The sequence below is a fragment of the Rhodocyclaceae bacterium genome (assembly GCA_020248265.1).
In the GTDB taxonomy this organism is placed as follows: domain Bacteria; phylum Pseudomonadota; class Gammaproteobacteria; order Burkholderiales; family CAIKXV01; genus CAIKXV01.
The window spans coordinates 57,672-115,342 of the sequence record JADCHX010000019.1; the positions used below are offsets into that span (position 1 = coordinate 57,672).

51 protein-coding genes (1 of these 51 only partly in view) are annotated in these 57,671 nt (G+C 67.2%); 20 read left to right on the top strand and 31 right to left on the bottom strand.

Translation table 11 applies throughout. From position 1 onward, the window contains the following. Positions 1–7: 7 nt before the first annotated feature. Positions 8–1,720, top strand: a complete 1,713-nt coding sequence (locus ING98_16345) for a proline--tRNA ligase (GenBank protein MCA3103437.1) — start codon at positions 8–10, stop codon at positions 1,718–1,720. After that, positions 1,630–2,445 carry a lytic transglycosylase domain-containing protein gene (locus tag ING98_16350; protein ID MCA3103438.1) on the top strand — a complete coding sequence of 272 codons (816 nt, stop codon included), beginning with the start codon at positions 1,630–1,632 and terminating at the stop codon, positions 2,443–2,445. The genes ING98_16345 and ING98_16350 overlap by 91 nt, the downstream gene beginning before the upstream one ends. On the opposite strand, the gene ING98_16355 is transcribed toward ING98_16350, so the two are convergent. Further along, a complete protein-coding gene (locus ING98_16355) occupies positions 2,415–3,299 on the bottom strand; it encodes a YihY family inner membrane protein (GenBank protein MCA3103439.1) in 885 nt (294 codons plus the stop codon). The two genes, ING98_16350 and ING98_16355, sit on opposite strands and share 31 nt — an antisense overlap. Positions 3,300–3,508: 209 nt before the next feature. On the opposite strand from ING98_16355, the gene wrbA reads away from it, so the two are divergent. Together wrbA and ING98_16365 are read left to right on the top strand one after the other, a co-directional pair. Continuing rightward, positions 3,509–4,102, top strand: a complete 594-nt coding sequence (gene wrbA / locus ING98_16360; GenBank protein ID MCA3103440.1) for an NAD(P)H:quinone oxidoreductase — start codon at positions 3,509–3,511, stop codon at positions 4,100–4,102. Beyond that, a complete protein-coding gene (locus tag ING98_16365; protein MCA3103441.1) occupies positions 4,099–4,470 on the top strand; it encodes a DUF2069 domain-containing protein in 372 nt (123 codons plus the stop codon). Before wrbA ends, ING98_16365 begins: the two co-directional genes overlap by 4 nt. Positions 4,471–4,515: 45 nt before the next feature. Here the strand turns inward: ING98_16365 and ING98_16370 are convergent, their stop codons facing one another. The 6 genes from ING98_16370 to ING98_16395 form a co-directional block, all read right to left on the bottom strand. Next, a complete protein-coding gene (locus ING98_16370; protein ID MCA3103442.1) occupies positions 4,516–6,054 on the bottom strand; it encodes a 2-isopropylmalate synthase in 1,539 nt (512 codons plus the stop codon). Between the two features lie 254 nt (positions 6,055–6,308). Continuing rightward, positions 6,309–7,202, bottom strand: coding sequence for a phosphatidylcholine/phosphatidylserine synthase (locus tag ING98_16375; protein ID MCA3103443.1), 894 nt, complete (start codon positions 7,200–7,202; stop codon positions 6,309–6,311). Next, positions 7,199–7,879, bottom strand: coding sequence for a phosphatidylserine decarboxylase (locus tag ING98_16380; protein MCA3103444.1), 681 nt, complete (start codon positions 7,877–7,879; stop codon positions 7,199–7,201). The genes ING98_16375 and ING98_16380 overlap by 4 nt, the downstream gene beginning before the upstream one ends. Then, on the bottom strand, positions 7,879–8,895 hold the full coding sequence (ilvC, locus tag ING98_16385; protein MCA3103445.1) for a ketol-acid reductoisomerase: 1,017 nt from the start codon (positions 8,893–8,895) through the stop codon (positions 7,879–7,881). The genes ING98_16380 and ilvC overlap by 1 nt, the downstream gene beginning before the upstream one ends. A 104-nt stretch (positions 8,896–8,999) precedes the next feature. Then, positions 9,000–9,491, bottom strand: coding sequence for an acetolactate synthase small subunit (ilvN, locus tag ING98_16390; GenBank protein ID MCA3103446.1), 492 nt, complete (start codon positions 9,489–9,491; stop codon positions 9,000–9,002). A 141-nt stretch (positions 9,492–9,632) separates the two neighbouring features. Further along, a complete protein-coding gene (locus ING98_16395) occupies positions 9,633–11,330 on the bottom strand; it encodes an acetolactate synthase 3 catalytic subunit (GenBank protein MCA3103447.1) in 1,698 nt (565 codons plus the stop codon). 326 nt (positions 11,331–11,656) lie between these two features. On the opposite strand from ING98_16395, the gene ING98_16400 reads away from it, so the two are divergent. From ING98_16400 to ING98_16415, 4 genes are read left to right on the top strand one after another with little or no spacing between them, the layout of a single operon-like run. Further along, complete coding sequence (locus ING98_16400; protein ID MCA3103448.1) at positions 11,657–12,226, top strand: RNA polymerase sigma factor; 570 nt, start codon at positions 11,657–11,659, stop codon at positions 12,224–12,226. Beyond that, a complete protein-coding gene (locus ING98_16405) occupies positions 12,223–12,627 on the top strand; it encodes a DUF3619 family protein (protein ID MCA3103449.1) in 405 nt (134 codons plus the stop codon). Before ING98_16400 ends, ING98_16405 begins: the two co-directional genes overlap by 4 nt. Positions 12,628–12,662: 35 nt before the next feature. Further along, positions 12,663–13,157 carry a DUF3106 domain-containing protein gene (locus tag ING98_16410; GenBank protein MCA3103450.1) on the top strand — a complete coding sequence of 165 codons (495 nt, stop codon included), beginning with the start codon at positions 12,663–12,665 and terminating at the stop codon, positions 13,155–13,157. A gap of 9 nt (positions 13,158–13,166) precedes the next feature. Beyond that, complete coding sequence (locus ING98_16415) at positions 13,167–13,607, top strand: RDD family protein (GenBank protein ID MCA3103451.1); 441 nt, start codon at positions 13,167–13,169, stop codon at positions 13,605–13,607. A 25-nt stretch (positions 13,608–13,632) separates the two neighbouring features. On the opposite strand, the gene lptG is transcribed toward ING98_16415, so the two are convergent. Together lptG and lptF are read right to left on the bottom strand one after the other, a co-directional pair. Continuing rightward, entirely contained in the window at positions 13,633–14,703 is a 1,071-nt protein-coding gene (gene lptG, locus ING98_16420; GenBank protein MCA3103452.1) for an LPS export ABC transporter permease LptG, read from the bottom strand. Positions 14,704–14,714: 11 nt separating this feature from the next. Further along, positions 14,715–15,827, bottom strand: coding sequence for an LPS export ABC transporter permease LptF (lptF, locus tag ING98_16425; GenBank protein MCA3103453.1), 1,113 nt, complete (start codon positions 15,825–15,827; stop codon positions 14,715–14,717). Between the two features lie 182 nt (positions 15,828–16,009). On the opposite strand from lptF, the gene ING98_16430 reads away from it, so the two are divergent. The 4 genes from ING98_16430 to ING98_16445 all read left to right on the top strand — a co-directional run bounded on the left by ING98_16430 (position 16,010) and on the right by ING98_16445 (position 21,530). Then, on the top strand, positions 16,010–17,506 hold the full coding sequence (locus tag ING98_16430; protein MCA3103454.1) for a leucyl aminopeptidase: 1,497 nt from the start codon (positions 16,010–16,012) through the stop codon (positions 17,504–17,506). Between the two features lie 69 nt (positions 17,507–17,575). After that, entirely contained in the window at positions 17,576–18,037 is a 462-nt protein-coding gene (locus ING98_16435) for a DNA polymerase III subunit chi (GenBank protein MCA3103455.1), read from the top strand. A gap of 8 nt (positions 18,038–18,045) precedes the next feature. Further along, entirely contained in the window at positions 18,046–18,573 is a 528-nt protein-coding gene (locus ING98_16440; GenBank protein MCA3103456.1) for a hypothetical protein, read from the top strand. Positions 18,574–18,662: 89 nt separating this feature from the next. Continuing rightward, positions 18,663–21,530: a valine--tRNA ligase gene (locus ING98_16445; protein MCA3103457.1), complete on the top strand. Its 2,868-nt coding sequence runs from the start codon at positions 18,663–18,665 to the stop codon at positions 21,528–21,530. Positions 21,531–21,626: 96 nt separating this feature from the next. Here the strand turns inward: ING98_16445 and ING98_16450 are convergent, their stop codons facing one another. Next, positions 21,627–22,727 (bottom strand): hypothetical protein, encoded by a 1,101-nt coding sequence (locus ING98_16450; GenBank protein MCA3103458.1) that lies wholly within the window; start codon positions 22,725–22,727, stop codon positions 21,627–21,629. Positions 22,728–22,905: 178 nt separating this feature from the next. On the opposite strand from ING98_16450, the gene ING98_16455 reads away from it, so the two are divergent. Genes ING98_16455 through ING98_16465 form a run of 3 tightly spaced genes read left to right on the top strand, consistent with a single transcriptional unit; the run spans position 22,906 to position 25,534 of the window. After that, entirely contained in the window at positions 22,906–23,133 is a 228-nt protein-coding gene (locus tag ING98_16455; protein MCA3103459.1) for an oxidoreductase, read from the top strand. Continuing rightward, positions 23,130–23,873 (top strand): ATP-binding cassette domain-containing protein, encoded by a 744-nt coding sequence (locus tag ING98_16460; protein ID MCA3103460.1) that lies wholly within the window; start codon positions 23,130–23,132, stop codon positions 23,871–23,873. Before ING98_16455 ends, ING98_16460 begins: the two co-directional genes overlap by 4 nt. A 53-nt stretch (positions 23,874–23,926) precedes the next feature. Beyond that, positions 23,927–25,534 carry an ABC transporter permease subunit gene (locus ING98_16465; protein MCA3103461.1) on the top strand — a complete coding sequence of 536 codons (1,608 nt, stop codon included), beginning with the start codon at positions 23,927–23,929 and terminating at the stop codon, positions 25,532–25,534. 7 nt (positions 25,535–25,541) lie between these two features. Here ING98_16465 and ING98_16470 read toward each other — a convergent pair whose 3' ends face one another. Together ING98_16470 and ING98_16475 are read right to left on the bottom strand one after the other, a co-directional pair. Beyond that, positions 25,542–25,769, bottom strand: coding sequence for a sulfurtransferase TusA family protein (locus ING98_16470; protein MCA3103462.1), 228 nt, complete (start codon positions 25,767–25,769; stop codon positions 25,542–25,544). Positions 25,770–25,895: 126 nt separating this feature from the next. Beyond that, entirely contained in the window at positions 25,896–27,392 is a 1,497-nt protein-coding gene (locus ING98_16475) for a M48 family metallopeptidase (GenBank protein ID MCA3103463.1), read from the bottom strand. A gap of 100 nt (positions 27,393–27,492) precedes the next feature. On the opposite strand from ING98_16475, the gene moaC reads away from it, so the two are divergent. The 3 genes from moaC to soxZ are packed head-to-tail and all read left to right on the top strand — an operon-like array spanning position 27,493 to position 28,827. Further along, on the top strand, positions 27,493–28,020 hold the full coding sequence (moaC, locus tag ING98_16480) for a cyclic pyranopterin monophosphate synthase MoaC (GenBank protein MCA3103464.1): 528 nt from the start codon (positions 27,493–27,495) through the stop codon (positions 28,018–28,020). Beyond that, entirely contained in the window at positions 28,017–28,481 is a 465-nt protein-coding gene (locus ING98_16485) for a thiosulfate oxidation carrier protein SoxY (protein ID MCA3103465.1), read from the top strand. The genes moaC and ING98_16485 overlap by 4 nt, the downstream gene beginning before the upstream one ends. 28 nt (positions 28,482–28,509) lie before the next feature. Beyond that, entirely contained in the window at positions 28,510–28,827 is a 318-nt protein-coding gene (gene soxZ / locus ING98_16490; GenBank protein ID MCA3103466.1) for a thiosulfate oxidation carrier complex protein SoxZ, read from the top strand. Between the two features lie 6 nt (positions 28,828–28,833). Here the strand turns inward: soxZ and ING98_16495 are convergent, their stop codons facing one another. From ING98_16495 to oxc, 10 genes are all read right to left on the bottom strand, one after another. Beyond that, positions 28,834–30,345 carry an O-antigen ligase family protein gene (locus tag ING98_16495; GenBank protein ID MCA3103467.1) on the bottom strand — a complete coding sequence of 504 codons (1,512 nt, stop codon included), beginning with the start codon at positions 30,343–30,345 and terminating at the stop codon, positions 28,834–28,836. Between the two features lie 69 nt (positions 30,346–30,414). Beyond that, positions 30,415–30,903, bottom strand: a complete 489-nt coding sequence (locus ING98_16500) for a pilin (protein ID MCA3103468.1) — start codon at positions 30,901–30,903, stop codon at positions 30,415–30,417. A 245-nt stretch (positions 30,904–31,148) separates the two neighbouring features. Continuing rightward, positions 31,149–32,759, bottom strand: coding sequence for a GAF domain-containing protein (locus ING98_16505; GenBank protein MCA3103469.1), 1,611 nt, complete (start codon positions 32,757–32,759; stop codon positions 31,149–31,151). Between the two features lie 20 nt (positions 32,760–32,779). Then, positions 32,780–35,221 (bottom strand): Flp pilus assembly complex ATPase component TadA, encoded by a 2,442-nt coding sequence (tadA, locus tag ING98_16510; protein MCA3103470.1) that lies wholly within the window; start codon positions 35,219–35,221, stop codon positions 32,780–32,782. Positions 35,222–35,267: 46 nt separating this feature from the next. After that, on the bottom strand, positions 35,268–36,035 hold the full coding sequence (locus ING98_16515; GenBank protein ID MCA3103471.1) for a 3',5'-cyclic-nucleotide phosphodiesterase: 768 nt from the start codon (positions 36,033–36,035) through the stop codon (positions 35,268–35,270). A 194-nt stretch (positions 36,036–36,229) separates the two neighbouring features. Next, the gene (locus ING98_16520; protein MCA3103472.1) at positions 36,230–37,114 is read right to left on the bottom strand and encodes an FHA domain-containing protein; all 885 of its coding nucleotides are present in this window, start codon (positions 37,112–37,114) and stop codon (positions 36,230–36,232) included. A 17-nt stretch (positions 37,115–37,131) separates the two neighbouring features. Next, a complete protein-coding gene (locus ING98_16525; protein MCA3103473.1) occupies positions 37,132–37,929 on the bottom strand; it encodes a Stp1/IreP family PP2C-type Ser/Thr phosphatase in 798 nt (265 codons plus the stop codon). A 213-nt stretch (positions 37,930–38,142) separates the two neighbouring features. Continuing rightward, positions 38,143–39,075: a methionyl-tRNA formyltransferase gene (locus ING98_16530; GenBank protein ID MCA3103474.1), complete on the bottom strand. Its 933-nt coding sequence runs from the start codon at positions 39,073–39,075 to the stop codon at positions 38,143–38,145. 16 nt (positions 39,076–39,091) lie between these two features. Then, complete coding sequence (frc, locus tag ING98_16535; GenBank protein MCA3103475.1) at positions 39,092–40,363, bottom strand: formyl-CoA transferase; 1,272 nt, start codon at positions 40,361–40,363, stop codon at positions 39,092–39,094. 80 nt (positions 40,364–40,443) lie between these two features. Then, a complete protein-coding gene (oxc, locus tag ING98_16540; GenBank protein ID MCA3103476.1) occupies positions 40,444–42,198 on the bottom strand; it encodes an oxalyl-CoA decarboxylase in 1,755 nt (584 codons plus the stop codon). A 283-nt stretch (positions 42,199–42,481) separates the two neighbouring features. Between oxc and ING98_16545 the strand changes: the two genes are divergently transcribed. After that, entirely contained in the window at positions 42,482–43,096 is a 615-nt protein-coding gene (locus ING98_16545) for a Crp/Fnr family transcriptional regulator (GenBank protein MCA3103477.1), read from the top strand. 18 nt (positions 43,097–43,114) lie between these two features. Here ING98_16545 and ING98_16550 read toward each other — a convergent pair whose 3' ends face one another. The 9 genes from ING98_16550 to sucC all read right to left on the bottom strand — a co-directional run bounded on the left by ING98_16550 (position 43,115) and on the right by sucC (position 55,883). Then, on the bottom strand, positions 43,115–44,620 hold the full coding sequence (locus tag ING98_16550; protein MCA3103478.1) for a tripartite tricarboxylate transporter permease: 1,506 nt from the start codon (positions 44,618–44,620) through the stop codon (positions 43,115–43,117). Positions 44,621–44,650: 30 nt separating this feature from the next. Next, entirely contained in the window at positions 44,651–45,157 is a 507-nt protein-coding gene (locus tag ING98_16555) for a tripartite tricarboxylate transporter TctB family protein (GenBank protein MCA3103479.1), read from the bottom strand. 25 nt (positions 45,158–45,182) lie between these two features. After that, positions 45,183–46,223 (bottom strand): tripartite tricarboxylate transporter substrate binding protein, encoded by a 1,041-nt coding sequence (locus ING98_16560; protein MCA3103480.1) that lies wholly within the window; start codon positions 46,221–46,223, stop codon positions 45,183–45,185. 205 nt (positions 46,224–46,428) lie between these two features. After that, entirely contained in the window at positions 46,429–47,154 is a 726-nt protein-coding gene (locus tag ING98_16565; GenBank protein MCA3103481.1) for a TerC family protein, read from the bottom strand. Positions 47,155–47,334: 180 nt separating this feature from the next. Beyond that, on the bottom strand, positions 47,335–49,005 hold the full coding sequence (locus ING98_16570; protein ID MCA3103482.1) for a formate--tetrahydrofolate ligase: 1,671 nt from the start codon (positions 49,003–49,005) through the stop codon (positions 47,335–47,337). Between the two features lie 157 nt (positions 49,006–49,162). Further along, the gene (gene fdhF / locus ING98_16575) at positions 49,163–51,976 is read right to left on the bottom strand and encodes a formate dehydrogenase subunit alpha (GenBank protein ID MCA3103483.1); all 2,814 of its coding nucleotides are present in this window, start codon (positions 51,974–51,976) and stop codon (positions 49,163–49,165) included. After that, positions 51,973–53,772, bottom strand: coding sequence for an NAD(P)H-dependent oxidoreductase subunit E (locus tag ING98_16580; GenBank protein ID MCA3103484.1), 1,800 nt, complete (start codon positions 53,770–53,772; stop codon positions 51,973–51,975). Before ING98_16580 ends, fdhF begins: the two co-directional genes overlap by 4 nt. Positions 53,773–53,811: 39 nt before the next feature. Further along, positions 53,812–54,693, bottom strand: coding sequence for a succinate--CoA ligase subunit alpha (gene sucD, locus ING98_16585; protein MCA3103485.1), 882 nt, complete (start codon positions 54,691–54,693; stop codon positions 53,812–53,814). An 11-nt stretch (positions 54,694–54,704) separates the two neighbouring features. Continuing rightward, a complete protein-coding gene (gene sucC / locus ING98_16590; protein MCA3103486.1) occupies positions 54,705–55,883 on the bottom strand; it encodes an ADP-forming succinate--CoA ligase subunit beta in 1,179 nt (392 codons plus the stop codon). A 425-nt stretch (positions 55,884–56,308) separates the two neighbouring features. Between sucC and ING98_16595 the strand changes: the two genes are divergently transcribed. After that, on the top strand, positions 56,309–57,671 hold the 5' portion of the coding sequence (locus tag ING98_16595; protein MCA3103487.1) for an MdtA/MuxA family multidrug efflux RND transporter periplasmic adaptor subunit. It continues 59 nt past the right edge of the window; only the first 1,363 of its 1,422 coding nucleotides appear in the window; the start codon lies at positions 56,309–56,311; its stop codon lies off the right edge, out of view.

Sequence of the window (57,671 nt, forward strand, 5' to 3'; positions counted from 1 at the left end):
CCGACCCATGCGCACCTCAGGTTTCTATCTTGCCACGCTCAAGGAGGCCCCGAGCGAGGCCGAACTCGTCAGCCACAAGCTGATGCTGCGCGCAGGGCTGATCAAGTCGCTCGCACGCGGGCTGTACACGTGGATGCCGCTCGGCCTGCGGGTGCTGCGCAAGGTCGAGCGCATCGTGCGCGAGGAGATGGACGCAGCCGGCGCGGTCGAGCTGCTGATGCCTGCCGTGCAGCCGGCGGAACTCTGGCAGGAATCCGGACGCTGGCAGAAGTACGGTCCGGAACTGCTGCGCATCCGCGACCGGCACCAGCGCGACTACTGCTTCGGGCCCACGCACGAGGAAGTGATCTCCGACACGGTGCGCCGCGACATCAAGAGTTACCGGCAGCTGCCGGTCAACCTGTACCAGATACAGACCAAGTTCCGCGACGAGATCCGTCCGCGCTTCGGCGTGATGCGCGCGCGCGAGTTCCTGATGAAGGACGCGTACTCGTTCCACGCCGATGCGGCCTGCCTGCAGCGCACCTACGACGCGATGTACCAGGCCTACAGCCGGATCTTCGAACGCCTCGGCCTGAAGTTCCGTGCGGTGGCGGCCGACACCGGACAGATCGGCGGTACCGGGTCCCACGAATTCCACGTCCTGGCCGATTCCGGCGAGGACGGCATCGCGTACTGCCCGGCGTCGGCCTATGCGGCAAACGTCGAACTGGCCGAAGCGCTGGCACCGGCCACCACCCGCCCCGCTGCGGCCGCAGCGATGCAGAAAGTCGCCACGCCCGGCCTCAAGACCTGCGAAGCGGTGGCTGCAAGCCTGTCGCTGCCGATCCAACGGATGGTGAAGTCGATCGCGGTCGTCGCCGATGGCCGCTTCCAGTTGCTTCTGCTGCGCGGGGACCACAAGCTGAACGAAGTGAAGGCGGGCAAGCTGCCGGGCTTCGCCGACTTCCGCTTCGCCAGCGACGGCGAGATCGTCGCCGCCCTCGGCTGCGAACCCGGCTACATCGGCCCGGTCGGCATCGATGCCTCGATCCCGGTGCATGCCGACCGCAGCGTGGCGGTGCTGGCGGACTTTGCCTGCGGCGCGAACGAGGCAGGCTTCCACCTGACCGGCACCAACTTCGGCCGCGACCTGCCGGACACGGCTTCGGTGCACGACCTGCGCAACGTGGTCGAGGGCGATCCGAGCCCGGACGGTGCCGGCACGCTCGAGCTGTGCCGCGGCATCGAGGTCGGCCACATCTTCCAGCTGCGCACCCGCTACTCGCAGGCGATGAAGGTCGAGTTCATCGACGAGGCGGGCCAGCCGAAGCCGATGGAAATGGGCTGCTACGGTATCGGCGTGTCGCGCATCGTCGGTGCCGCCATCGAACAGGGCTTCGACGAGCGCGGCATCGTGTTCCCGGCGGCGATCGCACCGTTCCAGGTCGCCATCGCACCGATCGGACTGCACAAGAGCGAGGCGGTGCGCACGGCCGCCGAGTCGCTCTACGCGGCACTGCAGGCGGCTGGCATCGACGTGCTGCTCGATGACCGCGACGAGCGCCCCGGCGCGATGTTCGCCGACATGGAGCTGATCGGCGTGCCGCACCGGATCGTGATCGGCGAGCGCGGGCTGGCAAAGGGTGAATGCGAGTACAAGGGCCGCCGCGACAGTCAGCCCTCGATGATCCCGATCGAAGGTGCCGTCGCCCTGATCGCCGGAAAGCTCGGCCGGTGAACGCCGCGCGGCGTCGCCTGCTGCGTGCCCTGCCGGGCTTTTCCACCCGGGTGGCCGGGCTCGCCACGGCCTCTGCCGCAGCCGGACTGCTGCCGGCCGGCGGCGCTCTGGCCGGTGCGCAGCTCTACGAGCCGCTGCAGGCGACGGTTCGGGCTTCGCTGTCGCGCGCGATCAGCGACCAGGTCGTATCGTTCCATGCGTTCGACACCGATGGCGAGGCGAAGCTGTGGCTGGCCGACATGGGACGCCGGCTGGAGCGCCGCATGCCCGATGTGCAGCTTCGCAACGAGTTCCTGATGACGCTGCACTACGAGGCCACGCGCGCCGGGCTGGATGCGCAGCTGGTGCTGGGCCTGATCCAGGTCGAGAGTGCGTTCCGGAAGTACGCGGTGTCGAGCGCGGGCGCACGCGGTTTCATGCAGGTGATGCCCTTCTGGGTCGATACGATCGGCCAGAAAGACCACAACCTGTTCCACCTGCGCACCAACCTGCGCTACGGATGCGTGATCCTCCGGCACTATGTCGACATCGAACAGGGCAACCTGTTCCGCGCGCTCGGCCGCTACAACGGCAGCCTCGGCAAGCCCGATTATCCGAACCTGGTGGTAAGGGCTTGGATCAACCACTGGAAGTTCGATGCCCGCGCGGCGACCCGGCTGGCCGCCGGCTCGCCGGAGTTGCAGGCGCGCGCCGATCAGCCCCCGCCGCCGCCGCGCCCGCGCTGATCGGCCAGGTTCGCGCGCATCGCCGGCATCACCGCGACCAGGACCGCGCCCATCAGCACCACCAGCCAGGACAGATAGACCCACATCAGGAAGATCGGTACCGTGGCGAACGCCCCGTAGATCGCGTGGTATCCACCGATGTGCGTGACGTAGAATCCGAACGCGCGCTTGGTCAGTTCGAACAGCACACCCGCGACCAGTCCACCGATGGCGGCATCGCCGAAGCGCACCGGCTGGTTGGGCAGCGCGCGGTAGAGCAGCCCGAAAGCGACGATGGTGAGCGCGAACGGCACCAGGCCCAGCGCGATCAGGACGAGTTCGTCGAGGTAACTGAACCAGCCCATCGACCACGACACGAGCAGCGAGGTGAGCCAGAGCCCGGCGCCGATCAGCATCGGTCCGACCGTCACCAGCATGCCGTACACCGCCAGCCGCGGCGCCCGGCGTCCGACGTTGCCGGTGCGCCAGATGTCATGGAAGGCGCTCTCGATCGTCAGCACCAGCACCATCGCCGTCACGACCAGCACGATCAGGCCGATCGCCGACACCCGTGCCGCGTTCGCGGCGAACTCGCTGATGTAGACGCTGACCACCCGGTCTGCCGCCTCGGGCAGCAACGTGCCGGTGGCGAACGCTCGCAACTGCTCGGTGAATTCGCCGAACACCGGGAACACGCTGACGATCGCGAAGCCGATGGCCAGCAGCGGCACGATCGCGATCAGGGTCGTGAACGCCAGGTTGGATGCCGCGTCGACGCAGCGCGCCTCGCGGAACCGCGCCATCGCGAGCAGGACGACCTGCCAGCAGTCGGCGAGCGGGCGGCCGAGGGAATCCGGTAATCGATTGGCGGACAAGGCGGCAGCAGGTCGGCGCTCGGGCGCCGATCGTCGAGGGGATGGGAACGGGATGAGGACGGGAATGGAGATGGGGCCCGGGATCACGGTCGGACAGGCGGCAGCGCCCGGGACCATCGACATCAGAGCCTATTGTCGCCGTTCCCGCGCATGCCGGGCGCGCGTTCCTATAATCGGGTCTTTCCGGATGTACTGAAAGATCCGTGTCGATGACCGAAATCCTAGTCCTGTACTACAGCCGCACGGGTGCCGTGCGCGAGATGGCGCAACTGGTCGCGCGCGGCATCGGCCAGGTGCCGGGCGCGGTCGCCCGCCTGCGTACCGTCCCGCCGGTGGCGACCATCACGGAAACCGCCGCGCCACCGGTACCGGACTCTGGCGCGCCCTACGTCGAACTGGCCGACCTCGACCAGTGCGCGGGCCTCGCGCTGGGCTCGCCCACGCGTTTCGGGAACATGGCGGCGCCGATGAAGCATTTCCTCGACGGCACCGGCGGGCTCTGGGCACGCGGCGCCCTCGCCGGCAAGCCGGCAGCCGTGTTCACGTCGACCAGCAGCCAGCACGGTGGCCAGGAATCGACGCTGCTGACGATGATGCTGCCACTGCTCCACCACGGGATGCTGCTGGTCGGCATCCCCTACAGCGAACCTGAGCTGTCTTCGACCCGCACCGGCGGCACGCCCTATGGCGCGAGCCATCTCGCCGGCGCGCAGTCAGACCTGCCGGTCAGCAGCGACGAGAAGGCGCTGTGCATCGCGCTCGGCCGACGGCTGGCCGAAGTCTCGCTGCGGCTTGCGCGATGACCCCGGTCGCGCCGGTGGGCGCCGGCAGGGTGCTGCTGCTGCACTGGACGTCGATCGGCAGCCTGCTGGCGCTGATCGCGCTGGCGCTCTCATGGGAGCTTTTCATCGCACCCGGACCCGGCGGACCAGGGCTGCTCGCCTACAAGGCACTGCCGCTGCTGCTGCCGCTGTTCGGCATCCTGCGCGGCAGGCGCTATACCTACCAGTGGGCCCCGATGCTGGTCCTGGTGTACTTCGTCGAGGGCGTGATGCGCGGCTACGCCGACGGCGGCGCGAGCGCCGTGGCCGGCTGGAGCCAGGCCGCGCTCGCCATCGTCTTCATCGTCGCTGCAGCCTACTACGCGCGCGACGCACACCGCCGGGGCTGACCCCGGCGGTCCCCGCCCTGGCCAGCGCGCCGGCGGAATCCGGCATCAGCCCTGCGGACGGGTCCGCGCGATGTTGGCTTGCAGCCGGTTGAGCGCGTTCAGGTAGGCCTTCACCGAGGCCACGACGATGTCGGTATCGGCACCGACGCCGTTGACGATGCGTCCCGCCTGGTGCAGCCGGACGGTGACCTCGCCCTGCGACTCGGTACCCTGGGTGATGCTGTTCACCGAGTACAGCTGCAGATCGGCACCGCTGTGCACGAGCGCCTCGACCGCCTTGAAGGCGGCATCGACAGGGCCGCTGCCGGTGGTGTCGGCGCTCTTCTCGCTGCCGCCGATCGAGAGCGTGACCCGCGCGCGCGGCGGCTCGCCGGTCTCGGAATGCGCGCTCATCGACGCCAGCTTGTAGTGCTCGTCCTGGGGCGTCACCGTCTGGTCGGACATCAGCGCCTGCAGGTCTTCGTCGAAGATCTCGTGCTTGCGATCGGCAAGCTCCTTGAAGCGGGCGAAGGCGGCATTGAGCATTTCCTCGGACTCGACCACCACGCCGAGTTCCTGCAGCCGGGTACGGAACGCGTTGCGCCCCGACAGCTTGCCGAGCACGATACGGTTCGCGTTCCAGCCGACATCCTGTGCGCGCATGATCTCGTAGGTCTCGCGGTTCTTCAGAACGCCGTCCTGGTGGATGCCCGACTCGTGCGCAAACGCATTGGCGCCGACCACGGCCTTGTTCGGCTGCACCGCGAAGCCGGTGATGCCCGAGACGAGCCGGCTGGCCGGGACGATCTGGGTCGTATCGATGTTGGTGTCGCAGCTGAAGAAATCCTGGCGGGTACGCACCGCCATCACGATCTCCTCGAGTGCGGCATTGCCGGCGCGCTCGCCCAGCCCGTTGATCGTGCACTCGACCTGGCGCGCGCCGTTCATCACGCCGGCGAGCGAATTGGCCGCCGCCAGCCCGAGGTCGTTGTGGCAGTGGGTCGACCAGATCACCTTGTCTGCCCCCGGCACCCGCTCGCGCAGCGTGCGGATCAGCGCACCGTACTGCTCAGGCATCGTGTAGCCGACGGTATCGGGAATGTTGAGCGTGGTCGCCCCGGCCTTGATCACCGCCTCGAGCACGCGGCAGAGGAAATCGATGTCGGACCGGCCGGCATCCTCGGGCGAGAACTCGACGTCATCGGTGAACCCGCGCGCGAACTTCACCGCGTTGACGGCCGTCTCGAGCACCTGCGACGGTTCCATGCGGAGTTTCTTCTCCATGTGGATGCGCGAGGTGGCGAGGAAGGTATGGATGCGCTTGCGCGGCGCCGGTGCGATCGCCTCGGCGCAGCGGCGGATGTCGGCCTCATTCGCCCGCGACAGGCCACAGACCGTGGAATCGCGGATGATGGACGCGACCGAATGCACCGCCTCGAAGTCGCCATTGCTGGCAGCCGGAAACCCCGCTTCCATCACGTCGACCCGCATCCGCTCCAGCTGACGAGCGATGCGCAGCTTCTCTTCCCGGGTCATGGTTGCGCCGGGGCTCTGCTCGCCATCGCGCATGGTCGTGTCGAAAATGATGAGGCGGTCGCTGCTCATGATGTCTCCTTGCCGCAGGATATGCGGTTCGTGGCTTCGATCGCCGGCTTCAGGTCATGAGCCGGCGCGGGGTAACGCAACAGGGGTCGTGGAAGGCTAGCGCGCGGGGCGCAGCAGCCAGCTGGCGAGTAGGGTGCTGGTCAGCAGGGCAAAGATCACGACGCGTTGGGTTACCGAGGACATGGCCGAAGTCTAGGACCTGGCGCGCCCGAGCGCAAGCACTGCCCGCCCGACGGGGACGGCCCATGCGCCGGTCAGCGCCTGGACTCGTCGGATGGGTCCGCCGCCGCGACCGGATCGGAAGCGGCCGGCTCGCCTGCACCCCCACCGATCACTGGTGCCGCCGCGCGGGCGGGGGGTCTGCGCAAACGGTCGGCCAACGCCATCGCGTACCCGGACAGCGCGTAGAGCACCGACACCGCGAGCAGGAGTTCGGCCAGGGTATCGGCGACGAAGCTCAGCAACCCGACGCCGATCGCCGTGCCCACGATCACCCGGAACGACACCACCTTACGCAGGTTGATGTCCTTCCCACTGTAGAAGCGGAAGTTGCTGACCATCGAGAAGCCGGCGAACACCGTGACGATCCAGGCCAGCCACATCACGTCGCCGCCCTGTACCTGGTAGAGGCTGAAAGCCCAGACCAGGCTCGCAACGAGGCTGGCAGCAGCCGGACTGGGCAGGCCGGTGAAGTAGCGCTTGTCGGCGATGTCCAGTTGCGTGTTGAACCGGGCCAGCCGCAGCGCGGCGCATGCGCAGTAGATGAACGCGGCGACCCAGCCCAGCCGGCTCACCATCCACTGCGACTTGCTGCCGACCTCGCCGAGCTGGGAGAAGTCCTTCAGCGCCCAGACGTAGACCACCAGCGCCGGGGCGACACCGAACGACACCATGTCGGACAGGGAATCGTACTCGGCCCCGAATGCGCTCTGCGTGCGCGTCCAGCGCGCGACCCGACCATCCAGCCCATCGAGGATGCCGGCGATGAAGATCGCCGCCGCAGCCACCTCGAACCGGCCGTTCATCGCCTGCACGATCGCGAAGAATCCCGCGAACAGCGCAGCGGTGGTAAATGCGTTGGGCAGCCAGTAGATGCCGCGCCGGCGGCCCTCGATCTTCGCCACCCTGTGCGGATCGTGGCGGATCACCGGGACTGCCCCTGCGCGGCGGCGGCCGCCGATGGACTGAGTTCGGCCAGCACGGTGTGCCCGGCATGCACCACGTCGCCCAGCGACGCACGCGGGATGGCATCGAGCGGCAGGTAGAGATCGACGCGCGAACCGAAACGGATGAAGCCGAAGCGCTGCCCGCGCTCGACCCGGTCACCCGGCCGGGCATAGCAGAGGATGCGCCGGGCGACCAGCCCGGCGATCTGCACGCAGGTGATCGGCGTGCCGTCGGCCATGACGATCACCATCGCATTGCGCTCGTTCTCGATCGAAGCCTTGTCGATCGCCGCATTGAAGAACCGGCCCGGAAAGTAGCGCACCTCGCGCACCTCGCCATCGACCGGCACCCGGTTGGAATGGACGTTGAACACGTTCATGAATACCGACACCTTGAGCGCGTCGCGCTCGAGGTAGGGATCGCGGGCCTTCTCGACCACGACGATCCGCCCGTCGGCCGGGGAAATCACCGCATTGCCCGCAGCCTCGAAGCCGCGCGCCGGATCGCGGAAGAACTGCACCACGAAAACCGCGACGAGCCACAGCGGAAGCGACCACCAGGGCCCCGCGAACACGGCGGCCACGAGGGCCGCACCCACCGCCAGCGCGATGAAGGGCCAGCCCTCGCGCGCCAGGATGGGATGCGGGTACGGGGTCATCAGTTGCGCGACCGGTCGACCAGCTGGTTGGCCTTGATCCAGGGCATCATGCCGCGCAGCTTGGCACCGACAGTCTCGATCGAGTGTGCCTGGCCGATGCGGCGCATCGCCTTCAGCGTCGGAGCATCGGCGCGGTTCTCGAGGATGAATTCCTTGGCGAACTGACCGGTCTGGATCTCGTTCAGGATCTTCTTCATCTCGACCTTGGTCTGCTCGGTGATGATGCGCGGACCACGCGTGAAGTCGCCGTACTCGGCGGTGTTCGAGATCGAGTAGCGCATGTTCGCGATACCGCCCTCGTACATCAGGTCGACGATCAGCTTCAGTTCGTGCAGGCATTCGAAGTACGCCATCTCGGGCGCATAGCCGGCCTCGACCAGCGTCTCGTAGCCCGCCTGCACCAGCGCGGTCGCGCCGCCGCACAGCACGGCCTGCTCGCCGAACAGGTCGGTCTCGGTCTCTTCCTTGAACGTCGTCTCGATCACGCCGGCACGGGCGGCGCCGATCGCGGCGGCATAGGACAGCGCAACATCGCGTGCCTTGCCGCTGGCGTCCTGGGCGATCGCGATCAGCGCGGGCACGCCACCGCCCTGGGTGTAGGTCGAACGCACGAGGTGGCCCGGACCCTTCGGCGCGATCATGATCACGTCGATTTCCGGCTTGGGAAGGATCTGCTGGAAGTGCACGTTGAAGCCGTGCGCGAAGGCCAGCGTCGCGCCCTTCTTGATGTTCGGCTCGACCGAGTCCCTGTAGACCTGCGCCTGGTGCTCGTCCGGCAGCAGCATCATCACGAGGTCGGCACCCTTGACCGCGTCGTCCACTTCCTTGACGGTGATGCCGGCGGCCTTCGCCTTTTCCCAGGACGAGCCGCCCTTGCGCAGGCCGACGGTGACCTTCACGCCGGAATCCTTCAGGTTGTTCGCATGGGCATGGCCCTGCGAGCCGTAGCCGAGGATGGTGACGTTGCGTCCCTTGATCAGGGAAAGGTCGGCGTCCTTGTCGTAAAAGATGTTCATGCCCAGTCTCCGCGATGCGTTGTGTTGTGAATAGTGCAAGTGCACCGGGCGCGGCGCGCCCGGCAGTGGAACCGGTGTATCCCGGGCACCGGCCGGCCCGGCGGTCAGACCTTGAGCACCCGCTCCCCGCGGCCGATGCCGGAGGCACCGGTGCGGACGGTCTCGAGGATCAGCCCCGGTTCGACCGCCTGAAGGAAGGCATCGAGTTTCGATCCCTCGCCGGTCAGTTCGATCGTGTACGACTTGTCGGTGACATCGATGATGCGGCCGCGGAAGATGTCGGCCATGCGCTTCATTTCCTCGCGGTCCTTGCCGGCCGCGCGCACCTTCACGAGCATCAGTTCGCGCTCGATGTGCGCGCCGTCGGACAGGTCGACGACCTTCACCACCTCGATCAGCTTGTTCAGCTGCTTCGTGATCTGTTCGACGATCTCTTCAGAACCGTTGGTGACGATCGTCATCCGGGACAGCGTCGCATCTTCGGTCGGTGCGACGGTCAGCGACTCGATGTTGTAACCGCGGGCAGAGAACAGACCCGATACCCGCGACAGCGCGCCGGGTTCGTTCTCGAGCAGGATGGAGATGATGTGGCGCATCGGGTATCGATCAGTACGGTGTAGGTTCGGAAAGCGGGCACGGCATCGGCCGCGCCGGGGTGCCGGAGGGGTCCGGCGTGACGGCTGCAGCCGTTGCCGCCGGCAGGCGGGCGTGGGCCCGGGCGCCGTACGGGGACGGGATCAGACCAGGATCATCTCCGACAGGCCCTTGCCGCCGGGCACCATCGGAAACACGTTTTCGGTCTGGTCGGTGATGAAGTCCATGAACACCAGCCGGTTCTTCATGGCGAACGCCTCGCGCATCGCGCCTTCCACGTCTGCCGGCTTCTCGATGCGCATGCCCACGTGCCCGTACGATTCCGCGAGCTTCACGAAATCGGGCAGTGCGTCCATGTACGACTCGGCATGCCGGTTGCCATGGAAGAACTCCTGCCACTGCCGGACCATGCCCATGTAGCGATTGTTCAGCATCACCACCTTGATCGGCAGCCGGTACTGGGTACAGGTGGACAACTCCTGGATGCACATCTGGATGCTGGCCTCGCCGGTCACGCAGGCCACCTGCGCATCGCGGTGCGCCAGCTGCACGCCCATGGCTGAAGGCAGTCCGAAACCCATCGTGCCCAGGCCACCGGAATTGATCCAGCGCCGCGGCTGGTCGAACTTGTAGAACTGCGCGGCCCACATCTGGTGCTGGCCGACGTCGGAAGTGACGTACGCGTTGCCCTCGGTGACCTTGTAGAGCGTTTCGACCACGGACTGCGGCTTGATGATCGCGCTCGTGCGGTCGTACTTCAGGCAGTCGCGGCCGCGCCATTCGTCGATCTGCTTCCACCATGCCGCGAGCGCGGGCGCATCTGGGCGTTCCTGGGACGAGGCAACCTGCGCCAGCATGTCCGCCAGCACGTCCTTGACGTTGCCGACGATCGGGACGTCGACCTTGACCCGCTTCGAGATCGACGACGGATCGATATCGATGTGGATGATCTTCCGGTCTTCCTCGTGGAAGTGCTTCGGGTTGCCGATCACCCGGTCGTCGAAGCGCGCGCCCACCGCAAGCAGCACGTCGCAGTGCTGCATTGCCATGTTCGCTTCATAGGTTCCGTGCATGCCGAGCATGCCGACGAACTGCCGGTCGGTGGCGGGGAAGCCGCCCAGCCCCATCAGCGTATTGGTGCACGGGAAGCCGAGGGTGCGCACGAGCTTCGTGAGGTCGGCAGCCGCCTCGCCGAGCACGACGCCGCCGCCGCTGTAGATCATCGGGCGCTTGGCTTCCATCAGAAGCTGCATCGCCTTCTTGATCTGGCCGGAGTGCCCGCGCGTCACCGGGCTGTAGGAGCGCATCGGTACGTTCTGCGGGTAGCTGAACACCGCCTTTTCGACAGTGATGTCCTTCGGGATGTCGACCAGCACCGGGCCGGGCCGGCCGGTGGTCGCGATCTGGAAGGCCTTGCGGATCGTCGTCGCGATGTCGCGCACGTCTTTCACCAGGAAGTTGTGCTTCACGCAGGGCCGCGTGATGCCGACGGTATCGACTTCCTGGAACGCGTCCTGCCCGATCGCATGGGTCGGCACCTGGCCGCTGATGATCACCATCGGGATCGAATCCATGTACGCGGTCGCGATGCCGGTCACGGCGTTGGTCACGCCTGGCCCGGAGGTGACCAGCGCGACGCCGGGCCGGGTGGTCGAGCGTGCGTAGCCATCTGCGGCGTGCACGGCAGCCTGCTCGTGGCGCACGAGAATGTGCTTGACCTTGTCCTGCTTGCAGATCTCGTCGTAGATATACAGCACGGCCCCGCCCGGGTAGCCGAACACGAACTCGACCTGCTCTTCCTGCAGGCAGCGGATGACGATCTCCGCGCCGGAGAGTTCCATCACGTTCGCAGCGATCCTGTCCATTGCTTTACCTCTGGGTACCGTGGGTACTTCTTGCGGGGGCTGCCATCCGGGTGGCACCGGGGTGCCGCGCCCGCGTGGACACCCGGACCCCATCCTGACGATTCGAAACCGAACCAGAGAGGCTACCGGCAAGGGGTCATGGGGTCAAGCAACCCCCCTGCCGCGCGCACGGCAGGGGGGATGTGCAGCGCGGCGGGTGGACGCAGCGGAGGCTTTGGTACCATTGCGCGCCCCGGACAGTCGTACGCAAGCGCCGTACCGGGCGGACTCCCCGCTGCGCACCCCCGTGACCGAGAACGATCCTGGCTTCAGAAAGTGAACTGTCGAGTTTCCTGACCGACGTCGAGCGGCGCGCCTTCAAGCAGGCGACCTATGCGGTGCGCGATCCAGAGGCCGGGCTGGACATCGTCCAGGATTCGATGATGAAGCTTGCCGAGAAGTATGCTGACAGGCCGGTTGAAGAATTGCCCATGCTGTTCCAGCGGATCCTCCAGAACACGATCCGCGACTGGTATCGGCGTACCAAGGTACGCAACACATGGACTACGCTTTTCTCGTCGTTCTCGGTCAACAAGGACGACGATGATGTCGATCCGCTCGAAACATTGCAGGCGGCGGCCGATCCGAATGGCCAGGGAATCAATCCGTCCGACCGCCTGCAACGCATCCAAACCCTTGAAACGATTGAGGAAGCATTGTCGCGGTTACCCGCACGTCAACGCGAAGCGTTCCTGCTTCGTTATTGGGAAGAACTCGATGTCTCCGAAACCGCAGAAGCCATGGGTTGTTCGGAAGGCAGTGTGAAGACACATTGCTCGCGAGCCACCCACGCGCTCGCCGAGCTGTTGAAAGCCAAAGGAATTTCCCTGTGAACGACGCGCAATTCGGCAGTCAGGTCGCAGCGTTGCTCGACGAGGGGCTTTCTCGCGTCGAGCAGGACGTGCTCACCCGGCTGCAGGTGGCACGCAAGTCAGCGCTCGGCATCGCCGGCGCGCCGCGCCATGTGCGCGCGCTGGCGGTGGCCAGTGCCGGGTCGGCGACCGGTACCGGCGGCCTGCGGCACTGGTTCACCGGTCCGCGGCTGTGGCTCGCGCTCGGGATGCTCACGCTGGCGATCTCCGGGGCGACGCTGACCGAGTTCGGCTCGGATGCCGAAGCCGATGCCGCGGCAGACCTCGACCTCGCCATCCTCGCGGATGACCTGCCGGTGACGGCCTACATCGACAATGGGTTCGATACATGGCTGAAGCGCCCGGTCGAACCGCAGCAGTAGGGGGCGACGCGGCCCACCAGACTTCACGGAGCCTGGTGGGCCGGTCCGCCCGCCGTCCTCGCGCCGCGCTGGGCACGTCCGCGCTGGTCGCGGTGATGTTTTCCTTCGGGGCCTTGCCGCTCGGCGGCACGGCTTGGGCCGTCGGCGCGGCGCATGCCGCCAGTGCGACCTCGGCACGCGCACCTGCGTGGGCGCAACTGCCGCAGGCGCAGAAAGCATTTCTTGCACCGATCGAAGAGAGCTGGGATTCACTCAGCGTCCAGACACGCCGCAAGCTGATCGGCATTGCGCAGCGGCAGGCCACGATGACCTCGGAGCAGCGCGAGCGCGTGCAGTCCCGCCTGTCGCAGTGGGCACAGTTGTCGACCGAAGAACGTGACCTCGCGCGCAGGAACTACCAGCAATTGAACAGGCTCCCTCCCGACCAGCGGCAGGATCTCGCGCGTCGCTGGCAGGAAGCGAAGCAACCCGCGCCCGCAGGCACCGCAGAAGTCGGTGGCGAGGGAGCGACCCCGGCACCCCAGCAGTAGGCGGGCCCGATGGATTCCGCGCTCGCACCCACGGCGACGCTGCTGCGGCGCCTGGGCAGCCTGGTCTACGAATCACTGATCGTGGTCGCGCTGCTGCTGCTGTCCGGCCTGGCCTTCCTGCTGCCGCTGCACGCCCTCACTGGCCATGATGCGTCGGGCGGCTGGGCGCTGTGGCTGTTCCGCGCGTGGATCCTGGCCGTGCTCGGCACCTACTTCGTCTGGTTCTGGACCCGTGGCGGGCAGACGCTGCCGATGCGCACATGGCGTCTGCGGGTCGTCGATGCCCGGGGATCTCCGCTGCGCCTTCGGCGGGCCCTCTACCGCTACCTCCTCGCATGGCCGAGTGTCCTCGCGGCTGGTGCCGGACTCGCCTGGGCACTCGTCGATCGCGACCGCCAGTTCCTCCACGATCGGCTGGCCGGCACGCGGCTGGTGCGCATCGAGGCCTGACCGGCTGCCAAGGTCGAGACTGCGCTCAGCGCCTCTCGAAAAAGGCGATCAGGCCGACCGCGACCGACAGGAATGCCAGCGGCGCCAGCAGTGCGGTCAGCAACGGCGGCCAGTCGTACAGCCATCCGGCATGGGATGCCAGCGTGTTGAGGAAGAAGAAGGCCAGTCCCAGCATGATGGCGGCGAACACACGCGGTCCGGCGCTCGCCCGGCGCGCCTGCTGCGCGAACGGCAGCGCGAGTACCAGCATCACGACGATGCCGAGCGGATACGCCGCCTTGCGCCAGAGCGCGATCTCATAGCGGCTGGCTGCCTGCCGGTTGCCGCGCAGGTGCTGCACGTACTCCCAGAGGCTGGCTGCCGACATGGCATCGGGCTTGACCAGCAGCACGGTGAGCAATCCGGGCGTCAGCACGGATGTCCATTCGCGCGTGAGGGCGCGCTCCACGACCGTCCGATCTGCGTGGAAGCGCGTCTCGCTGACCGTCTCCATCTGCCAGCGGTTGTCGCCGACGTAGTTGCCCTGCGCGGCGACCCAGACGCGGCTAAGTCGCCATGCCGCATCGAACTCGTAGACGCGGACACCGAACAGCCGCAGCTCGGGCGTGACCTGCGCGACGTTGATGAAGCTGTTGCCGTCCTTCACCCACAGCCCCGACCGGAACTCCTGCGCAACGACCGCCGCCTTGGCCTGCAGGCGCAGCGCCTGGGCCGCGCGTTCCGCCGCCGGGGCGACCGCTTCGCCGACCAGCGCGCCGACCAGCGCGATGATCACGCCGGCACGCACCAGCACGAGCGCCATGCGCAACGCCGACACGCCGGAGGCCCGGATTACCGTGTACTCGGACTGCTGGGCCATCTGAGTCAGGGCGAAGGTGGTGCCGATCAAGGCTGCCACCGGCAGGATGCCGTACAAGTGGCCGGGCATGTTGAGCAGCACGAACAGGAACATCTCGCGCAGGCTGTACGAGCCTTTGCCCATGTCGTCGAGTTCGCCGATCAGGTCGAACAGCGCGAACAGGCCGAGCAGCCCGCCGGCCACCAGCGCGGTCGTGGTGTATATCTCGCGCCTCAGGTAGCGGCTGATGACCACCATCGTCGCTGGCCTCAGCTCGCCCGGCCGGTGGCCGGTGCGCGCCGCGGCCAGCGCAGCTGCGCCCATGACAGGACGACCGCACGGCGCGAGAACAGCAGCAGTGTCACCCCGAGCATCAGCGCATGCACGACCCAGAACCCGATCGCCGGTGCCACCCGCTCCTGCGCGATCCACGCCTGCACGATCGACAGCAGGTTGCTGTAGAGCATGTAGAGCAAGACAGCGAACACGTAGTTGAGCGACCGGCCCATCCGCGGATTGAAATGGGACAGCGGGATCGCCGCCAGCGCAAGGATCACGGCCATGATCGGCAGTCCGCAGCGCCATGTGAATTCCGCGATGTGCGCAGGCAGCGGGTTCGACAGCAGTTCGAGCGTGGACAGGCCCTTGATCGGACGATTGCCGGCGCGCGAATCGGCGGCCTCGATCCGGATCGCGTAGCGCTCGAACACGGTGGTGCGGAACGACGCCGACCCTGGCTCGCCCTCATAGCGGCGCCCCTGCTCGAGGACCAGGAAGCGGTCGCCGTTCTCGCGTGTCTCGAGGAACCCCCGGCGCGCGACCATGCTGCCGCCTTTCTGGTTCTGGACCGAGTGCACGAACACGTTGCCCACCGTGTTGTCCTCGCGCGAGACGGACTCGACGAAATACACGCGGTCGCCGCCGCGCGACTCACGGAAGACGCCGGCCGCCACGCTCGCCGACTCGTCGCGCGATTCGAGCTGGCGGCGGAACTCGTCGCTCTTCTGGTTCGCCCACGGCGACAGGCCAAGGCTCAGCGCGGCAATGATCGCCGACAGCGGCAGCGAGAATGCGAGCACCGGCCCGATCCATGCCAGCGGGGACACGCCGCTGGCCGACCACACAACCATCTCTGAATCGCGGTGCAGGCGGGTCAGGCAGCTGAGAACCGTGATGAACAGAGTAAGCGACAGGACGATCGGCAGATAGTTGAACGCCGTGAAGCCGAGGATCGCCACCACCCCGTCTGCGGCGAACCTGCCGCCCGCCGCCATCCCCAGCAACCGGATGAACTGCGTGGTGACCATGATCGCCAGCAGCACCGCGCACACAGCCGAGGCGGTGAGGAAGAACTCCTTGAGCTGCGCGCGGTAGAAGATCAACACGCGCGCGCCGCCGGTGGGCCCCAGGGACAAGGCGGCGACAGTGGCCGCAGCGAACGGCACCGTGCCGGCGGCACGACGCCGGCAGCCGCCCGATCGTTTTGACTTGGGAGAGAACCCACGCCGATAATCGGACGCAGCATGGCAGCGGCCAGAGCGGTTACCTGAGCGAGGGACATCAGATGGAATTTAGCATAAAGACCGGCAGCCCCGAGAAGCTGAAGAGCGCGTGCGCCGTGGTCGGCGTGTTCCAGACGCGCGAATTGTCGGCCTCTGCGCTGGCAGTCGACAAGGCGACCCGCGGCGCGCTGTCCGCCATCGTCAAGCAGGGCGATTTCGACGGCAAGGCGGGCACCACCCTGCTCGTGCCCCGGGTCGAGGGAAAGGTGTTCGAACGCATACTGCTGGTCGGGCTCGGTCCGGCCGGAGAATTCCGCGAGAAAGGCTACCGAGAGGCTGTGCGCGCGGCGGTATCGGCGCTGCGTCAGACCGGCGCCCGCGATGCACTGCTGTGCCTGACCGAGGTGCCGGTGGCCGGCCGCAGCCAGGCATGGGCGATCACGCAGGCCGTCGTCGTCGCGATGGAAACGCTCTACCGATTCGAGCAGATGAAGAGCCAGCCGGAGCGCAGCGCGCCCGCGCTCCGCTCGCTCTCGCTGAAGGTCAATGCGCGAAGCAACGTCGATGCCGAGGCTGCACTTGCCCAGGGCGTCGCCACCGCGCAGGGGATGAACCTCGCCAGAGACCTCGCGAACCTGCCGCCGAACATCTGCCATCCGACCTATCTGGCGGCACAGGCGGCGGCGCTGGCAAGGTCGCACCGCCTCAAGCTCGAGGTACTCGATCAGAAGGACATGGAGCGGCTCGGCATGGGCGCCCTGCTCGCCGTCGCGAGGGGCAGCCGGCAGCCCCCGAAGCTCATCTCGCTGGCATGGAACGGCGGCGATCGCAAGTCGGCACCGGTGGTGCTGATCGGCAAGGGAATCACCTTCGATACCGGCGGCATCTCGATGAAGTCGCCCGCTGAAATGGACGAGATGAAGTTCGACATGGCCGGTGGTGCCAGCGTCCTCGGCACCATGAAGGCAGTGGCGATGCTCAAGCTGCCGATCAACGTGATCGGCGTCGTGGCCGCGGCCGAGAACATGCCCGGCGGCAATGCCACCCGACCCGGCGACATCGTGACCACGATGTCCGGCCAGACGGTCGAGATCCTGAACACAGATGCCGAGGGGCGGCTGGTGCTGTGCGACGCGATGACCTGGTGCGAACGCCACCAGCCGGCGCTGGTGATCGACATCGCAACCCTGACCGGCGCCTGCGTGATCGCGCTCGGCCATGTCGCCTCGGGCCTGTACGCGAACAACGAGACGCTGGCGCGCGAGGTACAGCAGGCCGGCGATGCCGCCTGGGACCGCGTCTGGCAGATGCCGCTGTGGGACGACTACCAGGAGCAGTTGAAGAGCAACTTCGCCGACTTCGCGAACATTGGCGGCCGGCCGGCCGGCAGCGTGACCGCCGCCTGCTACCTCGCGCGTTTCGCGCGCAAGTTTCCCTGGGCACACCTGGACATCGCCGGTACCGCCTGGAAGTCCGGGCGCGACAAGGGGGCGACCGGGCGTCCGGTACCCCTGCTCACCGAGTTCCTGGTGGCGCGCGCCCGTGCGGCACGAGCATGACCGGTCATCGCCGTTGACGATGCCTGACCGTCCATCCATGCCAGACTCATCGACCACGGCCGGTGCGCGATGACCCGGATCGACTTCTACACCAATGTCGAGTCGCGCGAGCGCACCGCCTGCACCATCGCTGCCAAGGCACTGGAGCGGGGGATGCGCCTGCTGGTCCTCACCGCCGACGAAGCCCAGTCCGACCGGCTCGACCGGCTGCTGTGGACATTCGCACAGCTCAGCTTCCTGCCGCATGTACGGGCCAACCATCCGCTGGCTGCGCAGACGCCGGTGATCGTCGACCATGCCTTCGATCCGCTGCCGCACGACGAGGTGCTGCTCAACCTGACCGATGCGACGCCGCAGGTGTTCAGCCGCTTCCAGCGCCTGGTCGAGATCGTCTCGCTCGACCCCGATGACCGCCAGCGGGCACGGGGCCGATGGCGCTTCTACTCCGAGCGCGGGTATCCGCTCGCGTCGCACGACCTGGCGAAGCCCGCGCATAGCGGCGCTGCCGCCCCGCGCGGCGTGGCAGGCTGATCCAGGCGATGGCAGAGAAACCACTCGACCCTGCCCAGGCTGGCGGTGACTCGGACGAGGTGCTCGAAAAGCTCGAAGCACTGCTCGGACGATCGCGCGGGCCGGATTCGCGCGGCGAAGATCCGCCGGCCAGGGCACAGATCCCGACGCTCGACGAACCGGTCCACTGGCCCGCGCCGGCTGCAGGCCTGCATGCCATCCCTGTCGGCGGACACATCCCGACGCTGACCGAACCGGTCGCACTGCCGGGCAAGAGCCTGCGGCAGCCGGCGCCAGACCCGATGAGCCGCCAGGCACTGCGCCAGCGCGTCGAATCCCTCCTCGATCCCGACCTCGAGCAGCGGCTGTACCGGCGTGCGCTGGCCGACCTCGAGCGCACCCTGATCGATGTCGAGCGCGGCTTTCGCGACGAACTCGCTGCCTGGCGCGAAGAACACATGGCGCAGATGCGCGACCAGGTCCGGGGCGAGATCGAGCGCGCGGTCGACGAAGCGGTGGCCGAGCTGGCGCGCCGGCGGGGGCCCGGCTCGCGCTGAACGGGCTGGCCGGCAGGCCTGCCGGGGGGCGGCGCTGCCTGCCCCTATAATCGTCGGCCAACCACACTCGCCAGCACGCGCCACGATCCATGGAACTTCCGAAGAGCTTCGACCCGGGTAGCATCGAATCGTTCTGGGGCCCGGAATGGGAGCGCCGCGGCTACTTCGCCGCCGGAACCGAAGCAGGCCGTCCGGCGTTCGCGATCCAGCTGCCACCGCCGAACGTGACCGGCATCCTGCACATGGGCCATGCGTTCAACCAGACGATCATGGACGCGCTGACCCGCTACCACCGGATGCGCGGCTTCAACACGCTCTGGCTGCCGGGCACCGACCATGCCGGCATCGCCACCCAGATCGTGGTCGAGCGGCAGCTGGAGGCGAAGGGACAGTCGCGCCATGCCCTGGGCCGCGAGGCTTTCATCGAGCAGGTCTGGGACTGGAAGCGCTACTCCGGCGACACCATCATCAACCAGATGAAGCGCCTCGGCGCCTCGGCGGACTTCGAACGCGAGTACTTCACGATGGACGAGTCGCTGTCGACCGTGGTGGTCGACACGTTCGTTCGTCTGTACGAGCAGGGCCTGATCTACCGCGGCAAGCGGCTCGTCAACTGGGATCCGAAGCTCGGCACGGCGGTCTCCGACCTGGAGGTGGAGAGCGAGGAGGAAGACGGCCGCCTGTGGGAAATCCGCTACCCGATCGCCGGCAGCGCAGACGGTGGCCTGGTGGTTGCGACCACCCGCCCCGAGACGATGCTCGGCGATGTGGCCGTCGCCGTGCACCCGGACGACGAACGTTACCGCGCGCTGGTCGGGCGCAGCCTGATGCTGCCGCTCTGCGGGCGCGAGATCCCGGTGATCGCCGATGCCTATGTCGACCCGGCGTTCGGCACCGGCTGCGTGAAGATCACCCCGGCGCACGACTTCAACGACTTCCAGGTCGGCGAGCGCCACGGGCTGGCGCCGATCGGCATCCTGACCCTGGACGCGAAGTTGAACGACCATGCGCCGGAGAAGTACCGCGGCATGGATCGTTACGTCGCACGCAAGGCGGTGCTGGCCGATCTGCGCGAGGCCGGCCTGCTGGTGGGCGAGAAGCCGCACAAGATGATGGTGCCGCGCTGCGCGCGCACCGGCGAGGTGGTCGAGCCGATGCTCACCGACCAGTGGTTCGTCGCGATGGGCAAGCCAGCCCCGGAAGGCACACTGCATCCCGGACGGTCGATCAGCGCGGTCGCGCGCGATGCGGTGCGCGATGGCCAGGTACGCTTCTTCCCCGAGAACTGGACAAGCACCTACAACCAGTGGCTGGACAACATCCAGGACTGGTGCATCTCGCGCCAGCTCTGGTGGGGCCACCAGATCCCGGCCTGGTACGGTCCCGATGGCCATGTCTACGTCGCACGCAGCGAAGCCGATGCGCTGGCACAGGCACGCGCGCGCGGCAGCGCCGGCCCGCTCACGCGCGACCCCGACGTGCTCGACACCTGGTACTCCTCGGCGCTGGTCTGCTTCTCGACGCTCGGCTGGCCGGAGGCCGCAAAGCCCGACGCGGCGTCTGCGCAGAAGGGTGCCTACGACCTCTACCTGCCGTCTTCGGTGCTGGTGACCGGCTACGAGATCATCTTCTTCTGGGTGGCGCGCATGGTGATGATGACCCTGCACTTCACCGGCCGGATTCCGTTCCGCGACGTCTACATCCACGGCATCGTGCGCGATGCCGAGGGCAAGAAGATGTCGAAGTCCGAGGGCAACACGATCGACCCGGTCGATCTGATCGACGGCATCGCGATCGAGCCGCTGCTGGAGAAGCGCACGACCGGCTTGCGGCGTCCCGAGACCGCGCCGAAGGTCGCGGCGCGCACGAAGAAGGAGTTCCCTGCCGGCATCCCGCCCTACGGCGCCGATGCCCTGCGCTTCACGATGGCCGCCTACGCGACGCTCGGGCGCAACGTGAACTTCGACTTCAAGCGCTGCGAGGGCTACCGCAACTTCTGCAACAAGCTCTGGAATGCCACGCGCTTCGTGCTGATGAACACCGATGGCCACGACTGCGGGCTGGACGAACAGGCGGCCGTGGTGCTGTCCGATGCCGACCGCTGGATCATCGGCGAACTGCAGCGGGTGGAAGCCGAGGTGGCGCGCGGCTTCGCCGACTACCGGCTCGACAACGTCGCGCAGGCGATCTACCGCTTCGCCTGGGACGAGTACTGCGACTGGTACGTCGAACTGGCGAAGGTGCAGTTGCAGGACGAAGACCCGGCCGCGCAGCGCGGTACCCGGCGCACGCTGCTGCGCGTGCTCGAGGCCACGCTGCGCCTGGCGCATCCGGTGATTCCATTCATCACCGAAGCGCTCTGGCAGACGGTGTCGGTGGCCGCCGGCAGGCGCCGCTCGGACGAGACCTCCAGCATCATGGTGCAGCCGTATCCGCAGCCGCAGCCGGAGCGGGTCGATCCGGCCAGCGACGCCGCGATCGAGCGCCTGAAGGCGCTGGTCAATGCCTGCCGCCAGTTGCGCGGGGAGCTGAACCTCTCGCCAGCGCAGAAGGTACCGCTGGTGGCCTTCGGCGACGACGGCACGGTCGCCCGGTTCGGGCACTACCTGGTACCGCTTGCCCGGCTGTCGACGGTCACCGTCGCCGATGACGCGCCAGCGGGCTCGGGCACGGGTACCGCAGCGGCGGACGACGGCGCCGCGGACGCACCGGTCGCCGTGGTGGGGACCACGCGCCTGGTTCTGAAGGTCGAGGTGGACATCGTTGCCGAGCGCGAACGCCTCGGCAAGGAGGCCGCCCGGCTCGAGAACGAGATCGCGAAAGCGCACGGCAAGCTCGCCAACGAGAACTTCGTGGCGCGCGCGCCGGCCCAGGTTCTCGAACAGGAGAAGGCGCGGCTGGCCGGATTCACCGCGACGCTGGAAAAGGTCAGCGCCCAGTTGGCGCGGTTGAAGTGAAGGCGCGCCGCGCCCGATCTCCCAGCGGCTGCGCCTGGCGCGCAGCCGCTGACTGTCGGTGAATGCCCGCGCGGGGTTCCCGGTCCCCGGAACGGCTCAGCGTGCGTAACCCCACAGCCGCTCCAGGTCGAAGCGGTGGAGCGCCGGATCGAACGACACGAAGCTGCGGATGGACGTGGCGATCTTCGATGCCTGGCGCACGGTGGGCTGCGGCAGCGGCTCGTCCTTCGGGTTGAGCACGCTGACCAGCACCGGCTGGCCACCGGGGGCGTTGTGCGTGATCACGGCGACCTCGCGGTTGGCCAGGCGCGCCAGCGTGCCCGGAGGATGCACGCCCATGAACCGGAACAGGATGCCGGCGAGCATCGGATCGACGCCGCTGCGCCGTCCGCGCAGGATATCGTGCGCGGCCGCCGAGGGCAGCTTGGGCGGCCGGTAGAAGCGCTCCCCGGTCTTCGCGCAATAGATGTCCGCGAGCGCGATCAGCCGGGCAGGCAGGGCGATCATCGATCCGGTCAGCCCGCGCGGGTAGCCACGACCGTCGAGCAGCTCATGATGGTCGGCGACCGCGGCCAGCCAGACCTCATCGACCACTCCGCGTGCCTGCAGCCACGCATGGCTGCGTTCCGGGTGCGCGGCGATCTGCGCGCGCTCCTCCGGTTCGAGCTGGGCGCCGCGACTGTTCAGCCGGTCCTGCAGGGCGTGCATGCCGGCATTCATCGTCAGCGCGGCGCAGATCATTGATCGCTGCTCGGCCCCGGGCAGGCTCAGCTCGTTGGCGATCAGTTCGCAGATCAGGGCGACCGCGATGCTGTGACGCACGCAGTAGGAGGCGCTGCGGTCCAGCGCGATCCAGCCGAGGCACGCGTCCTGGTCGGTCGCGATCACGGCCCGCAGCGAGTCGGCCATGCGCAGCACCTGCGGCACGACGCCCTGCCCGACGCCGGCATCGAACACCGCGCGCAGCGACGCGGCCACCTCGCCGAGCGCCGTGAACGGCGACAGGATCTCCGACACGTCCAGGTCACCGAGGTCTTCGGCGCGCGCGAACAGCTTGCGGGCGTTCAGGCGGCCGATCTGCACCGCACCGTCGAGCACGGTCCCCCGCGCCAGCAACAGCACGCCATAGCGATCGTAGACATCCCACGGCAGGGTCTGGCCCAGCAGTTCGGGCGTGATTTCGATCGGGCGCAGCATCTGGATGCGTTCGGAAATGCCGGTCGGCAACGGGGCGGGAGGCGGGACCGGCAGGTCGGAACAATGGACGGCAGGACGTTGCAGGACGCCGGATACCCTGCCCCTCTAACGGCAGCCTGGACGAAAACTTCAGCGCGGCGGGTACACGGCCATGCACGGGCGTTTGGTACGATCGGGTATGAACCGCGTGCCAGCCCGCCCTGCCGCCGCCCGCGAAGCGTCCGATCCGCTGCCCCTGCCGCCGGTCGAGCCCGCGCTCGAGGACTGCTGCGGCAGTGGCTGCACGCCATGCATCTTCGACCTCTACCACGATGCGTACGACCGCTACCAGTCGGCGCTGGACGCCTGGCACGCCCGGCAGGCCGTGGCCGGCACCGGCAAGGCCGGATCCGACAGCCCCGCATGATCCATGTGCGCGGCCTGTGCCGGTCATTCGGCGAGCGCGTTGCACTCGCCCCGCTGACCGCGCATTTCGCGCGCGGCCGGGTGAGTGTGCTTCTCGGCCCGAGCGGCTGCGGCAAGTCGACGCTGCTGCGGCTGCTGATCGGTCTGATCGAACCTGACGCAGGCTCGGTCGAGATCGACGGCGTCGTGCTCGGCCCGGCGACCGTCGAGCCGCTGCGCCACCGTACCGGCTACGTGATCCAGGACGGCGGGCTGTTCCCGCACCTGACCGCCCGCGACAACATCACCCTGCTCGCCCGGCACCTGGGCTGGGACAGCGGGCGCATCGGCGAGCGCCTCGGCTCGGTGGTCGAACTCGCGCGCATCGATCCGCGCCTGCTCGACCAGTATCCCGGCACACTGTCCGGCGGCGAGCGCCAGCGCGTCGGCATCGCGCGCGCCCTGCTGCCCGATCCGCCGCTGCTGCTCTGCGATGAACCGTTGTCCGCGCTCGACCCGATCACCCGCGACGAACTGCAGCGGGAGTTGCGCGACCTGTTCGACGCACTCGGCAAGACGGTACTCTGGGTCACGCACGACCTGCATGAGGCTGCCGCGCTGGCGGACGACATCCTGCTGATGCGCGCCGGGCAGGTGGTGCAACGGGGGGCCCTGTCCGACCTGATGGAACATCCCGCCGACCCGTTCGTCACGCAGTTCATCCGCGCACAGCACGGCCCGCTGCCGGGTGGCGGACGATGACGGCGTCGGGCGCGGCGCCACACTGCCGGTTCGCCCGGACCCTCGCCATGGCGATGGTGGCGATGGTGCTGGCCTCGGCTGCGGCGCAGGCGGGGACGGCGCGCGCGCCAGGGAGCACGGGCGCCGGGCCGGACCGGCCGGCCGCCGGCACGCTGGTGGTCGGCAGCAAGCGGTTCACGGAGTCCTACATCCTGGGCGAAATCCTGCGCCGCACGGCCGAGTCCGCCGGCGAAGCACGGGTACGCCACGAGCAGGGCCTGGGCAACACCGGCATCGTCCAGTCCGCACTGGCATCGGGCGCGATCGACCTCTACGTCGAGTACACCGGTACGCTGGCACGCGAGATCCTGCGCCTGGACGATCCGGACGACGCGGCGGCGATGGCCGAAGCGCTGCGGCAGCGCGGGCTCGCGATGTCGCGGCCGCTGGGCTTCAACAATACCTATGCGCTGGCGATGCAGCGGGCGCAGGCAGCCCGACTGGGCATCGCCCGTATCTCCGACCTCGCGGCACACCCGGCGCTGCGCCTGGGCCTGACCCAGGAGTTCATCGGCCGCGCCGATGGCTGGCCCGGGCTGCGCAACCGCTACGCCCTGCCGTTCGGCACCCCCCGCGGCGTCGAGCACGGACTGAAGTTCGGCGCGCTCGCCGCCGGCCAGCTCGACGTGATCGACGTCTACTCGACCGACGCCGCGATCGAACGCCATGGCCTGCGGGTGCTGCAGGACGACCGCAGCTGGTTTCCGCGCTACGACGCGGTGCTGCTCTACCGTGCAGGGCTGGAGCACCGCCTGCCGCGCACCTACGCGGCGCTCATCGCCCTCGAGGGCCGCCTCGACGACGCGACGATGCGGGGCCTGAACGCCCGGGCGGAAGTCGGCGGTGAAACGTTCGCGGCGATCGCCGCCCGGTTCGTCGCCGGCCCGGCTCCTGGCGCCGACGGCACGCCACCGGCCATGGCTGGCGATGCGTCACCGCGTCGGGGGCCGCCCGGCAGCGCCGGGCGCACCCTGTACGACGCCGTGTTCGACCAGGACTTCATCCGCCTCACCGGTGAACACCTGGTACTGGTGTTCGCCTCGCTGCTGCTGTCGATGTTCGTCGGCGTCCCGCTCGGCATCTGGTGCGCCGGCAGCGCATCGGCACGGCGCTGGGTGCTGCCGGCCGTCGGCCTGGTACAGACCATCCCGTCGCTGGCCCTGCTGGCCTTCCTGATCACGCTGTATTCACGCATCGGCATGCTGCCGGCGCTGACGGCCCTGTTCCTGTACGGTCTGCTGCCGATCGTGCGCAGCACCTGCGCCGGCCTGGACGCCATCCCGCAACCGCTCCGCGACTCGGCGCGCGCACTCGGACTGCCACGCACCGCGCGCCTGATGCGCATCGAACTGCCGCTGGCGCTCGGGGCCATCCTCGCCGGCATACAGACCTCGGCGGTGATCAACGTCGGCACCGCCACCATCGCCGCCTTCATCGGTGCCGGTGGCTATGGCGAGCGCATCGCCACCGGCCTCGCCCTGAACGACGCCACGACGCTGCTTGCCGGCGCGCTGCCCGCGGCGGCGCTGGCGGTCCTGGTGCAGGTGCTGTTCTCGGCGCTGGAGCAACGGTTGCTGGCGCCACCGCTCAGGCAGGCTGCGCGCGATCGTCGCGGCGCCTGACGACCGCCTACTTCTTCTTCAGGTAGAAGACGAATTCGCCTGCGACCTCGGAGGCGCTCAACAGCGCGTTGCCGGTCTGGCGCGAAAACGCCTGGAAGTCTTTCGTGGCGCCAGGGTCGGTCGAGACGACCTTCAGGACCTGCCCAGTGATCAGCTCGTTCAACGCCTTCTTGGTGCGCAGAATCGGCAGCGGACAGTTCAGGCCGCGCGTGTCGAGCTCACGGTCGGATTCGATCGTGTCAGTCATTGTCGTTCTCCCCGCCCCGCCTGAAGATGACCGGATTCTAAACAACCTGCCGGCAGGCGCAAGCATGCATGCTGCAGTCGGCGCCCGGCGAACAGGACGCTCGGCCCTGGCCGCTCAGCTCCTGCCCTTGCGCGGTGGCTGCTGGGCGCGCAGTTCGCGCAGCCGCGACTCGGCCGAGGAGAGTTCGAAGAAGTCGCCGTCGCCGGCGCGCAGCGCATTCTGCAGCTGTTCGATCGCGAGCGCGCGATTGCCGAGCAGCACGTTCGCCTCGGCCTGCGCCCGGCCCTGCGAGAGCACCTGGCCGAGTTCGGCATGGGCCCTCGCCTGGATGAAGAACAGCCGGTGGTCCGACGGGTAGTACTGCTGGGCATCGGAGGCGATCCTGATCGCGTCGCGCGGCTGGCCGGTGCGGATCAGCACGTCGGCATAGTCGTAGACCAGCGCCCGGTAGCGCGGATGCTCGATCAGCGCCGCCTGGTAGAACGCGGCCGCGCCCTTCAGGTTGCCCGAGGCGACCAGCAGGTCGCCCTCGAGGGCATCGATCAGCGGCAGGCGCGGCGCGATCGGCCGCAGCGCGCGCAGCTCTTTCTGCGCACGCGCGTAGTCACGGTTGCGCATCAGCGCATGGACCAGCCCGAAGCGCTGCGCCGCCTCGTTGATATAGGCCCCCTGCCGCAGGCCGTTGTCGAAGGTCTGTACGGCCTCGCGCGGCGTGCCCTGCATCGCGAGCAGCCGGGTGCGGACGAACTGGAACTCCGGGTCGTCGCGAACCTGGCGGTAGGGCAGCGCATCGATCCGGTTCAGCGTATCGGCGATCCGCTCGGTGGTCATCGGGTGGGTACGCAGGTAGGCGGGCGCCGAGGTCTCGAAGCTGCGGGTCGCCCGCTGCAGCCGCTCGAAGAAGGACGACATTCCGCGCACGTCGAAGCCCGAGCGCTCGAGGATGGACAGTCCGACCCGGTCGGCATCGCGCTCCATGTCGCGCGTGAAGTTGAGCTGGCTCTGCACGACCGCCGCCTGCGCGCCGACGATCGCGCCCTGCGCGAGCTGCGGGTTCGACCGCGCAGCCAGCAGTGCCAGCGCCATCGCGACGATCGAACCCACCTGCGCCTGCTGCTGGTTGGCGACCAGCCGTGCGATATGGCCCTGGGTGACATGCGCGATCTCGTGCGCGATCACCGCTGCCAGCTCGGATTCGCTCTGCGCAGTGGCCATCAGGCCGGTGTGCACGCCGATGAATCCGCCGGGCAGCGCGAACGCATTGATCATGCGATCGTCCATCACGAAGAATTCGAACGGGATACGTGCATCGGGACTGTTGGCTGCGAGCCGGTAACCGAGGTTGGCCAGGTAGGCGTTGAGTTCGGCGTCATCCAGGAAGCTGCGGTCGTTGCGCACCTCGCGCATCACCTCGATGCCGATCTGCCGCTCCTGCACCACGGACAGCACGCCGCGCGATACATCGCCCAGGTCGGGCAGTTCACTGGCACCGGCCAGCGGCACCGAGATCGCTGCCGCCAGCGCGCAGGATCGCAGCACGCGCAGCGCGCGCGAACGGCGTGAGCCGGACGTGTGCGTCTGGGTCTGCGGGAGACGGGAGTGGAAACGCATGGTGTTATCATAAAGTCATTGTCCGTTCGGGGGTTATCCCTGCGTTATCGGCCGGCTTTATCCGTCGGTCCATCGCCGAGGTCCGTTGCCGCTCCTGCCCATGAACCCGACCGCATCCGCCCCGACCGCTGCCGATCTCACGCATTTCGATGCCGAAGGGCGTGCGGTCATGGTCGATGTCGGCGCCAAGGCCGAAACCGCCCGCCGCGCGCGCGCCACCGGCCGCATCCGCATGCAGCCCGCCACGCTCGAGCGCGTCCGCGCAGGGTCCATCGGCAAGGGCGACGTGATCGGCATCGCCCGGCTCGCCGCCATCATGGCGGCCAAGCGCACCGCCGACCTGGTGCCCCTGTGCCATCCGCTGCCGCTGACCCGGGTCGAAGCCGAGTTCGACCTCGACGACGCAGACTGCTCCATCGGCTGCACCGTGGTGGCGGAAACCGTCGGCCGTACCGGTGTCGAGATGGAGGCCCTGACCGCGGTCAGCGTCGGGCTGCTCACCATCTACGACATGTGCAAGGCGATCGACCGCGGCATGACGATGTCGGACATCGGCCTGCTGGAAAAGTCCGGTGGCCGCAGCGGCCACTGGGTTGCCCGGCCGGCGCGGCGCAAGGCATCGCGGTGAAGCGCCGCGCGCTGCTGCAGGGCAGCTCAGTCGCCTTCGTGCTGGCCGCGCCCGGCCTGGTCGGGCCCGTCTTCGCGCAGCCGGCCCTGTCGACGGCCGACTGGAACAGGGCCGGGTTCGAGGCGAAGACCGCAGCCGAGGCGATACGCCACCTGGGCAGCGGCTCGGTCGTGGCGAGCCGCGACATCCTGATCGAGATGCAGGACGTCATCGAGAACGGCGCGCGCACTCGCATCGAGGTCACCAGCCGCATCCCGAACACCCAGGCGCTGTCGATCGTCACCGACCGCAACCCTTACCCGCTCGCGGCCACCTTCCATTTCGCCAACGGCGCCGAACCCTATGTGTCGACGCTGATCAAGGTCGCCGAGTCGGGCACCATCCGGGTGATCGTCAGCGCCGACGGCAGGCTGCATGCCGCGACGCGCGACGTGAAGACCACCATCGGCGGCTGTGGCTGACCCCGCCCGGAACGCACAGAGACCTTCGATGGCTGAATCCACCACCCGGATCACCGCGCGCATGCGCCAGGATTTCGTCGACGTGCGCGCGCTCGTGATGCATCCGATGGAGACCGGCAACCGGCGCGATGCGAAGGGACAGCTCGTCCCGCTCCACTTCATCCAGCGCGTGCAGATCACGCACAACGGCCGCATCGTGCTCGACGCGCAGTGGAGCCAGGCCATCGCGCGCGATCCGTTCGTCGGCATCCGGGTGCGCGGCGCGAAGCCGGGCGACAAGGTCGCGCTGGCCTGGGTCGACAACCGCGGCGCCCGCGAGAGCGTAGAGACGGTGGTGACGACCTGACTGGCGCTAGCGCGGCACCTGTCTCAGGAATCGCACCCGCTCGATGTCCACCGCGTCGGTGAGCCAGCCTTGTATCCAGAAGCGGGTGAACGTTGGACGATCGTCAGCTGCGGCCTGCAGCCGGTCAAGCTGCAGGTAGAGCGACCGCGCCTCGGGCGCGGCGCCATGGAACAGGGCAATCATGGCTGCGCCGATGGCCACCGCCGTGCAGCGGCCCGGCCATCGCGCGCGCGCAGGCACCGCCGCCGCGGGCGGCAACAGGCAGGCAGCCGTCCATCCGGCGACGCCTGCCAGCATCAGCTGCGTGCACGGCATCACGATCACGCCATCCACCAGCGCGTTGATGGCGGCCCCGGTCAACGCAATGGCGAGCGCGACCCCGACCAACCGCTCCGCGCCACCATCCGCCGGGGTATCCGTAACCTGCCGGCGCAGCCCCATCGACAGGCCCGACGCGGCACCGAGTACCGCAATGGCCATCAGCAAGCTCGCGGGCAGGCCCCACTCGGCAGCGATCTGCAACGGTGCGTTGTGGGGATGCGCAGCCACCGGGTTGACGTCCAGCGCGAGGCCCATCGGGCCGATGCCGAGCATCGGAAACTGTCCGATCCATCCCAGGGCCCTCGACCACAGCACGTCGCGCATGCTGAGACCAAACTGGCCGAGGCGGCCGAACGAGGCCTCCATCACGTCGAACTGCCAGCCCTCGATCAGCAGCGGCGGCAGCACATAGAACATCGCGTAGAACACTGCCGCGCTGCAGCACAGCGCGGCGGCCAGGGCCGACAGCATCGCCCGGCAGGGCGGACGAAACACGACCAGCACCGCCAGCGTGGCCGCCAGCCAGGCGTACCAGGTGGCTCGGCTCGCGGTGAGCAGCGCCAGCGCCAGGCTCATCACGAGTACGGCGAATGCCATTGCACGCCAGCGCGCCGGGAACGCCGGATACACGCAGGCAGCCAGCAACAACGGCAGTGCCATCGTGTGGAACTGTCCGAGGAAGCGGGGGTTCGAGAACCCGCCACGATACAGGTTGTCGACGACCAAGCCTGCGCCGCCGAACAGCGCGGCCGCGTAGGCGCTCATGAACTGCACGACCAGCACGGTACCGGCCGCCACCACCATCGCCAGCGCGATGGCATCGAAGGCGCGCGGCGACCGCCGGGCCGCCATCACGCTCGTCACAAGCAGCGTCGACAGAGCGAACAGCGCCACTTCGAGCAGCCCGAACCGGGGGAAACCGCTCCAGATCGCCGAGACCACCCCCAGGCCCAGCGCCGCCATCCATGCGAGCGCGGTACGCCGCCCGAAGCGACCGGCCTGTACCAGCAGTCGGTCGCGCAGGCCGCTGTCGAACAGCCAGGTCGCACCGGCAGCCAGCAGCAGCAGACACTGCAGCATCCGCTGTGAATCGTGCCAGTCGCGCAGGTCGAACCAGCGCCATGCCATGGCAACAAGGAGACAGAGCGCGGTGCCGAAGGCAACCGCCTGTTCGGACGACAGGCGCGAGCGATTCAAGGGGGGATACGGGCAGGGCCAAAAAAAAGCCCCTGGCACAGGCCAGGGGCTCTTCGGGATTCTCCCGGATCAGCTGCGGACAAAGCCTGTGCGCGACCGAGCGCAAAGGTCTGGTCCGGACGAAGTATAGGACCAGACCACCGCAGTCGCAGTGACGGTGGCGACCGCGGTCACGATACAACCTGCAGTCAAGGCTGCGCCGTCGGCACCCGTTTGCGCGGTCAATGTCCAGGTCGAGGTGCCGCCCAAACCGTTGGTACCCGCAGTTGCACCAAGACTCAAAAGATCAACCCGCGCCGGAGGGTTGCCAAGGGTAGTCGGCAAGGCATTAAGACCCAACTCAATATTGGTTCTACAAATGGTGGGATCGCCAGCACTACGCTGGATACACTCCGACACGGAGGTACGGATCGACGAGAACTCGGACATCGTGTTCGCCCAACGCGTGCGGCTCACGTAGTCCTGATACTGCGGAATGGCAACGGCAGCGAGAATACCGATGATCGCAACCACGATCATCAGTTCGATCAGGGTGAAGCCTTTTTGAATCGTTTTCATATCATCTCCAGCAGCAAATGGAAGGTAAGCGGAAGCGTTCGGCATTCCACGGCCAAGGATACAGCAAAGTGCATGCCAGCAGCAGCTGCCCATTGTAAATCATTGACCCTGAAAGCGTTTTAGAAATTCGCGCAGGCGCTGTATGCAGTCTGCGACCGGCATCTGCCGTCCATGAGTGACGAAAACCGGCAGCTTGTGTGCAATTCCCGCCGCGACCGTGAATCATTCACGGTCGCGGCGACGCATCAGCCGCGGAAACCCGGGATCGCTGCCATATCGACGTCGTCGATCTGCTCGGGATCGAGGAACTGCTCGGCGTAGCGCAGGTAGACTTTCTCGCGCAGGAAGACATCGAACAGGTCGGGGTCGATGTGGCCGTTGATCCGCATCCTGCCGAGGATGGTCAATGCCTCCGTCAGGGTCTTTCCGGCCTTGTAGGGACGGTCTTTGGCGGTCAGCGCCTCGAACACGTCGGCGATCGCCATCATGCGCGCCTGCACCGACATCTGCTCGCCCGACAGCCCGCGCGGATAGCCCCTGCCATCCATCCGCTCGTGGTGCCCGCCAGCGAACTCGGGCACGTTCTGCAGGTGCTTGGGCCAGGGCAGCGCCTCGAGCATCTGGATCGTGACGTCGATGTGGTGGTTGATGACCCGGCGCTCTTCCTCGGTGAGCGTGCCGTGCGGGATGGTCAGGTTGGCGATCTCGTCGGCTGTCAGCAAAGGCGTTTCGAAACCCGCCTCGTCCATCCGCGGCCAGCGGGTGGCGATCTCGTGCACGCGCGCCCGGTCTTCGGCACTCATCGATTCGCTGCCGATGTTCGCCCCGCGCAGGAAGTCGCGGTCTTCGTTCACCGCCCGCACCCGCCGCTTCAGCTCGGCCTCCATGTCGACCAGGTTGGCCCGCTCGCCCGCCTGCATCGCGGCGATGCGTTCGCGCAGGAGTTCGACCTCGAGGTCGCGGCGCACGATCTCGAACCGGGTGTCGATCAGGTGGATCCGGTCGAAGATGGTCTCGAGCTTGGTGGCCTTGTCCACCACGTGAACAGGGGTCGTCACCTTGCCGCAGTCGTGCAGCAGCCCCGCGATCTTGAGTTCGTAGCGCTGCGCGTCGTCCATGCCGAAGTCGGCCAGCGGGCCGGTGGTGGTGGCGCACGCTGCATCGGCCAGCATCGTCGTCAGCACCGGCACCCGCGCGCAATGCCCCCCGGTATAGGGCGACTTGTCGTCGATGGCCGAGTTGATGAGGTTGATGAACGACTCGAACAGATTCTCGAGATGGGAGATCAGCAGCCGGTTGGTCAGCACCACCGCAGCCTGCGACGCCAGCGACTCTGCCAGGCGCTGATCGGTGCCGGAAAACGGGTGCACGGCACCCGAAGCATCCCGGGCGTTGATCAACTGCAGCACGCCGATGATCTCGTCCTCGTGGTTCTTCATGGGGACGGTCAGGAACGAGCGCGAGCGGTAGCCGGTCTGCCTGTCGAAACGCCGCGTCCCAGAGAAGTCGAAGCCCGCCTCGGCGTAGGCATCCTCGATATTGACGGTGCGATCCTGGTTCACCGCGCAGGCGGCGACGTTGTGCACGTTGGGCGCCCCGTCGTCCTCGAACAGCGGGATCGGCGCGAACGGCACCTTGAGCCCGGTGCTGCCGCCCATCGCGATGCCCAGCGAGTCGGTGCGGATGATCTCGAAGGCCAGCGACCGGCGGTCGTCGCCGACGCGATAAAGCGTCCCGCCATCGGCGCGGGCGATATGCTTCGCGGCCACCAGGATCGACTCCAGCAGGCGATCGATGTCCTTCTCGCGGGACAGGGCTGCGCCGACCTCGTTCAGGTACTCGAGGCGCGCCAGCATGTCGTCCACATCGCCCCCGGTTACTTGATGCAGACCGCGCGTACCTGCTGGATGTCGGTGATGCCGAGCAGCACCTTCTCGATGCCGTCCATCTTCAGTGTGCGCATGCCTTCTTCGAGCGCGATCGCCAGCAGATCTGCGACGCGGGCGTGTTCCTGGATTCCCTTCTTCAGGCGGTCGGTGCCGATCAGCAGTTCATGCAGGCCCGCCCTGCCCTTGTAGCCAGTGCCGTTGCAGGTGTCGCAGCCGACCTTGCTTTGGAGCACGATCTCGCCCTTCGGGTTGCCGAACTGGCGGACCCAGCGCTGGCGGACCTGCTCGCGTGCCGCCTCGGGGTCTTTCTTCCAGGTTTCGGTCTGCCGGAGTTCCTGCACGTATTCGTCGAGCAGCAGCGTGAGTTCGTCCTCGCCGGCGACCCGCGGCTTGCGGCACTTCGAGCACAGCCGTTTCGCCAGGCGCTGCGCGAGGATGCCGAGCAGCGCGTCGGAGAAGTTGAACGGGTCCATGCCCATGTCGAGCAGGCGGGTGATCGACTCCGGCGCGCTGTTGGTGTGCAGCGTGGCGAACACCAGGTGGCCGGTTAGGGACGCCTCGATGCCGATCGCAACGGTTTCCTTGTCGCGCATCTCGCCGACCATGATCACGTCGGGATCGGCCCGCAGGAAGGCCTTCATGGCGGTGGCGAAGGTCAGCCCGGCCTTCGGGTTCATCTGCACCTGGCGCAGCCCGCGCTGCGTGATCTCGACCGGGTCTTCCGCCGTCCAGATCTTGGTCTCGGGCGTGTTGATGTAGCCGAGCACCGAGTGCAGCGAAGTGGTCTTGCCGGAGCCCGTCGGGCCGCAGACGAAGAACAACCCGTACGGCTTGGTGATCGCGCCCTTGAGCAGGCCGAGGTTGTGGTCCGACACGCCCAGCTTGTCGAGCGGGATCGGCTCGCCTGCGGCCAGGATACGCATCACGATATCCTCGACGCCGCCCTGACTGGGGATGGTCGCGACCCGCAGTTCGATGTCGAGCGGGCCGAACTTGCGGAACTTGATCTTGCCGTCCTGCGGCCTGCGCTTCTCGGAGATGTCGAGGTCGCACATGATCTTCAACCGCGCGGCGATCGCCTGGCGGTAGCTGGCCGGCACCTCGATGTAGTTGTGCAGCGAGCCGTCCCTGCGGAAGCGGATCAGCGTCTTCTGCTTGCCGGGGCCGGGCTCCACATGGATATCCGACGCGCCCTGATGGTACGCATCGATGATGATCTTGTTCACCAGCCGGACCACTTCGTTCTCGGAGGCGGCCGAGAGTTCGGCAACCGCGGAGCCCTCGTCTTCGGCCTCTTCCGACAGTTCGGAGAGCAGGTCGCCGACCGAGCTGGTATCGACCGCGATTTCCGGGCCGCCGCCGCCGAACACCTGGTTCATCGTCGCGGCGAACTCGCGCTTCGTCGTGACCCGGTAATCGACCTTCGCCTTCGGGAACACGTTGGCGACCTGGCGCGAACCACGCACCTTCTCGGGGTCGGTGCAGAGCACGACCAGGCCGTCCTTGCCCTCTTCGAGCGGCAGCCAGCCGCTCTCGGCGGCGAATTCGCGCCGGATGTTCTTCAGCAGATCGAGCGGCTTGAGCCGGTCGGCACGGAACGGCTCGTAGGGGCACTGGAAGAACAGCGCCAGCGACTCGCCGAGCAGCGGGACCTTGACCTGGAATTCGTCGATCAGCACATCTTCGATATCGATGTTCTTGCGCCGCGACGAGCGCAGTGCGAGCTCCATCTCGTCTGCGGACAGCACGGCACCCGCGACAAGCTGGTCGTACTTGCCACGGATCTTGAACGCCGGCTGCTTCTGCCGCTGCAGCACCGCGATCGCCAGCGTCTCGGCCAGCTGGCGCGCACCGTCCTCGGCGGTCTTCGAGAATGCCTCGCCCGTGCGGGAGTTGATGAGCTGGATCACGCCGACGAGGGGCCCCTGGGCCGCGCTGCCGGCACCCGGCTGCGCCTGCCTGACCGACTCGCAGATGGGAACGACCAGCATGTGCCGGGTGCGGTAGCCGGTACGCTTGTCGACTTCCTTCAGGAAGTGCAGCTGCGGACTGTAGCGCTTCAGTTCGTCGTCGTTGTAGACGTCTGCGACGTTGACCACGCGCCGGGTGCTCGCCACGAACCCCGCGATGCTCTGCTCGTTGATCGGAAGCTTCAGGTCCTTGAACGAATTCAGACCGGTCTTGACCTTCGAGACGATCGAATTGCCGTCTTCCGTGCTGACGTAGATGGTCAGCCGGTCGGCTTCGAACAGCGCGCAGATGTCCTGCGACAGCTCGACCATGATCTCGTCGAGTTCGCTCAAGGAGTGGATGCGGTTCGTGACCGCCTGCAGGCCCTGCGAAAACCTGAGCCTGTCCGCCAGCACTTCCCCGCCAGCTGCGGACGCCCCACCCTGCGCCTGGGGCCGGGTTTCGAGAACGCTGCTCATGGTGGGTTGCCCCCGGGTCGGAATCGCATCATGTCGATCATGGCTGTCAGAACTCGAACTGCTGGAACGTCAGCAGCATCTGCGGGGCGAACCGGCCCGCGCACGACTGGATTTCCTCCATGATGGCCTCGTACTCGCCCGGCTTCAAGTGCGTGATGTAAATGTCGACCTGCCGCTGCAGCTTTTCGAGCTCGTCGGCCAGCATCATCGGACTCAGGTGTTTGGATGTACGCGCGAGGTCATGTTCCCGGTTGCGGAACGCGGTCTCGATGATCAGGTAGCGGAGGTTGTCGATGCGGTTGACCATCGGCCAGAGGGCCTCGTTGACCGTCGTGTCGCCGGTATACACCAGGCTTGCCCGACCACTGTCGAGGTGGTAGCCGACCGCAGGCACCACATGATTTGCCGGCAACGGCGTGATGCTGCGCCCTCGCCCCAGGTCGAGCCGCTCCCCGACAGCTACCGGCTGGTAGTGCATCCACGGATTCAGTGCATCGGGAATCTGCGCGAAATCCGGCCACAGCTTCCAGTTGAACAGATGCTGGCGCAGCACCTCGATGGTCTCGGGCAGCGCATGCACGGTGAGCGGACGGTCGCGCATCCAGCCGACCGTATCGACCAGGAATGGCAGCGACGTCACGTGGTCCAGGTGGGAGTGCGTCAGGAACACCCGATCGATACGCTGGAGCTCTTCGATGTTGAGGTCTCCGACGCCGGTTCCGGCATCGACCAGCACATCTTCGTCGAGCACGAACGACGTCGTGCGCAGACTGCCGCCGATACCGCCACTGCAACCGAGCACGCGCAACTTCATCCGGGACATCTGCCTTGTCTGTGATAACGTCCACCCGGGAAGATGTCGTCCCCGTGTCGTCCGTCACAGCACGAGCGAGACATACTACCGATCCCCGGCGCTCCGAAGCGCCTTCGGGACGTATCCTCACCAGGTTGATGCTTATCGGCAGCCAGCCGCCGGCCTTGAGCGGTGGCCGCAGCACAGCCATCGGATCAATCGGGCTTGTGGAAGAACTCCATCTTGACGCCCGCCAGATCGATGATGTCGTGATCGTGCAATTGCCGCGGTTGTCCGTCGAGCGCGTTTCCGTTGACGCTCGGATACTGCACCCCCTCGACATGCGTGAGGAAGAAGCCGTGCGGGCGCCGGGTGATGACTGCCACCTGCACACCCGGCTTGCCGAGCGTGGTGAGGTTCTTCACGAGGTCCAGTTCCTTGCCGGCGCTCGGACCCGTGAGGATCTGGATCGCTGCAGGTGGTGGCGATGCAGGGCGCGGCGCCGGTATCGATGCGCTCGCAGCCGACGCTGGCGCCATCGCCGGGGAGAGACCGGCCAGCGGCTGCGGGACGCCTTGCGCGACGGGCGGCGCAGACGCCGGGGACGAAGACTGCTGGCCCACCACGCTGGTCGACAGCGCGGGCATCGGACCCGGCACGGTCGCGGTCGGGTCGACGTAGCCACCCGGACGCGTGCTGGTCGGATCGCCGGCGCGCGGGCTGCCGGGCGCCGATGCCGGCTGGGCGGCTGCGACCTGGGCCGGGCGCAGCAGCATGGTCTTCTCGAAGTCGCCGGCCGAGGCCTGGGACGCCTTCTCGTTGATGTACTTGAGCTTGTACTTCCCGATCTCGACAACGTCGTTGTTCTGCAGGAAATGCTTCTTGATCGGGTGGCCGTTGACCGTCGTCCCGTTCGTGCTGCCGAGATCCTCGAGAAACGAATCGTTCAGGATCGTGACGATCGCCGCATGTTCGCCGCTGACGGCGAGATTCTCGATGCGCACGTCGTTGTGCGGCTTGCGACCGACGGTCGTGCGCTCCTTGACGAGGTCGACCTCGTCAAGCACCTGCCCGTCCACACTGATAATCAATTTTGCCATGGCGAGGTGGTTATACCTTATTTTAACCAGGACATAAATCTGGACATCCAGCCGGCTTCGGCCGAAAACGGTCCGTTCACCTGCACCAGCACGACCGACACGTTGTCCCGCCCGCCGTAGTCGTTGGCCGTCTGCACCAGTTGGTCGGCCGCCAGTTGCAGGTTCGCCTTCAGCGTGTCGAGCGTGCTGTGGATCTCGGCTTCCGGGATCATGTCGGACAACCCGTCCGAGCACAGCAGGTAGATGTCACCTGGCAGCGCTTCGTAGCTGTGGATCTCGGTCTCGACCTCCGGGTCGACCCCGAGCGCGCGCGTGACCAGATTCTTGTTCATGGAATGCCGCGCGTCTTCCTTGGAGATCATCCCGCTGTCGATCTGCTCCTGGAGCAGGGAGTGGTCGCGCGTGATCTGCTCGAAACTGTCACCGCGCAGACGGTACAGCCGGGAGTCGCCGATGTGGGCGACCGATACCTGGTTGTCGACGAACAGCACCGAAACCAGCGTGGTACCCATTCCAGCGTACTGCGGCTGGGTCTGCGACGAATGGAAGATCGACGCGTTCGCCAGGGTGGACTGTTCGCGCAATACGCGTTCCGCGCGCTGCACTGGCGAAGCCTCCGAGTTGGACGGATCCGTGTCAGCCAGCGCCTTGCGCACTTCCTCGCGGATGAGTGCCACGGCGATGCCACTTGCGACCTCGCCGGCGTTGTAGCCACCCATGCCGTCTGCCAGGATCGCGAGCCCGATATCGGGCTCGATGGCAAGGCTGTCTTCATTGTGGGAGCGAACCATGCCCGGATCGGTGCTGCTGGCCATGGTCAACGCAGTGGAAAGGTCGGTCATCGGGGAGGGTACCCGGCAGTGGTTCTACAGCAGATGTACGGAATCGTACACGGGATGATGCCAGCATCTCGAGGCATTCGCGCAGCGCAGCTGACCGCTCGTCGGCGCGACACCGAAGAATCCGACGGACGCCCCGCGCCGCATGCGCCGGGATCGCGTGCGGGCGCGCCCGTCCCGAGCCCTGGTTCAGGTGCCCAGGAAGCTGCCGGCAGCCACTGCCCCGCCGGCCGCATACTCGCCGGCACCCATCTTCTTGCCGTCCTCCGGCTTGACCCGGAGCACCTCGATCCGCCCGCCCTGGCAGCCGACGAAGAAGCCGTTCTCGGACACGTCAGTTACCTCGCCGACCTTCCCCTTCGTCGCGCCGAAGGTGCGGTAGGCATGCTTGCGCGCCTCGAAGATCTGCAGCTTCTTCCCGCCGAGGGTCGTCCAGGCACCGGGGGCCGGATTGCAGCCCCGGATCAGGTCGTAGGTGAAGTCGACGTGGCTCGCCCAGTTGATCCGCGCTTCGGCGTCACGGCACCAGCCTTCGTACGTGGCGAGCGTCTCGTCCTGCACCACTTCGCAGTGCTTGCCGGCGAACACCAGGTCGGCCGCCTCGAGCATCGCCGCGACGCCCATCGGGTACAGCTTGTTGAAGTAGACCTCGCCGATCGTCTCGTCGGGCCCGATGTCGCATTCCTTCTGCAGGATCACCGGGCCTTCGTCCAGCCCGTCGGTCGGCCGGAAGATGGTCAGGCCGGTCTTCTTCTCGCCGCGGATGATCGGCCAGTTGATGGACGACGGACCGCGGTACTTCGGCAGCAGCGACGGGTGATACTGGATCGTGCCCAGACGCGGAATACCGACGAAAGCCTGCGGTGCGAACTGCAGCACATAGGCCATCACACCGATGTCCGCGTTCAGGCTGCGCATCGCCGCTTCCGCCTCTGGCGTCTTCAGCGACGGGAACTGGTGCACGGTCAGGCCCTTCTCGACCGCAGCCACCTTCAGGGGGTCAGGCCTGCCACCCGCCTTTTCCGGGGCACAGAACACCGCAGCGACCTCGTCGCCTCGCTCCAGAAACTTCTCCAGCACGGACTTGCCGAAGTCCTGCTGGCCGATGATCACAACCTTCATGGGGGCAACCTCCGTCTTATTTCGGCTTCTTCGGCGGGGCAGTGAATGCACCGGCCGTCTTGAGCGCGTCGACCTTCTGCGCGTCGTATCCGAGCACCGCGGTCAGCACCTCGTCGGTGTGCTCGCCCAGCGTGGGCGAACGCTCGATCTTCGCGGGCGACGCGGACAGCTTGATCGGCATGCCCACGTTGTACCACTTGCCGCGCTGCGGATGGTCGAGCTCGACCATCATCTCGCGGCCCTTCACATGCTCGTCGGTGAACAGATCCTCGGTCGACATGATCGGGCCGCAGGGCACGTTCAACTCGTTCAGGATGCCCATCATCTCGCGCTTGGTGTGCTTGCGCGCGAACTCGCCGAGCATCTCCCAGATCGAGGCCTGGTTGCGGCGGCGCTCGTCGATCGTCGAGAAGCGCGGGTCGGTGTCGAGGCCGGGTTCGCCGAGGTCGGGGCCGATGCGTTTCGCGAGCGCGACCCAGACCGCCTCCTGGACCACGACGTAGATGAAGTCGTTCGGACCGCCGGGCGCGCAACGGATCGCGTTGCCGAGCTGGCCACCGCCGGAATCGTTGCCGGCACGCGGCGTCTCGCCCATTCCCTTGTGCGTACCGACCGAATACTCGGCCAGCGGACCATGCCACAGCCGCTGGTGGTCGCGCCACTTGACGCGGCAGAGGTTCATCACGCCGTCCATCATGGCGACTTCGACATACTGGCCGACGCCGTCACGGTCGCGCTGGTGGAGCGCCGCGAGCAGGCCGATCGCCAGGTGCAGGCCGGTGCCCGAGTCGCCGATCTGCGCGCCCGTGACGAACGGCGGCCCGTCGGGCACGCCGGTGGTGCTCATCGCCCCGCCCATCGCCTGCGCCACGTTCTCGTAGGCCTTGAAGTCGGCGTACGGACCGGAGGAACCGAATCCCTTGATCGACCCCATGACGATACGCGGGTTGATCTCGTGGACCTTTTCCCAGGTGAAGCCAAGGCGGTCGAGCACGCCCGGACCGAAGTTCTCCATCACGATGTCACAGGTCTTCAGCAGGTCGGTGAACACCTGCCGTCCCTCGGCGGTCTTCATGTTCACGGTGATCGAACGCTTGTTGCAGTTGAGCATCGTGAAATAGAGGCTGTCGGCACCGGGCACGTCACGCAGCTGACCGCGCGTCGCGTCACCCTGCGGCGGCTCGAACTTGATCACGTCGGCCCCCATCCAGGCGAGCAACTGCGAACAGGTGGGACCCGCCTGCACATGGGTCATGTCGAGAATTCGAACGTCCTTCAGGGCTTGCATGTCACCTCCTGTGCGGGGGTCAGGTCTTGAGTTTTGCATCTGTGATGCAAAACTCAAGACCTGACCCCATGTTCCACGATTTACTTCTTCTTCGCGGCTGACGGGTTGAGGCTGGTGATGCGTCCGCTTTCCGTTCCAGCGGTCTCGTCGATCACCGCATTGATCAGGGTCGGCCGCCGCGAACGGACGGCTTCTTCCATCGCAGCGCGCAGTTCGGCCGGCGTCGTCGCATGGACGCCGGTGCCGCCGAAAGCCTCCATCAGCCTGTCGTAGCGCGCGCCCTTCACGAACACGGTAGGCGCCACGTCGGCGCTGCCCGACGGATTGACGTCGGTGCCACGATAGACGCCGTTGTTGTTGAAGACGACGATGCACACCGGCAGGTTGTAGCGGCAGATCGTCTCGACTTCCATGCCGGAGAAGCCGAACGCGCTGTCACCCTCGATCGCGATGACCTGCTCGCCGCTGACCACGGCGGCCGCCACGGCGAAGCCCATGCCGATCCCCATCACGCCCCAGGTGCCGACGTCGAGCCGCTTGCGCGGCTTGTACATGTCGACGATGCTGCGCGTGAAGTCGAGTGCATTGGCGCCCTCGTTCACCATGATCGCGTCCGGGTTCGCCTTGAAGATGTCGCGTACCACGTTGAGCGCGCTGTGGAAGTTCATCGGCGAAGGATCCTTCGCCAGCGTCTCGGCCATCTTCGCGATGTTGCGGTTCTTCCGGTCGGCCACCGCCGACAGCCACTCCGCCGGCGGCTTCTGCCAGCCGCTGTCCATGCCCGCCAGCAACGCCGACACGCACGAGCCGATGTCCCCGACCAGCGGTGCGTCGATCGCGACGTTGCTGTCGGCCTCCTGCGGCGAGATGTCGATCTGGATGAACTTCTGCCCACCCGCGTCCTTGTGCGACTTGCCGCCCCAGGTCTTGCCCTTGCCGTGCGACAGCAGCCAGTTCAGGCGCGCGCCCACCAGCATCACCACGTCAGCCTCGGGCAGCACGAACGACCGCGCAGCTGCGGCCGACTGCTCGTGGGTATCCGGGAGCAGTCCCTTCGCCATCGACATGGGCAGGTAGGGAATGCCGGTCTTCTCGACCAGCGCACGGATATCGGCATCCGCCTGGGCATAGGCCGCACCCTTGCCGAGCAGGATCAGCGGCCGCTTCGCGCCCTTCAGCAGGTCGAGCGCACGCTGCACGGCATCGGGCGCCGGGATCTGGCGCGGCGCCGGATCGACCACCTTGATCAGCGAACGCCGCCCAGCCTGGGCATCCATGGTCTGCGCGAACAGCTTCGCCGGCAGGTCGAGGTAGACCCCGCCGGGACGGCCGGACACCGCCGCGCGGATCGCACGGGCCACGCCGACACCGATGTCCTCGGCATGCAGTACGCGGAACGCCGCCTTGCACAGCGGCCGGGCGATGGCCAGCTGGTCCATTTCCTCGTAGTCGCCCTGCTGCAGGTCGACGATCTCGCGCTCGCTCGAGCCGCTGACCAGGATCATCGGGAAACAGTTGGTGGTGGCGTTGGCGAGCGCCGTCAGGCCGTTCAGGAAGCCCGGCGCCGATACCGTCAGGCAGATGCCGGGCTTCTGGGTCATGAAGCCGGCGATCGCCGCAGCGTTGCCGGCATTCTGTTCATGCCGGAACGAGATCACGCGCACTCCCTCCGCCTGAAGCATCCGGGTGAGGTCGGTGATCGGGATACCCGGCAGGCCGAACACGGTATCGATGCCGTTCAGCTTCAACGCTTCGATGACCAGGTGGAAGCCGTCGATCTGTTCGGCTTGCGGTACGTCCGCCGGGGCGGAGACTTGCGGTTCAACGGTGCCCATGGAGGCGTCCTCCTCAGGAGAGGTTACGTGACTGGAATGAGGCGCTCATGGCCACGCCCGGTTTCCCTGCGGCGGCGACTGAACTCGCGGCCGCAAGGCACCCGCAGCCGTCGACGGTTGCGGGTCTGCACGGACCGGCGTCGAGTCCGCCGGGGATAGGCGCGGACTGTAGGTTCTGAAACGCCCGGAATACATTGACCACGGTCAAGAACCGTCGCCGCGCCGGTCTATACTCAGGCATTACCGAACGGAGTATTTTCGCTGCATTGCAGCGAACGACGCGATGACGACGGTAGCCAGGCACCCCCACGCGGCCGCGATCCGGCTCCAGTTGCGCCAGAATCTGCTCCTCGGCGCCCTGCCCCTCGAGGCCTGGGCCGAACTCGAGCCGCTGCTGTCGGTGATCGACTGCCGCAAAGGCGAACTGCTCGAGTGCCAGGGCGCGGTGAGCATGGAACAGTACTTCATCCTCGACGGCATCCTGAAGCGCGTGGTGTCCAATGCCGAGGGCAAGGAAATGATCCTGCGCTTCGCCAGCGAGCAGGAGTTCGACACCAGCTACGCCGCCTGGCGGCTGGGTACGCCGATGCCGTTCTCGATCCGGGCCGTGACCCCCGTACGCGCCGCGACACTCGGCATGGAGGAGTGGGTCGGCTTCATCGAGCGATTCCCTGCGCTGAAAGCACATTTCGAGTTCGAGGTGATGAGGCTGATGAGTGAGGTGATGGCCCATACCATCACGCTGCACCTGCTCGACGCTCCGGGCCGGGTGGCGCGCTTCATCCGAAAGCATGGGGAACTGGTCGAGCGACTGCCGAAAAAGGAACTCGCCGCCTATCTGAACCTGTCGCCCGAGACCCTGTCACGGCTGAAGCAGCGCGGGAAGATATCGGTCTGACCGCGGCCCGGGCTGCTGTCAGGCCGGCCCGGGCCTGGCCTTGAACCTCGCCCGCAGCGGGGCCAGGAACGGCCACAGCAGCAGCGCGATCGCCAGCGCGCTGATGCTGCCGACCAGCCAGTTCTGCCAGAGGATCGACAGGCTCCCCTGCGACATCAGCATCGCCTGCCGGAACGAGTCTTCCGCCCGGTCGCCGAGTACCAGTGCCAGGACCATCGGCGCCATCGGGTAGTCGAGCTTTTTGAATACGTAGCCGGCCACGCCGAAGAGCATCATCAGCCAGACATCGAGCATCGCGTTGTTCACGGTGTAGGCGCCGATCGCGCACACCACGATGATCACCGGCGCGATGATCGAGAACGGGATGCGCAGGATGGCCGCGAACAGCGGCACGGTGGTCAGCACCACGATCAGCCCGACGATGTTGCCCAGGTACATGCTCGCGATCAGCCCCCAGACGAAGTCTTTCTGTTCTACGAACAGCAGCGGACCCGGTTGCAGCCCCCAGATCAGCAGGCCGCCCAGCAGGACCGCCGCGGTCGGCGAGCCGGGAATGCCCAGGGCCAGCATCGGCAGCAGCGCCGAGGTGCCGGCCGCATGGGCGGCGACTTCCGGCGCCACCACCCCTTCCATCTCGCCCTTGCCGAAGTTGTGTCCGTTCTTCGATACCTGCCTGGCCACGCCATAACTCATGAACGAGGCCGGCGTCGCGCCGCCCGGGGTCACGCCCATCCAGCAGCCGATCAGCACCCCGCGGATCGAGGTCGCCCAGAAGCGGGGCAGCTGCTTCCAGGTCTCCCACACTACCCGCGCATTGATCTTCGCGCTGCGTCCCTTGAACTCGAGGCCTTCCTCCATGGTAAGCAGGATCTCGCCGATGCCGAACAGCCCGATCACCGCCACCAGGAAGTCGAAGCCGCGCATCAGCTCGGTGCTGCCGAAGGTCATGCGTAGCTGGCCGGTAACCGTATCCATGCCGACCGCGGCCAGCGCAAAGCCGAGCATCATCGCGGCTATGGTCTTCCAGGGCGACCCCTTGCCCATGCCGACGAAGCTGCAGAATGCGAGCAGGTAGACCGCGAAGTATTCCGGCGGCCCGAACCGCAGCGCGAACTGCGCAACCATCGGCGCGAGGAAGGTGATCATCACCACCGCGAAGAAGGCGCCGATGAAAGATCCGGTGAAGGCCGCGGTCAGCGCCTCGCCCGCCCTGCCCTGGCGCGCCATCGGATGGCCGTCGAACGTGGTGGCCACCGACCACGGTTCGCCCGGAATGTTGAACAGGATGGAGGTGATCGCGCCGCCGAACAACGCGCCCCAGTAGATGCACGAGAGCAGGATGATCGCCGAGGTCGGCGACATGGTGAAGGTCAGCGGCAGCAGGATCGCGATGCCGTTGGCACCGCCCAGCCCGGGCAGCACGCCGATCAGCACCCCGAGGACGATGCCGAGGAACATCAGCATCAGGTTCTGCCAGGTCAGCGCGATCGCGAAGCCATGCAGCAGCGACTGCAGTTCATCCATCGGATACCCCGGTAATCGCCATCGACCCGGCTAGAAGCCCAGCGCCCGCTCGACGAAGCCCTTGGGCAGCGGGATCTGGAACCAGCGCTCGAACAGCAGGAATGCGAACACACCGACCGATAGCCCGACTGCGCCGCTGCGCAACCAGGTGTAGTGGCCGAGGAACACCATGAACAGCGCGATGTAGACGGTGGAGGCGACGTAGATGCCGACCAGCTGGATGCCACCGACGTAGATCAGGGCCGGGAAGAACACCAGCGCCACCTGGCGCAGCGGCCCTGCCTCGACGAACGAAAGCGCGACGCGAGCCCGCTGGCGCAACCCCTGGACCAGCAGCACGAGTGCCGAGACGCAGATGATCAGGCCTGTGTAGAACGGGAAATAGCCCGATTCGGGGCCGTCGCTCGCCCAGGATGCGCCGAGCCGATAGCTGTCGAACATCACCAATGCACCGAATGCGAAGAACAGCGCCGCGACGATGATCTCCATCGTCGCCACGCCGACTGCGCCGGTGTCGTCGTCTTCCGGTCTGGTCATGGCTGCTCCAGCGCTGGCCGGCGGGTTACTTCGTGACCCAGCCGGCTTCCTTCATCAAGCCCCGGTGCTCTTCCTTTGCACGCGTGAGCCACTTGACGAACGCGTCTCCCTCGAGCGCGGTCGGGTTGAATGCGCCCTCGGCGATGAACCGCTTCCACTCGGGGGTTTCACGCACCCGGCGCATCAGGCCGGCGAAGTAGTCGCGCTGCGCCGGCGTCACGCCACCCGGCATGAAGATGCCGCGCAACATCACGTAGTCGGTAGGAACACCCGCTTCCCGGCAGGTCGGGATGTCGTTCCAGGACATCGTGTCGGTGACACGTGCCGTGTACGGCATCCGCTCGTCGTCGAACACGCACAGCGGGCGCAGTCCGCCCGCGCGCCATTGCGCCACCGCTTCGATCGGGTTGTTCACCGTGGAGTCCACATGGCCGCCGACCAGCTGGGTGGCCACCTCGCCGCCTCCCTTGAACGGGATGTAGGTGAACTTCACCTTGGCCGCGCGTTCGATGCTTACCGTGATGATCTGGTCTTCCTGGCGCGCCCCGGTGCCGCCCATGCGCATCTTGCCGCCCGCGGCGCGCACCTGCTCGATGAACTCGGTCGCCGACTTCGCAGGGCTCTTGGCGTTGACCCAGAGTACGAACTGGTCGAGTGCCATCATGGATACCGGCGTGAACTCGGTCCAGTCGAAGGTGCCCGTGGAAAGTCCGGTCGTGAACAGGTTGGACAACGTGATGACGATCTTGTGCGGATCGCCCTTCGCGTTCTTGACTTCGAGGAACCCTTCAGCCCCGGCACCGCCGCCCTTGTTGACGACGATGATCGACTGCTTCATCAGGTTGTTCTTCTGGATGATGCCCTGGATGAACCGGGCCATCTGGTCGGCCCCCCCGCCAGTGCCGGCCGGTACGATGAACTCGACGGTGCGGGTCGGTTCCCAGGCCTGGGCCAGCGCCGTGCCCGCCGTCGCGGCGAATGCCAGCGCAGAGGACAGCGCGGCGACCCAGCGGCGCAGGGACGGGCGAGCGTGAACGCTGCGGGCGCAGCGGATCGATTCTTCCATCGTACTCCTCCTCGTGGGCGTCCCCGCCGCCGGTCGCGATGCGCCAGCGATTCTGTCGGGACTGCAGGTCGATCAGCGACCCGCCGCTTTTATACCGCCATCCAGTGGCCGTTGTCACGTCCGGCCACGCAACTATTCCGATCCGGCAGACCGCGCCGGCAGACCTGTCATCCACCCGGCCGGCGTTCGCCGGCCGGGCATACCCTCAGTGGCCGGGTTTTTCCGGCGCCAGGTCGGATACGGCTCCCGCCTTCGAGGCTGCGGCACTGCGCGCGAGGTACCAGCCGATCGCCATCACGATGGTGGCCCCGATGGCCGGCAGAACGTACTCCGCCCAGGGCCAGTTGCTGGAGACCCAGTCACGCACCGCGACATCGTGGATCGCCATTCCGGCGGCGATCCAGCCCAGCAGTCCGCCACCCAGGATGATGATCCAGGGGAAGCGATCCATCAGCTTGAGGACCAGCGTGCTGCAGTAGACGATGATCGGGATGCTGACCAGCAGGCCGAAGACGATCAGTGCCCAGCTGTCCTTCGCCGCACCGGCGACAGCCAGCACGTTATCGAGGCTCATCACCAGGTCGGCGATGATGATGGTCTTGATGGCTCCCACCAGTGAATCGCTGGCATCGATGTCGTGCCCGCCGTCGCCCTCCTGGGGCAGCACCAGCTTGATCGCGATCCAGGCGAGCAGCACCGCGCCGACGATCTTCAGGTACGGGATCGACAGCAGCGTCACCGCGAAGATCGTGAGGATCACGCGCAGCGTGATCGCACCCGCCACCCCCCACATGATGCCCAGCTTGCGCTGCTTCTCGGGCAGGTTGCGGCAGGCCAGCGCGATCACGACCGCATTGTCGCCGCCCAGCAGGATGTCGATCGCGATGATCTGCAGCACCGCAACCCAGAACTCAGGACTTCCGAACTCCACCGAACACCTCCCTAAAGGCCCCGTTGTTGAATTCCACCGGCCAGGGCGCAAGCGCATCGCGCCGATGGCTGCGCAGGCCGGATGGAGCGGAGGCCGCTGACGCAGCCCCGTCTCTTCTTGTCAACCGGATGATACCTAACGCGCGCGCCCGCGACCACCCGCGCCGGTGCCCTGCGGGGGCTAGAACAGCCCGATCACCTTGCCATCTTCGGTGATGTCGATCTTTTCAGCGGACGGCACCTTGGGCAGACCCGGCATCGTCATGATGTCGCCGCAGACCATCACGATGAACTCGGCACCGGCCGCCAGGCGGACTTCGCGCACGTTGACGACGTGGCCGCTGGGGGCACCGCGCAGGCTGGCATCGGTCGAGAAAGAAGACTGGGTCTTGGCCACGCACACCGGGTAGTGGCCATAGCCGGCTTCCTGGAGCTCCTTGATTCGGTTGCGTACCTTGGTGTCGGCGGTGACGTCGGAGGCACCGTACACCTTCGTGGCGATTTTCTTGACCTTGTCCCACAGCGTGTCGGCGTCGTCGTAGACGAAGGTCGGCTTCGACGGCTGGTCGCACAGATCGACCACCATCTTCGCCAGTTCGGCCGCCCCCTTGCCGCCGTCGGCCCAGTGCGTCGCCACGACCACCCTGGCACCCAGCTTGCCGATGCGGTCGGACAGCAGTGCCATCTCGGCATCGGTATCTGCGGTGAAGCGGTTGATCGACACCACGCAGGGGATGCCGTAGACATCCTTCACGTTCTGCACATGCCGCTCGAGGTTGGCGAGGCCCTTCTCGAGCGCCGGCAGGTTTTCCTTGTTGAGGTCTTCCTTGCCGACGCCGCCGTGGTGCTTGAGCGCGCGCACCGTGGCGACGATCACGGCTGCGCTCGGCATGATGCCGGCCTTGCGGCACTTGATGTCGAGGAACTTCTCGGCGCCAAGATCGGCGCCGAAGCCGGCTTCGGTGACCACGTAGTCGACCAGCTTGAGCGCAGTCTTCGTCGCGATCACGGTATTGCAGCCGTGCGCGATGTTCGCGAACGGACCGCCGTGGATGAACGCCGGGTTGTTCTCGAGCGTCTGGACCAGGTTTGGCGCGAGCTGGTCCTTCAGCAGCACCGTCATCGCGCCGTGCGCCTTCAGGTCGCGTGCGCGCAGCGGCTTGCCGTCGCGGGTGTAGCCGAACACGATGTTGCCGAGGCGCTCCTTCAGTTCCTTCACCGAGCGCGACAGGCAGAAGATCGCCATCACTTCCGAGGCGACGACGATGTCGAAGCCGTCCTCGCGTGGATAGCCGTTCGCCGTGCCGCCCAGCGCGACGGTGATGTCGCGCAGCGCCCGGTCGTTCATGTCCATCACCCGCTTCCAGGTGATGCGGCGGATGTCGATGCCCAGTTCGTTGCCGTGCGAGATGTGGTTGTCGATCAGCGCGGACAGCAGGTTGTTGGCCAGAGCGATCGCATTGAAGTCGCCAGTGAAGTGCAGGTTGATGTCCTCCATCGGGACGACCTGCGCGTAGCCACCGCCTGCCGCGCCGCCCTTCACGCCGAACACCGGCCCGAGCGAGGGCTCACGCAGGCAGATCATCGCCTTCTTGCCGATGTGGTTGAGCGCGTCGCCGAGGCCGACCGTGGTGGTGGTCTTGCCTTCACCGGCCGGCGTCGGGCTCATCGCGGTGACCAGGATCAGCTTGCCGTCGGGCTTGTCCTGCAGGCTGTCGATGAACGCCATCGACAGCTTCGACTTGTAGTGCCCATAGGGCTCGAGGTGTTCCTCGGCGATGCCGAGTTTCGCAGCGACCTTCGTGATGCGCTGCATGGTCGCCTTCTGGGCGATTTCGATATCCGATGACATGCTGTCTCCCCTCGATACGGTTGAGCGCGGCCTGCCCGCGTCGCCGCCGGACTATAGGCCGGTGCCCGCGGGCGGAACCTTGACCATGGTCAATTCCCCGGCTGGCGCGGCCTCGCGGCCGCAGGTCACGCCCGGCCACCGCTCCTGCCGGGGTACCTCAGGCGGTTTCGGCCTGCCCTGCCATCACCTGCCCGGCGCCGAACGTCGATGCCGGCTTCAGCGTGCCTCCGGCGCTCACGCGCACCGCGCAGTACTTGAACTCCGGGATCTTGCCGAACGGATCGAGCGCGGCATTGGTCAGCAGGTTCGCCGCGGCCTCGTGGTAGCAGAACGGGATGAACACGGCGCCGCGCGGCGTGCCGTCATCGGCCCGGGCATACAGCGCGATCTTCCCGCGGCGCGACTCGACGGTGACCACGTCGCCGGGCTTCGCGCCGAAGGCGTCGATATCGAGCGGATGCATCAGGGCGACCGGATCCGGCTCGATCGCGTCGAGCACCGACGCACGCCGGGTCATCGCCCCAGTGTGCCAGTGCTCGAGCTGGCGACCGGTGATCAGCACCATCGGAAACTCGGCGTCCGGGCGTTCGTCGGCCGGTATCACGTCGGCCGGCACGAACTTCGCCTTGCCGGTCGCGGTCGGGAAGCGATCGATGAACACCGTCGGTTGCCCGGGGTCTCCCACCTCCATGCACGGATAGGTGACCGAACTCTCCCGCTCGAGGCGGTCCCAGGTGATGCCGGCGATGCTGGGCATCGCCTGGCGCATCTCGTTGAACACGTCCGATACATGTCCGTAGTTCCAGCCCAGCCCGAGGCGCTTCGCCAGCTGCTGGATGATCCACAGGTCTTCCTTCGCGTCGCCCGGCAGGTCGAGCGCCTTGCGGCCGAGCTGCACCATGCGGTCCGTGTTGATCACCGTGCCGTCCTTCTCCGGCCAGGCGGATGCCGGCAGCACGACGTCGGCGAGGTAGGCGGTCTCGGTGAGGAAGATCTCCTGCACCAGCAGGAAGTCGAGCCCGGCCAGGGCCTCGCGGGCATGGTTGAGGTCGGGATCGGACATCGCCGGGTTCTCGCCCATCACGTACATGCCGCGGATCTCCTTGCGCAACGCAGCGTTCATGATCTCGACCACGGTCAGCCCGCGTTTCGGATCGAGCGGTACGCCCCAGAGTTTCTCGAACTTGGCCTGCGCCTTCGGATCGTCGACGAACTGGTAGTCGGGGTACACCATCGGGATAAGCCCCGAATCGGACGCGCCCTGGACGTTGTTCTGTCCGCGCAGCGGATGCAACCCGCTGCCCGGCTTGCCGACCTGGCCAGTCATCAGGCACAGCGCGATCAGGCAGCGTGCGTTGTCGGTGCCATGCACGTGCTGCGAGATACCCATGCCCCACAGGATCATCGACCCTTTCGAGGTGGCGAAGGCGCGCGCCACCTCGCGGATGGTCTGCGCGTCGATGCCGCACACCGGTGCCATGGCCTCCGGGCTGTAGCCTTCGACGTTCTTCTTCAGCTCATCGTAGCCGAGCGTGCGCGAGGCGATGAAGCCCTCGTCGACCAGCCCCTCGTGCACGATCACGTGCATCATGGCGTTGAGCAGGGCGACGTCGGTGTCGGCCTTGAACTGCAGCGTCCAGGTCGCATGGCGCGCGAGTTCGCCGCGGCGCGGATCGGCGACGATCAGCCGGGTACCGTTCTTCACCGCGTTCTTGATCCAGGTCGCGGCCACCGGATGGTTCACCGTCGGGTTGGCGCCGATCACCAGAACCACGTCCGCATGGATCACGTCGTTGACCTGGTTCGACACGGCAGCCGAGCCCAGCCCTTCGAGCAGCGCGGCCACGGAAGACGCATGGCACAGGCGGGTGCAGTGGTCGACGTTGTTGCTGCCGAAGCCGGTGCGCACCAGCTTCTGGAACAGGTAGGCCTCCTCGTTCGTGCCCTTGGCCGACCCGAAGCCGGCCAGCGACTTGCGGCCGAACGTGTCGCGGATGGACTTCAGCTTCGATGCCGCGAGGTCGAGCGCCTCTTCCCAGGTAGCCTCGCGGAACACCGACAGCGGGTTGCCCGGGTCCATCGTGAAATCGGCATGCTTGCCGATGCCTTCGCGGCGGATCAGCGGCGTGGTCAGGCGCTGCTTGTGGTGGACGTAGTCGAAACCGTAGCGGCCCTTCACGCACAGCCGTTCATGGTTCGCCGGGCCGTCTCGACCGTCGACCGAGAGAATCCGGTTGTCCTTGACGTTGTAGGTGAGCTGGCAGCCGACGCCGCAGAACGGGCAGACCGAATGGACCTGCCTGTCAGGCACCTGCAGGCCGACTTCGCGCGCGGGCATCAGTGCGCCGGTCGGGCAGGCCTGCACGCATTCGCCGCAGGCAACGCAACTGCTGTTGCCCATCGGGTCGTCGAGGTCGAACGCGATCTTCGAATGGTCGCCGCGGAACGCATAGCCGATCACGTCGTTCACCTGCTCTTCCCGGCAGGCACGCACGCAGCGGGTGCACTGGATGCAGGCGTCGAGGTTGACCGCGATGCCCGGATGCGACAGGTCGGACGCAACCTTCGGCCGCGCCGCGAAGCGGGGCAGCCCCATGTCGAGCTTGCGCGCCCACTGGTCGAGTTCGGAATCGAGCGTATGGGCCTTCGCCGGCATGTCCGACAGCAGCAGTTCCAGAACCATCTTCTGCGACTGCAGCGCGCGCGGGCTGGCGGTCTCGACTTCCATGCCGGCCTTCGGCGACCGGCAGCACGACGGCGCCAGCACCCGCTCGCCCTTGATCTCGACCACGCAGGCCCGGCAGTTGCCGTCCGGACGCATGCCGGGCTTGTAGCACAGCCGCGGCACCTCGACACCCAGCCGGTCGGCGGCCTCGATCAGCGTCTCGTCGGCGAACGCGGTGACCGTGCGGCCGTTCAGCGTGAACTCGACCTCGTCGCGCGCGGCGACCGGCTCTGACATCATGTTCATCGAAGTTCTTCCGGGAAGTACTTGATCACGCAGCGGATCGGGTTGGGCGCAGCCTGGCCCAGGCCACAGATCGAGGCATCGGCCATCACCTGCGACAGTTCCTCGAGCAGCGGTGCATCCCATTTGGGCTGGCGCAGCAGGTCGAGCGCCTTGGCCGTGCCGACACGGCAGGGGGTGCACTGGCCGCAGGACTCTTCCTTGAAGAACGCCAGCAGGTTGCGTGCGGCGTCGGCTGCGCGATCCTTGTCGGACAGCACCACCACCGCAGCCGAGCCGATGAAGCAGCCGTAGGCGTTCAGGGTATCGAAATCGAGGGGGATATCGCCGAGCGAGGCGGGCAGGATGCCCCCGGATGCGCCCCCCGGCAGGTAGCCGTAGAACGCATGCCCCGGCAGCATGCCGCCACAGTACTCGTCGATCAGTTCGCGCACCGTGATGCCGGCCGGTGCCAGGTGCACGCCCGGCTTCTTCACCCGGCCCGACACCGAGAACGAGCGCAGCCCCTTGCGCTCGTGCCGGCCGTGCCCGGCAAACCAGCCGGCACCCTTCTCGACGATGTCGCGGACCCAGTACAGGGTCTCCATGTTGTGCTCGAGGGTCGGCCGGTCGAACAGACCGACCTGCGCGACATACGGTGGCCGCAGGCGCGGCATGCCGCGCTTGCCTTCGATCGACTCGATCATCGCCGATTCTTCACCGCAGATGTATGCGCCGGCACCGCGCCGCAGGTGGATCGGGGGCAGTCCCCACGGCGGATCGGCCTTCAGCTTCGCCAGCTCGCGTTCCAGCATCTCGCGAATGCCGTGGTACTCGTCGCGCAGGTAGATCCAGATGCCGCCCACGCCGCAGGCGGTGGCCGCGATCAGCATGCCCTCGAGGAACCGGTGCGGGTCTCGCTCGAGGTACCAGCGGTCCTTGAACGTGCCGGGCTCGCCCTCGTCGATGTTGATGGCCATCAGGCGCGGCGCGGGTTCGGCACGCACGATGCGCCACTTGCGGCCGGCGGGAAAGCCGGCACCACCGAGGCCGCGCAACCCCGAGTCTTCCATGGCCTTGATCACCGACTCGATGTCGCGCGCACCGCTGACGCATTCCGCGAACAGCCGGTAGCCGCCGGCGGCACGATAGGCATCGTAGTCGACCACCGCGGGCGCCGGGCAGCGCAGCGCATTCGCACGGATGGTCTTGTGCACCGATTCGGCGGTGGCGTGGGCGATCGGGTTCTGGTGCACGACCGCAGCAGGCGCAACCTCGCATCTGCCGAGGCAGGGTGCGTGCAGTACCCGGACCTCGCGGCCGACGGTCTTCTTCAGGTTATCGATCAGCCGCTTCGATCCGGCCAGCTCGCAGCTGATGGAATCGCAGACCCGGACGGTCAGCCGCGGCGGCGCGTCCTCGCCCTCCTTCACCACGTCGAAGTGGTGATAGAAAGTCGCGACTTCGTACACCTCGGCCGGAGCCATCCGCATCTCGGCGGCGAGCGCCACCAGGTGCGGCGCGGACAGGTGTCCGTAGCGGTCCTGGATCAGGTGCAGGTGCTCGATCAGCAGATCGCGATCGCGCGGCGCGCAGCCGAGCAGTTCGCGCACCTGCTGCAGCGCCTGCGGATCGACCGCTCGGCCCTTCGGCCGATTGCCGCGTCCGCCACGGAAGCTGATCGGCCGGACCTCGGCCACCACGCCACCGGCACCACCCGCACCGCTGCGGGTGGCATTGCCCTTGCCGGCATCCGGGGAGGAGGCGCCAGGGGCGCCTCCCGTCGAATGGCTCGCCGCGCCTTCGTCCTGCTCCTGCATGTGAACCTCTGTCTGTCGCAACCGCAGTGATGCGTGAAGTCAGATGACCGACTTCAGGAGCTTCCCCATCTCCGACGGGTTGCGGGTCACCTTGATGCCGCACTCTTCCATGATGGCGAGTTTCTCCTGCGCCGTGCCCTTGCCGCCGGAGATGATCGCGCCGGCGTGGCCCATGCGCTTGCCGGGCGGTGCGGTGACCCCGGCGATGAAGCCGATCACCGGCTTCTTCATGTTGGCCTTTATCCACCGCGCGCACTCTTCCTCGTCCGAGCCGCCGATCTCGCCGACCATGATCACCGCATCGGTCTCGGCGTCGTCGTTGAACAGGCGCATCACGTCGATGTGCTTCATGCCGTTGACCGGGTCACCGCCGATGCCGACGCAGCTCGACTGGCCGATACCGAGTTCGGCCAGTTGCCCGACCGCCTCGTAGGTCAGCGTGCCCGAGCGCGACACCACGCCGACGCGGCCCTTCTTGTGGATGTGGCCGGGCATGATGCCGATCTTGATCTCGTCGGGCGTGATCACGCCCGGGCAGTTCGGCCCGACCAGCAGGGTCTTCTTGCCCTGCTTGCGCATGCGGTCGCGTACCACGATCATGTCGCGCACCGGGATGCCTTCGGTGATGCAGATGACGAGGTCGAGGTCGGCGTCGACCGCTTCCCAGATCGCCTCGGCGGCGAACGGCGGCGGCACATAGACCACGCTGACGTTGGCCCCGGTCTGTGCCTTCGCTTCCTTCACGGTGCCGAAGATCGGGATGCCTTCGTACTTCTCGCCGGGCCGCTTCGGGTTCACGCCTGCGACGTAGCAGTTGGCGCCGTTCGCGTATTCCTTGCCCATCTTGGTGTGGAACTGGCCGGTCTTGCCGGTGATGCCCTGGGTCATCACGCGGGTGTTCTTGTCGATCAGGATGCTCATCGGAAGGTCCCTTATTTCCTGGCGGCGTGCGCGTTGGCACCGGCGACGACGCGCTCGGCAGCCTCGGCCATGTTGTTCGCGGTGATGATCGGCAGGCCGGACTCGGCCAGGATCTTCTTGCCGAGGTCTTCGTTGGTGCCCTTCATGCGCACCACCAGCGGCACAGACAGCTTCACCTCGCGCGCGGCGCTGACCACGCCGTTGGCGATGGTGTCGCAGCGCATGATGCCGCCGAAGATGTTCACCAGGATCGCCTGCAGGTTCGGGTTCTTCAGCATGATCTTGAAGGCTTCGGTCACCTTCTCGGTGGTCGCGCCACCGCCGACATCCAGGAAGTTGGCCGGGCTGCCGCCGTAGAGCTTGATCACGTCCATCGTCGCCATCGCCAGGCCGGCGCCGTTCACCAGGCAGCCGATGTTGCCGTCGAGCGAGATGTAGGACAGGTCGAACTTCGAGGCCTCGATCTCGGCCGGGTCTTCCTCGTCGAGATCGCGGTAGGCAACGATGTCCGGGTGCCGGAACAGCGCGTTGGAGTCGAAGTTGAACTTGGCGTCGAGCGCGATCACGTCGCCGCTGCCGGTGACGATCAGGGGGTTGATCTCGGCCAGGCTGGCGTCGGTATCCCAGAATGCGTTGTACAGGCCCTGAAGGATCGTGCGCGCCTGCGGGATCGAGCCGGCCGGCACGCCGATCTTCGCTGCCACGTCGTCCGCGTCGGCATCGGTGAGGCGGGTATCCGGATCGATGAACACCTTGTGGATCTTCTCGGGCGTGTGCTCGGCCACTTCCTCGATGTCCATGCCCCCCTCGGAGCTGGCCATCAGCGTCACCTTCTGGGTGACACGGTCTACCACCATGCCCAGGTAGAGCTCCTTCTGGATGTCTGCGCCTTCTTCCACCAGCAGCCGGCGCACTTTCTGGCCCTCGGCCCCGGTCTGGTGGGTGACGAGTTGCATGCCGAGGATCGCGGTGGCGTGGCTGCGCACCTCGTCGATCGACTTCGCCACCTTCACGCCCCCACCCTTGCCCCGGCCCCCGGCGTGGATCTGGGCCTTGACCACCCAGACCTTGCCACCGAGTTCCTGTGCCGCCTTGACGGCCTCGTCGACGCTGAATGCCGGTATGCCGCGCGGCGTGCGCACCCCGAACCTGCGCAGGATTTCCTTGCCCTGGTACTCGTGAATCTTCATCTGGATTGGCCCTGTTGTTGCCCGACGGATGGCCGGCGAGCGGAGCGTGCGAAGCGGAGAAGGCTGCGGGCGCACCCGCCCGGGAAGACAATCTAAGCGAGCGCCCCGGAGACAGCCTTGACCATGGTCAAGCGGCACCCGGCAGGCCAGCCCGGTCGGGCGTTCGGCGAGGCACCAACAGCCTATTGTACGGCCGCCAGCGTCCGAGAACACGGCGCACGGCAGCCCGCCCGGTGCCACAGGGCGACACAAAGAGATACACAACAGTCGTCACCGTTGCCGCCCGGCTTCCTGCATTGCAGTAGATTAGTCCGCATTCTCCTTGCGCCCGTGCAGCGATCCCGCCCATGTCCGAATCCGATCCCGCAGCCCGCCCGGAAATGGCAGACGGCCGTTCCGCCACCGCACCCGGAGGCCCGGCCGCCATGCCTCGACGCAGGCGCTGGCTCGGCTGGACCGTGCTGGCGGCGGTGCTGTGCGGCGCGGCGGCCACCGTCTGGCTGGCTGTCGAGCGCAGCCGAAGCGCGGCGGCCACGGCGACGAAGGGGCCGGCGAAGGCAGCGGGTGCCGAGAAGGCGGCAGGCGCGGACAAGGGGGGTGCCGACGGCAAGTCGGCGGCGGTGCCGGCCGAGGGGCGACGCGACGGCACCGGCAGGAAGGGCGGCGGTGGCCCGCCCTCGGTGGTAGGCGTACGCCAGGTGCGGGTCGGTCCGATGGACATCGTGCAGGCCGGGCTGGGCACGGTCACCCCGCGCAACACCGTGGTGGTGCGCTCCCGGGTCGACGGACCGCTGCAGCGCGTGCTGTTCCGCGAGGGCGAAATGGTCAAGGCCGGCCAGTTGCTGGCCGAGATCGACCCGGCACCGTACGAGGTCGCCCTGCAGCAGGCGACCGGCGCACTGGCGCGCGACGAAGCGCTGCTGCGCAATGCTCGGGTCGACCTGGAACGGTTCCGCACCCTGCTCGCCCAGGACTCGATCGCCCGGCAACAGGTCGATACCCAGGAGGCCCTGGTCCGCCAGTACGAGGGCACGCTGCTCGCCAACCGGGCGCAGGTCGACAACGCGAAGCTGCAGTTGTCGTACACCCGGATCACGGCACCGATCGGCGGCCGCGCCGGCCTGCGTCTGGTCGACGCCGGCAACCTGATCCGCGCCGGCGACACCACCGGGCTGGTCACCCTGGCCCAGATCGCGCCGATCACCGTGGTGTTCCCGATCCCCGAGGACTCCCTGCCGCCAGTACTCGCGCAGCTAAAGGCGGGCGCGCGCCTGCGCGTCGAGGCCTGGGACCGCTCCAACCTGAACCGGCTGGCGACCGGCGTGCTGCTCACCGCGGACAACCAGATCGACACGCAGACCGGAACCGTCCGGCTGAAGGCGCAGTTCGCGAATGCGGACGGCGCCCTGTTCCCGAACCAGTTCGTGAACGTGCGGCTCAAGCTCGACCGGCTCGAGGATGCCATCCTGGTGCCGCCGGCGGCGATACAGCGCGGTCGCGAGGGCACGTTCGTCTATGCACTGGACGAGGAGAACCGGGTACGGGTGGTGCCGGTGAAGCCGGGTCCATCGACGCCGGAACAGGTGGCCGTCGAAGGGGAACTCACCGCCGGTACCCGGGTGGTGATCGATGGCGCAGACCGGTTGCGTCCAGGCATGCGGGTCGAGGTCGCCGACCGCTCCGGCCAGGGCAAGGGCGGCCAGCGGCGGCGCGACGGCGAAAAGAAGGGCGATGCCCCCGCCGGCGGCGCTCCGGCCACCGAGGTGCCGGCCGGAGCAGCCCCCGGCA

What these genes read in the sequence shown, in the direction of transcription:
- tadA (MCA3103470.1), bottom strand. Translation starts at nt 35,221, where the DNA reads ATGAGCAGCGTTCTCGAAACCCGGCCCCAGGCGCAGGGTGGGGCGTCC.
- ING98_16445 (MCA3103457.1), top strand. Translation starts at nt 18,663, where the DNA reads ATGGAACTTCCGAAGAGCTTCGACCCGGGTAGCATCGAATCGTTCTGG.
- ING98_16500 (MCA3103468.1), bottom strand. Translation starts at nt 30,903, where the DNA reads ATGAAAACGATTCAAAAAGGCTTCACCCTGATCGAACTGATGATCGTG.
- sucC (MCA3103486.1), bottom strand. Translation starts at nt 55,883, where the DNA reads ATGAAGATTCACGAGTACCAGGGCAAGGAAATCCTGCGCAGGTTCGGG.
- ING98_16450 (MCA3103458.1), bottom strand. Translation starts at nt 22,727, where the DNA reads ATGCTGCGCCCGATCGAAATCACGCCCGAACTGCTGGGCCAGACCCTG.
- ING98_16395 (MCA3103447.1), bottom strand. Translation starts at nt 11,330, where the DNA reads ATGGAACTCTCCGGCGCGGAGATCGTCATCCGCTGCCTGCAGGAAGAG.
- ING98_16515 (MCA3103471.1), bottom strand. Translation starts at nt 36,035, where the DNA reads ATGAAGTTGCGCGTGCTCGGTTGCAGTGGCGGTATCGGCGGCAGTCTG.
- ING98_16570 (MCA3103482.1), bottom strand. Translation starts at nt 49,005, where the DNA reads ATGTCATCGGATATCGAAATCGCCCAGAAGGCGACCATGCAGCGCATC.
- ING98_16370 (MCA3103442.1), bottom strand. Translation starts at nt 6,054, where the DNA reads ATGAGCAGCGACCGCCTCATCATTTTCGACACGACCATGCGCGATGGC.
- ING98_16435 (MCA3103455.1), top strand. Translation starts at nt 17,576, where the DNA reads ATGACCCGGATCGACTTCTACACCAATGTCGAGTCGCGCGAGCGCACC.
- ING98_16505 (MCA3103469.1), bottom strand. Translation starts at nt 32,759, where the DNA reads ATGCTGGCGCGCCTCGAGTACCTGAACGAGGTCGGCGCAGCCCTGTCC.
- fdhF (MCA3103483.1), bottom strand. Translation starts at nt 51,976, where the DNA reads ATGAACATGATGTCAGAGCCGGTCGCCGCGCGCGACGAGGTCGAGTTC.
- ING98_16415 (MCA3103451.1), top strand. Translation starts at nt 13,167, where the DNA reads ATGGATTCCGCGCTCGCACCCACGGCGACGCTGCTGCGGCGCCTGGGC.
- ING98_16460 (MCA3103460.1), top strand. Translation starts at nt 23,130, where the DNA reads ATGATCCATGTGCGCGGCCTGTGCCGGTCATTCGGCGAGCGCGTTGCA.
- frc (MCA3103475.1), bottom strand. Translation starts at nt 40,363, where the DNA reads ATGCAAGCCCTGAAGGACGTTCGAATTCTCGACATGACCCATGTGCAG.
- ING98_16440 (MCA3103456.1), top strand. Translation starts at nt 18,046, where the DNA reads ATGGCAGAGAAACCACTCGACCCTGCCCAGGCTGGCGGTGACTCGGAC.
- sucD (MCA3103485.1), bottom strand. Translation starts at nt 54,693, where the DNA reads ATGAGCATCCTGATCGACAAGAACACCCGCGTGATGACCCAGGGCATC.
- ING98_16475 (MCA3103463.1), bottom strand. Translation starts at nt 27,392, where the DNA reads ATGCGTTTCCACTCCCGTCTCCCGCAGACCCAGACGCACACGTCCGGC.
- moaC (MCA3103464.1), top strand. Translation starts at nt 27,493, where the DNA reads ATGAACCCGACCGCATCCGCCCCGACCGCTGCCGATCTCACGCATTTC.
- ING98_16455 (MCA3103459.1), top strand. Translation starts at nt 22,906, where the DNA reads ATGAACCGCGTGCCAGCCCGCCCTGCCGCCGCCCGCGAAGCGTCCGAT.
- ilvC (MCA3103445.1), bottom strand. Translation starts at nt 8,895, where the DNA reads ATGAACATCTTTTACGACAAGGACGCCGACCTTTCCCTGATCAAGGGA.
- ING98_16560 (MCA3103480.1), bottom strand. Translation starts at nt 46,223, where the DNA reads ATGGAAGAATCGATCCGCTGCGCCCGCAGCGTTCACGCTCGCCCGTCC.
- ING98_16345 (MCA3103437.1), top strand. Translation starts at nt 8, where the DNA reads ATGCGCACCTCAGGTTTCTATCTTGCCACGCTCAAGGAGGCCCCGAGC.
- soxZ (MCA3103466.1), top strand. Translation starts at nt 28,510, where the DNA reads ATGGCTGAATCCACCACCCGGATCACCGCGCGCATGCGCCAGGATTTC.
- ilvN (MCA3103446.1), bottom strand. Translation starts at nt 9,491, where the DNA reads ATGCGCCACATCATCTCCATCCTGCTCGAGAACGAACCCGGCGCGCTG.
- ING98_16380 (MCA3103444.1), bottom strand. Translation starts at nt 7,879, where the DNA reads ATGACCCCGTACCCGCATCCCATCCTGGCGCGCGAGGGCTGGCCCTTC.
- ING98_16545 (MCA3103477.1), top strand. Translation starts at nt 42,482, where the DNA reads ATGACGACGGTAGCCAGGCACCCCCACGCGGCCGCGATCCGGCTCCAG.
- ING98_16555 (MCA3103479.1), bottom strand. Translation starts at nt 45,157, where the DNA reads ATGACCAGACCGGAAGACGACGACACCGGCGCAGTCGGCGTGGCGACG.
- ING98_16520 (MCA3103472.1), bottom strand. Translation starts at nt 37,114, where the DNA reads ATGGCAAAATTGATTATCAGTGTGGACGGGCAGGTGCTTGACGAGGTC.
- lptG (MCA3103452.1), bottom strand. Translation starts at nt 14,703, where the DNA reads ATGGTGGTCATCAGCCGCTACCTGAGGCGCGAGATATACACCACGACC.
- ING98_16465 (MCA3103461.1), top strand. Translation starts at nt 23,927, where the DNA reads ATGGTGGCGATGGTGCTGGCCTCGGCTGCGGCGCAGGCGGGGACGGCG.
- ING98_16365 (MCA3103441.1), top strand. Translation starts at nt 4,099, where the DNA reads ATGACCCCGGTCGCGCCGGTGGGCGCCGGCAGGGTGCTGCTGCTGCAC.
- wrbA (MCA3103440.1), top strand. Translation starts at nt 3,509, where the DNA reads ATGACCGAAATCCTAGTCCTGTACTACAGCCGCACGGGTGCCGTGCGC.
- ING98_16580 (MCA3103484.1), bottom strand. Translation starts at nt 53,772, where the DNA reads ATGCAGGAGCAGGACGAAGGCGCGGCGAGCCATTCGACGGGAGGCGCC.
- ING98_16530 (MCA3103474.1), bottom strand. Translation starts at nt 39,075, where the DNA reads ATGAAGGTTGTGATCATCGGCCAGCAGGACTTCGGCAAGTCCGTGCTG.
- ING98_16430 (MCA3103454.1), top strand. Translation starts at nt 16,010, where the DNA reads ATGGAATTTAGCATAAAGACCGGCAGCCCCGAGAAGCTGAAGAGCGCG.
- ING98_16550 (MCA3103478.1), bottom strand. Translation starts at nt 44,620, where the DNA reads ATGGATGAACTGCAGTCGCTGCTGCATGGCTTCGCGATCGCGCTGACC.
- ING98_16525 (MCA3103473.1), bottom strand. Translation starts at nt 37,929, where the DNA reads ATGGCCAGCAGCACCGATCCGGGCATGGTTCGCTCCCACAATGAAGAC.
- oxc (MCA3103476.1), bottom strand. Translation starts at nt 42,198, where the DNA reads ATGGGCACCGTTGAACCGCAAGTCTCCGCCCCGGCGGACGTACCGCAA.
- ING98_16350 (MCA3103438.1), top strand. Translation starts at nt 1,630, where the DNA reads ATGCGAGTACAAGGGCCGCCGCGACAGTCAGCCCTCGATGATCCCGAT.